Source organism: Burkholderia orbicola (genome assembly GCF_900100915.1).
In the GTDB taxonomy this organism is placed as follows: Bacteria; Pseudomonadota; Gammaproteobacteria; order Burkholderiales; family Burkholderiaceae; genus Burkholderia; species Burkholderia orbicola.
The window spans coordinates 170,537-226,239 of the sequence record NZ_FNKW01000003.1; the positions used below are offsets into that span (position 1 = coordinate 170,537).

Genomic DNA, 55,703 nt, shown 5'->3' on the forward strand with positions numbered 1-55,703 from the left:
CGTGCCGTCCGCCGACATGGGCGCCGGCGCGACCGTCGGCGGCGGGCGCGGCATGCCGATTGCACGACCGGATCGTCCGCCTGCCGTGCGGTGGCCATCCGGCCGCTCGCCCGGCGGCAAGCCAGGCAAGGAGGCCGACATGAACAGCACCCTGAATCCCGACAACGAACCGGCCGGCCCGGACGACGACAACGCGAGCCGCGGCCGCGACGGCCGTGCGCTCGGCCCGAGCGATTCGTCCGACAGCGGCAGCGACACGGCGGGCGCGCGGCGCCATCCGTTCGACGTCGATTCGCCGCTGGACGACCACGCGCTCGAACGCGGCGACGCGGCGCTCGACAGCGATACGGACCGAGCTGGCACCGGCGAGCGCGCGTCGGCGGACGGCGATTCGACGCTCGAGGAAGGTGCCGACATCGAGCCGGACCGCACCGAGCGGCTCAGCGAGCCGGGCCGGACGGACGAATCGGAGGACCCGGACGACCCCGGCACCGCGCCGTGAGGCCGGCCACGCAAAAACTGCAATCGCGTTGCAGATTGGGGCGGCTGGCGGTTTCCCCACGCTGCGACGCGCAACCGTCGCGGCCCGGCAACGGCGCCGGCACGCGATTTGCATTCACCCGACCGACGCGCGCCGCGATGCGGCATGGGTCCGCGCACGGCGCAGGCGATCAAGGAGAGACACGATGCAACGACGATATCCCGGACGGCATGGCGAGCGTGGCGGCCCGCCCGACTGGCGCGAGCGCAATGAACGCGCGTACCGGGGCGCTGGCGAGCGCGGCATCCCGGACGACCCGGCACGGTGGCCGGAAGAAGACTACGAATCGGCTTACCGTCGATTCGCGAGCGAGGATGTGGGCCCGGAAGACTGGGGCAGCGAATGGACCGAGCGGGCCGCGCGGCCGGCCGACCAGCAGCGCGCCGCGGCCGACCCGGACTGGCCGGGCGGCGCGCGCGAGCCGGCGCGGGGCGCCGAGCGCGGCTACGGTGACCCGGGCCGCCGCGCGCAGGGCCGCGAAGGGCGGTACGGCGGCGAGCGCCCGGAATACCGCGGCCATCACCGGATGGGCTGGTACGGCAGCGAGCGCGATATAGGCGACCCCCGAGGCGACCCCCGAGGCGACCCCCGAGGCGACCCCCGAGGCGACCCCCGAGGCGACCCCCGAGGCGACCCCCGAGGCGACCCGCGCTACGGCGGCAGCGCCCCCGACCTGTCGCGCTTCGGCAGGGACACCGAACGCGACGCGCTGCGCCATCGCCGCGGGCCGAAAGGCTATACGCGCTCGGACGAGCGGATTCGCGAGGACGTCTGCGAGCGGCTCGCGCATGCGCTGGAGATCGACGTGAGCGACGTCACCGTGCAGGTGAAGGCGGGGCGCGTCGAGCTGGAGGGCACGGTGCCGGCGCGCTGGATGAAGCACGACATCGAGGATCTGGCGGACGGTTGCCTGGGCGTGCAGGACGTCGAGAATCGCGTGCGTGTGCGCCGTGACAACGAACCCGATGCCGGCATGGTGCTGCACCCGGACCAGCGGACCGTCACGCCCACCCAGCCGGCGGCGCGTGACCCCGAGCCCGGCACCGTCGTGGGCGGCCGCGAGCGCGAACCGCGCCACTGACCACCCGTGCGTGAAACGGCCCGTCCCCGACCGCGAGCAATGCGTGCATGACGACCGGAATCGACGAAACGCCCATCAAGGATCGTGAGGCGGCAGCCGGCCGCGACCGTCGAGGGCGCCGCGACGGGCGCGGCCTGCGGATGCGGATCGCGGTCGAACTGTGGCGCGCGATCTGGCGTTACCGCGCGCGCGTGCTCGCGGCGATCGTGCTGCTGGTGCTCGCGAAAGCGGCGGCCGTGTCGGTGCCGCTGCTGCTCAAGGACATCGTCGACGGTTTCGGCCGCGTGGCCGGCCAGCCGATGACGTGGCCGGTGCTGCTGCTGTTCGCGTATGCGGTCGTGCGCTTCGCGTCCAACGCACTGAACGAAGTGCGCGACATGACCTTCGTGCAGGTCACGCAGCATACGGTCGCGACGTTTACCGTGCGCACGTTCGGCCACCTGCATCGGCTCGGTGCACGCTTTCATGCGCAGCGCGAGACGGGCGCCGTCGTGCGCGATCTCGAGAAAGGCACGGCCGGGATCGGCTACCTGCTCGGCGTCGCGGTGTTTACGATCGTGCCGACGGCCATCGAGATCGGCTCGGTGCTGGTGATCGTGATCAGCAAGTACGGCGGCGGCTTCACGGCGATCATTTTCGCCACGTTCGCCGTCTACGCGGCGTATACGGTGGTGTTTACGCGCCGGCGCATGCGTTACCAGCGGCGCGTGAACGCGCTCGAGGCCGAGTCGAATTCGCGCGTGGTCGACAGCCTGCTGAACGTCGATACGGTCAAGTATTTCGCGCGCGAGGACGTCGAGCGCGACCGGCTCGACCGCGTGCTCGACGAATGGCGCGAGGCCGGCGTCGACAACCAGTACGCGCTGTCGGCGCTGCATATCGGGCAGAGCGCATGCATCGGCGCGGGGATCGCGGCCGTGATGCTGCTCGCCGGGCAGCAGGTCGCGCGCGGCGCGATGACGATCGGCGATCTCGTGCTGATCAACGCGTACATCATCCAGATCAGCCTGCCGCTGAATGCGCTCGGCTTCGTGTTCCGCGAGGCGAACGACGCGATGACGAACATCGAGCGGCTGTTCGGGCTGCTCGACGCGCGCGGCAAGCCGGGCGAGGACGGCGATGCGCCCGGCGCGCAGCCGCTCGTCGTGCGCGGCGGCGCGATCGAGTTCGAGCACGTCGACTTCGGCTACGAGCCGAGCCGGCAGATCCTGTTCGACGTGTCGTTCCGCATCGAGCCCGGGCAGACGGTCGCGGTGGTCGGCGGCAGCGGCTCCGGCAAGTCGACGCTCGCGCGGCTGCTGTTCCGGCTGTACCAGCCCGATGCGGGCACGATCCGGATCGACGGGCAGGACTTGCGGCTCGTCACCGAGCGCAGCCTGCGCGACGCGCTCGGCATCGTCCCGCAGGACACCATCCTGTTCAACGACACGCTCGCGTACAACATCGCGTACGGCAAGCGCGACGCGACCCGCGGCGAGGTGATCGCGGCCGCGCGCGGCGCGCAGCTCGACGCGTTCATCGAGCGGCTGCCCGATGCATACGACACGCGTGTCGGCGAGCGTGGCGTACGGCTGTCGGGCGGCGAGCGGCAGCGGGTCGCGATCGCGCGCGCGTTGCTGAAGGCGCCGCCGATCGTCGTGTTCGACGAGGCGACGTCGGCGCTCGACACGCGCTCGGAGCGTGCGATCCAGCAAGAGCTGATGCGCGTCGCGCAGCATCGCACGAGCCTCATCATCGCGCACCGGCTGTCGACCATCGTCGACGCGGATCGCATCCTCGTGATGGAGCACGGCCGGCTCGTCGAGCACGGCACCCACGACGAACTGCTCGAAAGCGGCGGCGTGTATGCGCAGATGTGGTCGCTGCAGGCGAAGCAGCGCGAACTGGAGCGCACGGAGGCGAAGTTCGCGCGGCAGCCGGTGCGGATCAACCCGCTCGTGTCGCAGGTGCTCGATTCGCTGGCGGAGGCGGCCGCGCGGCGCGGCGTGCCGGTGTTTCGCCATGTGTCGGACGAGGATCTCGTCGTCAACGCCGATCCGGCCGCGCTGCGGCGCTTCGTGTGGGAGCTGTGTCGCGGCGCCATCGAAGCGAGCAGCGGCGGGCAGCTCGAGGTGCGCACCGCGCGCCACGACCCGGAAGCGCGCATCACGATCGCGTGCACGGGCGTCGACGCAACGGAGCTGTCGCTGATCGATCTCGAACGATTGCAGGACGCGATCGAGGAGGCCGGCGGCTACGTCGTGCGCGAACGCGACGATACCGGCGTGACGCTGCACGTTTCGCTGCCGATGTACGCGGTGGCACCGGCGTCGATGCAACCCGACGGCGCCGTGCCGAACGCGGCCAAGCCGCTCGACGGCCTGCGCATCGCGTGCGTGGACGATCACGACGAGGCGCGCGAGGCGCTCGGCGCGCTGCTGAAGGTGGCGGGCGCCGACGTGCACGCGTATGCGTCGGGCCAGGCGTTGCTGGACGACCTGTGGCGCGCGCGCCGGGCCGACTGGCCGGCGCTGCTCGTCTGCGACATCGATCTCGGCGACGACGAGGAGGACGGCTATACGGTGATGTCGCGCGTGCGTCAGCTCGACGCCGCGCGCGATCGCGACGGCCGCGCGCCGCTCGAGGCGCTGGCCTTGTCCGGCCATGCGCGCGATCGCGACCGCACGCGCGCGGTCGAAGCCGGTTTCCATGCATACCTGACCAAGCCCGCGGTAGCGGCCGACCTGATCGCGGCGTTGCGTGCGCTCGCGTTTTCCTCTGGAGAAATCCATGCCGAACCTTCTGAACCCGACGACACCCGAAGCCCTGAACGCGCGTCGCGGCGGTAGTGCGTTCGCCGACCGCCAGGCCGCGGTGGCGGCCGTCGAGCTGCTGTTGCCGACCCTGTCCGCCGCGCTGCAGAGCGACTTCGTCGGCGACAGCGGCTGCCTGCACATCGTGATCATGGACCCGGCGCTCGGGCCGCACGACGCGGCGTTCGAGGACGCGATCCTGTATGAGTTTTCGCTGCCCGATCCGAAGGACTGGGACGCCGACTATCGCGCGTATGCGCGGGCCAAGGCGCGGCTGTCGTGGGAAACGGGCCGCGACGGCCACGTCGTGCAGGCGCTGGAGCCGTATCGGTTGCGCGCGGGCGACACGAACCTGTGGGGCGGTGTCGCGCTCGGCGGCATCGTGGTCGGCGTGTCGGGTGCGCAGCCATGGTTCGACGAGGCGTTCGCGGGCTGTATCGCGCACTGCCTGCGCGCGCTCGCGAAGCACCGCGCGCAAGCCACGCCCGACGCGCTCGCGATCTGAGCGGGCCGGTTCGTCCCGCTTTTTACAGCCGGTTATAAAAAAGCCAGCGACCTGACACCGGCGCCCGATGCGGCACGGGCACACGCAGGCCGGCACGGTTTTCGCTGTACCTCTTCCACGGACGGTTGTCGCGACAAGTGTCGCCGTCAGCCGGATGGTTTTCCGACATCGACAGGAGGTGCAGGTGAACGCGACTCACGATCCAGCCAAACCGCCGCTCGCCGGCCGGACCGCACTCGTGACCGGGGGCGGCCGCGGTCTCGGCGAAGCCATTTGCGAAGAGCTTGCGCAGCACGGCGCGCACGTCGTCGTCGCCGATCTCGACGGCGACCGCGCGGCGGCCGTCGCGCAGCGGCTCGAGCGGCACGGCGGACAGGCGGTGGGCCGGCCGCTCGACGTGCGCGACGAGGCATCGGTGCTGCAGGTCGTGCACGACGCGCGCGAATCACTCGGCGATCTCGACGTGATCGTCAACAACGCGGCGATCGACGTCACCGCGCCGATCGACGACGTGAGCGTCGACGCGTGGCAGCAGGTGCTGATGACGAACCTGTTCGGCCCGTACCTGATGTGTCACGCGGCCGTGCCGATGATGAAGGCGCGCGGTAACGGGCATATCGTCAACATCGCGTCGACCGCGTCCAAGCGCGCGTGGCCGAACGCGTCCGCGTATCACGCGACGAAGTGGGGGCTGCTCGGGCTGTCGCACGCGCTGCACGCCGAACTGCGGCCGAGCGGCGTGCGCGTGTCGGCGATCGTCGCGGGCGGGATGCGCACGCCGTTCCTGCTCGACCGTTTCCCGGACATCGACGAGGACACGCTGCAGCCGCCCGAGCACGTCGCGGCCGCCGTGCGCTTCGTGCTGACCCAGCCGCCGGGCACCGTGGTGCCGGAGCTGATGGTGCTGCCGATGAAGGAGACGTCATGGCCCTGAAGCGCGAACGGCGGCTGCCCGGCGCGGTGCTGCTCGACAAGGACGGCACGCTGCTCGACGACGTGCCGTACAACGTCGACCCCGCGCGCATGCGCCTCGCGCCGGGCGCCGCGCGCGCGCTGCGCACGCTCGGCGCGACCGGCATGCCGCTGGCGGTCGTGTCGAACCAGCCGGGCGTCGCGCTCGGCCGCTTTACCGAAAACGAGCTTGGCGCGGTCCGCCAGCGTCTCGCCGAACTGTTCGAAGCAAACGGCGCGACGCTGGCGGATTTTTTTTACTGCCCGCATCACCCGCGGGGCAGCGTGCCGCGCTACACCTGTGACTGCATCTGCCGCAAGCCGCGCCCGGGCATGCTGCGCCGCGCGCTGAGCGCGCTCGGCGCCGTGCCCGAATGGAGCTGGATGATCGGCGACATTCTCGATGACGTCGAGGCCGGCCGCACCGCGCGCTGCGGCACGATCCTGGTCGACTGCGGCAACGAGACCGAATGGCAGCTCAACGCCGCGCGCACGCCGCACCACGTCGTCGATCGCATCGACCTGGCCGCTGACATCGTCGTGCGCGAAGCCGTGCGCCGGCACGGCTCGTGGGTCCGGCGATGAGCACGGCCTGGAGCCGCGCCCGCCGCATCCTGTGCGTGCGGCTCGACAGCATCGGCGACGTGCTGATGACCACGCCCGCGCTGCGCGCGCTGAAGGAGAGCGGCGCCGATCGCCAGCTGACGCTGCTGACGTCGCGCACGGGCGCGGCGCTCGCGAAGCATCTGCCGATGGTCGACGACGTGTGGAGCTACGACGCGCCATGGGTCAAGCATCCGGACGTGCGCGGCGATCCGGTGGCCGATCTCGACATGATCGACCGGCTGCTGGCGGGCCGCTTCGACGCGGCCGTGATCTTCACCGTCTACAGCCAGAATCCGTTGCCCGCCGCGATGATGTGCTGGCTCGCCGGCATTCCGCTGCGGCTCGCGCATTGCCGCGAGAACCCGTACGAACTACTGACCGACCGCGTGCCGGAAACCGAGCCGGAATCGCACGTGCGCCACGAGGTCGCGCGCCAGCTCGCGCTGGTGCGTGCGATCGGCGCGAAGACGTCGGACTGGCGGATGGCGTTCGAGCCGGGCGACGCGGCGCGGCGTGCGGTGCACGCGCGCCTGCAGGCCGCGTTGCAGCGCGTCGGCGGCGCGCGTGAGCCGGGAGCGACGCGCGCGCGCTGGCTGGTCGTCCATCCGGGCGCGACCGCCGCGTCGCGGCGCTGGCCGGCCGAGCGCTTCGGCGAAGCGGCCGCCGCGGTCGCGCCGCTGTTCGACGGCATCGCGGTGACGGGTAGCGCGGACGAACGCGCGCTGGTCGACGCGGTGTGCGAACGGGCGGGGCCGCGCGCGGTGCCGCTCGCCGGCGTGTTGCCGCTCGGCGAGCTCGGCGCGCTGATCGAGACGGCCGACCTGCTGCTGTCGAACAACAGCGGCCCCGTGCATCTCGCGGCCGCGCTCGGCACGCCGGTGGTCGACCTGTACGCACTGACCAATCCGCAGCACACGCCGTGGCGGGTGCCGCACCGTGTGCTGAACGTCGACGTGCCGTGCCGCAACTGCTATCGCAGCGTGTGCAACCAGCCCGGCCATCCGTGCCTGCGCGGCGTGAGTGTCGACGACGTCGCCGCCGCCGTGCACGCATTGCTGCGCGGCCGCGCGCGCCATGCGCAACGCGCGGCCGAGCGGGCTGCCGCCCACGACGAAGGCGAGCCGGTCGCGGCGCACGCATCGAACGTGCTTCCGTTCGCGCACGTCATCACGAGGAACTGACGCATGCCTGAATCGACCTATACGCTCGGCATCAACGCCGCCTTCCACGACAGCGCCGCGTGCATCGTGCGCAACGGCGTCGTGATCGCGGCGGCCGAGGACGAACGCTTCACGCACGTGAAGCACGCGAAGCGCCCGGTGCCGTTCTCGACCTGGGAGCTGCCTTTCCACGCGATCGACTATTGCCTCGCGGAAGCCGGCATCACGCTCGCGGATGTTGACCACGTCGCGTATTCGTACGACCCGTGGTTCGAACTCGACCGCGAAGGCACGGCGCCGGCACTGACCTTGCCGCTGTCGCCGTCCGCACATGCGCCGCGCGAGGATGGCGCGTCGCCGTGGCATCCGCTGTTCCTGTCGTCGATCGTCAACGCGCCGCGCCAGCTCGCGGGCGGCGCGCCGCATCACCTGCAGCGGCGCTTTCGCGGCGTCACGCACGACGGGCCGTTCCGCTGGCATTTCATCGAGCACCATCTCGCGCACGAGGCGAGCGCGTTTCTCGCGGCGCCGTTCGAGCGCTGCGCGGTGATGACGATGGACGGGCGCGGCGAGCGCGCGACGACGAGCTATGGCGTGTTCGACGGCCGCGCGTACCGGCGGCTCGGGCAGGTCAACCTGCCGCATTCGCTCGGGTTGCTGTACGAGCGCTTGACCCGCTATCTCGGCTTTCTGCACTCGTCCGACGAATACAAGGTGATGGCGCTCGCGTCGTACGGCAAGCCAGTGTTCGCCGACGAGATGCGCAAGCTGGTGCGGTATCGCGGCGAAGGGCGCTACGACGTGCTCGACGCGGATCTCGCGGCAATGTTCGGCCCGGCGCGCGAACGCGGCGGCCCGATCGAGCCGCATCACTACGACATCGCGCATGCGTTGCAACTGGTGCTCGAGGAGACGACGCTGCAGGCGGTCGACTGGCTCGCCGCCGAGACCGGCGAGCGGCAGCTCGCGATGGCGGGCGGCGTCGCGCTGAATTGCGTGATGAACGCGCGGATTCGCGATCGCGGCCCGTTCGACGACGTATGGGTGCAGCCGGCCGCCGGCGACGCGGGCACCGCGCTCGGCGCCGCGCTGTGGACCGACTTCCGGATGCGCGGTGCGCGCGGCGACTGGCGGATGGATCACGCGTATCTCGGGCCGGCGTATGACGACGACGCGATCGAGGCGTTCCTGAAGGAAGCGCAGCTGCCGTACCGGCGCCTTGCCGACGTCGCCGCGCAGACGGCCGCGCTGCTCGCGGCGAATCGCGTGATCGGCTGGTTCCAGGGGCGCATGGAGTTCGGCCCGCGCGCGCTCGGCGCACGGTCGATCCTCGCGTCGCCGATCGATCCGGACATGCAGCAGAAGCTGAACCGGATCAAGGATCGGGAGGATTTCCGACCGGTCGCGCCGGTCGTGCTCGAAGACCGCGCGCATCACTGGTTCAGCGGCGGCCGGCGCACGCCGCTGCGCGCGCCGTTCATGCTGTTCGTGTACGACGTCTTGCCCGAGCGCGCCGAGAAGATTCCGGCCGTGCGCCACATCGACGGCACCGCGCGCGTGCAGACCGTCGACGAAACCCAGCATCCGCTGCTGCATGCGTTGCTGACCGAGTTCGACGCGCTCACCGGCGTGCCGGTGCTCGTCAACACGTCGTTCAACACGCGCGGCGAACCGATCGTGTGCTCGCCGCGCGACGCGATCGAATGCTTCTGGACCTCGCCGCTCGACGCGCTCGTGATCGGCCCGTTCCTGCTGGAGAAGCCCAGATGAACATGCGCGACACGCACCTGCCGCCCGTGGTGTCGGTGGTCGTGCCGACCTACCGGCGGCCCGATCTGCTCGAACGCTGCCTGGACGCGCTGTGCGTGCAGGTGTTCGATCCGACCACCTATGAGATCGTCGTCGTGGACGACGACCCGGCCGGCAGTGCGCGCGCCGTCGTCGATGCGTGCCGCGCCCGCGTGACCGACGTGCCGGTGATCCGCTACATGACCGCGCCCGACACGCAGGGGCCGGCCGGCGCGCGCAACGTCGGCTGGCGCAGCGCGGGCGGCGCGCTGATCGCATTCACCGACGACGACACGATTCCCGATCCGACCTGGCTGCGCCATGGCGCAGCCGCGCTGCTGGCCGAGCCGTCGGCGTCGGCCGCGGCCGGCCGGATCGACGTGCCGTTGCGGCCGCGCCCGACCGACTACGAACGCGACGCGGCGGGGCTCGCGCAGGCGGAATTCGCGACCGCGAACTGCTTCGTGCGGCGCGCGGCGCTCGAACGCATCGGCGGCTTCGACGAACGCTTCACGCGCGCGTGGCGCGAGGACGCCGACCTGATGTTCGCGCTGCGCGAGCATGCGGGGCCGATCGTCGAGGCCGACGCCGCGCGCATCGTGCATCCGGTGCGCCCCGCGCGCTGGGGATCGAGCATCGGCGCGCAGTCGAAGGTGTATTTCGATGCGCTGTTGTACAAGAAGCATCGCACGACCTACCGGCGTCATATCCGGCCGACGCCGCCGTGGCATTACTACGCGGCCGTGCTCGCCGCGCTCGGCGCGATCGGCTGTTTCGCGGCAGGCTGGCCGGCGCCGGCCATCGTGTGCGCGGCGGTGTGGGCCGCGATTACTGCGGGGTTCTGCGCGAAACGGCTGCGCGGCACGCAGCTCACGGTGTCGCATGTGGCCGAGATGATCGTCACATCCATCGCGATTCCGCCCGTGTCGCTGTACTGGCGCATGCGCGGCGCGCTTCACTTCAGAGTGTTATTCCTTTGACGTCCTCTTCTCCCTAAAGGGAAATGATTCCCACACCTGGCGATGCACGTCCGCATCGGAGAATATTCACAGCAGCGTTGGTATCTCGATCATGCTCGACACCACAGTCACTACAGGCCCACTCTCTTATTCGCAGTCCCGCGATACTTTTCGGCCGCGTCGTGCTGTCTTTCGACCCGCACGACGAACAGGACTGGGTCGAACCGCTTTCGTCCACTTCCTCGAACGTGGCTCCGTGCGCGATCGCTTTGTAACGGAGCTTGTTCCGGAAGGACGACCAGGACGCGTCGTAGACGCTCTTCGCCATCCTGGTTCTGGCGAGTTTCGCGGCCGACACGTTGCCGACCGCGATGTAATCGAAGCGCCGCACCAGATCGAGCGCGAGCTTGTGCTGGAAATCGGCACGGGCATTCGCGACCTTGGCGTGCAGCTTCGCGATATGTCGCTTGTGCTTTCGCGCTCGCTGCGCTTTCGCGAGTTTCTCGGCCGCGCATCGACCGAACCGATCGTTAGGCAGCTTCTCGCCCGTCGAAAGTGTGGCGAAGTCTTTCAAGCCGAGATCGATGCCGACCCCGGAACGGATCGGGCGGGCGTGCACATCCGGCATCTCGATCACGATATTGAGAAACCAGTTGCCGCGTGCATTCTGCGCAAAGTTGGTCCCGTCCTTGATCTTGCCTTCGGGAAGCGGTCGGCTGTTGAACACGCGAAAGGTGTTGCCGGCGAAACGGAACGCATCGCCTTCGCGCTTCAGGTCACGGCCCTTCAGCGGCACCCAGCCCAGCGACTTCCTGCCGCGATAGCGCAGGTAGGACCGACGGTGCTGACTGCGCGACTTCGCATATTGCTCGCACGTCGCGTTGACCGTGCCGGAATGGATCCCGAGTTCCTTGCTGCTGCCGGTCGTCAGCACGTTCAGGTCGAATCCTGTAGGCCACTTCTTGTTCCACTTCAGCGCGTGCTTCTGCGTGTCATTGCAGAAGTTCCAGACGTAGTTCACCGCACGGCTCTGCTTGTTGAGCAGTCCGTTGAGCGACTTCACGCGATAGCGGTAGACAAGGATCATGCCGGTGATCCTAACCCGTGGAAGAAGCTGCCTGTCAACAGCACGCCTTTCCTCTCCGTCCTGAAGGACGGGGTTTCTCGGAGCAAATGATGAAGCTCGATCCCGGCGTCGATTCCGACGGCTCGCGCGGCCCGAAGCGGATCGCGGTGTTCCGCGCGTTGCAGCTCGGCGACATGCTGTGCGCGGTGCCCGCGCTGCGCGCGCTGCGACGCGGCGAACCCGACGCGCGCATCACGTTGATCGGGCTGCCGTGGGCGCGCGAATTCGCGTCGCGCTTCTCGGACTACATCGACAGCTTCATTGCATTCCCCGGCGCACCGGGGCTCGGCGAACAGCCCGAACCCGACGCGGCCACGCGCGAGGCGTTCATCGCCGAATGCCGCTCGCGCGACTTCGATCTCGCGATCCAGCTGCATGGCAGCGGCGCGCACACGAACGCGATCGTCGCGTCGCTCGGCGCGACGCGCACGGCCGGCTTCGTGCCGGCCGACGGCGGCACGACCACGCTCGACTGCGCGCTCGTGTGGCGCGACGACGAACCCGAAGTGACGCGCTACCTGGCGCTCACGCGCAAGCTCGGCTACGCGGACTGGGGCGACTACCTCGAATTCCCGCTCGGCGGCCTCGACTACGCGCTGTGGCACGTGCTCTGCGACGAGCACGCGCTCGACCCCGGCCGTTACGTGATCGTCCATCCCGGCGCGCGGATGGCGTCGCGACGCTGGCCGGTCGAACGCTTCGCGCAGGCCGCGCGGCAGCTCGCCGACGACGGCTGGCAGATCGTGCTGACCGGCACGCGCGCGGAACTGGCGCTGGCGAGTGCGTTCGCCGAACACCTCGGGCGGCCGTGCGTAAACCTGTGCGGCCGCACGCCGCTCGGCGCGCTGGCCGCGCTGATCGCCCGCGCGCGGCTGCTGTTGTGCAACGACACGGGCGTATCGCACGTCGCAGCGGCGCTCGGCACGCCGAGCATCGTCGTCGCGTGCGGCAGCGATACGGCCCGCTGGGCGCCGCTCGACACCGAGCGTCATCATGTGCTCGCGAACTATCCGCCGTGCCGGCCATGCATGTTCGATACGTGCCCGTACGGGCACGAGTGCGCGACGGCGATCGGCGTCGGCGACGTGATCGGCCGGGCGGGCGAACTGCTCGCGGAGGAGAGACGTCATGTCACGTAAGCGGTTGCGCGTGCTCACCTGGCACGTGCATGGCAACTACCTGTATTACCTGTCGCAGGCGCCGCACGATTTCTACATCGTGACGAAGCCGCAGCATCCGCCCGGCTATGCGGGCCGCGTCGGGCACCTGCCGTGGGGCGACAACGTGCACGAGGTGCCGGCCGAGTGCGTGCGCGACACCGCCTTCGACTGCGTGCTGTATCAGCACGTGAAGCATTACCAGCACGACCGCCTGCGGCTGCTGAGCGAAGCGCAGCGCGCGCTGCCGACGCTGTTCGTCGAGCACGATCCGCCGCGCGAGCATCCGACCGACACGCTGCATCCGGTGCAGGACCCGAACGTATTGCTGGTGCACGTGACGCCGTTCAACGCGCTGATGTGGGACAACGGCGTGACGCCGACGCGCGTGATCGAGCATGGCGTGCTGATGCCCGAAGGTGTCGAGTATCACGGCACGCTGCCGAAGGGCGTGGCCGTCGTGAACAACCTCGCGCGCCGCGGCCGGCGCCTCGGCGCGGACCTGTTCGAGGTCGTGCGGCACAGCGTGCCGATCGATCTGGTCGGGATGGGCTCGAGCGAGCTTGGCGGGATCGGCGAGGTGCCGAACCCGGCGCTGCCGCAGTTCCTGTCGCACTACCGGTTCTTCTTCAATCCGATCCGCTATACGAGCCTCGGGCTCGCGGTGATCGAGGCGATGATGGTCGGGCTGCCGATCGTCGCGCTCGCGACCACCGAGATGGCGCAACTCGTGAAGACCGGCAGCAACGGCGTGGCTGATACGCGGCCGGCCGTGCTGGTCGACGCGATGCGGATGCTGATTCGCGATCCGGAACTGGCGCGCGAGTGGGGCGCGGCGGCCAAACGCGACGCGTGCGAGCGATTCGGCATCGAGCGGTTCGCGCGCGACTGGGACGCCGCATTGCGCGACGTGACGGGGTGACGGCGGCGGGGGCCCGCCGCACTTACGGCATCGTCGCGGGCGGCGAAGCGGAGGCGCTGCCGCCGTTCGACGCGTTCGCGGCCGGCGGCGCGCTGCCGCTGACCGCATTGCGCTCGCTTTCCGGCAGCAGCGCGAGCCGGTTGTACAGCGTTTTCAGGCTGATGCCGAGCGCCTTCGCGGTGCGCGGCTTGTCGCCGTTGAAATGCCGCAGCGACGCGACGATGAAGCGCTGCTGCGTATGCGCGAGCGTCGTGCCGATATGCAGCGTCATCGCGTTGTGACGCACTTCCTCGCGCGGCGGCGGGCGGCGCGGCAACTGCAGCTCGATCTGCTCGTCGGCGAGGATGAACGCGCGCTCCAGCGTATTGCGCAGTTCGCGCACGTTGCCGGGCCACGTGTACGCGCGCAGCGCCTTCATCGCCTGCGTCGACAGCCGCTTCCTGGTGCGGTGCCGCGCGTTCAGCCGTTCGACGATCTGCAGTGCGATGTCGCCGACGTCGTCCTCGCGCTGCCGGAGCGCGGGCACGTGCAGCGCGATCGGTGCGATCCGGTAGAACAGGTCTTCGCGCAGCGCGCCGCTGCGCAAGGCCTCGACCGGATCGTGATGCGTGGCCGCGACGATCCGCACGTCGAGCGGGATCGCCTCATGGCCGCCCACGCGCACGATCGTGTTGGTTTCGAGCGTGCGCAGCAGCTTGACCTGCAATTCGAGCGGCATCTCGGCGATCTCGTCGAGAAACAGCGTGCCGCCGCGCGCGGCCTCGAACATGCCCACATGTTGTGCAACGGCACCCGTGAAGCTGCCTTTTTCGTGACCGAACAACTGCGACTCCGCGATGTCCTTCGGAATCGCGCCGCAATTGACGGGCACGAACGGGCCGCGCCGGCGCGGGCTCATGTCGTGAATGAGCCGGGCGACGATATCTTTTCCCGCACCGCTTTCGCCGACCACCAGCACACTCACGCGGGTGGCGGCGACGCGCGACACTTTCAGTAGCAGATCCTGAATTGTTCGCGAACGGCCGAACAGTCGCGTGCCGTCATCATCGGATTTCGACATGGAGTAATAACCGGGTTGGGAAGTTTTGACCGAATGTGTCGGGACCAGGTAAAAAAGGACGTGGCACACGTCGTTTTTCACGTACTCAGAATACCTTTTATACCGATTCGACGACATTGAATCTGGCAATGCGATTTATGGCGACAGATAGATTTATTCGATGAGCGGCGAATGCACGACGTCGTTCTTCTATACTGCTAAGCACTCGTTTTCAGTGCAGGACAGCCTGTCTGCCCGTTCGTGTGCAGCGTCGAAGATGATGACGCGCATGACGCTGCACGTGCCGCGGTGCCGGCCGATGCACGCGCCGGGCCGCATTACAAGGAGCCTTGATGCCTTACGTCCTGATCGTCGAAGACGACGCCGATACGCGAACGATGCTCGCCACGCTCGCACGCACGCAGCAATTGACGTGCGATACGGCCGCGACGCTTGAAGAAGCGCGCACGCTCGTCTCGACGCATACCCCCGATCTCGTGCTGTGCGACCTCGTGCTGCCCGACGGCAACGGGATGGATCTGTTCGACGCATTGCCCAAACGCGGGCATTGCGAAATGGTGTTGACCACCGGCCACGCGAGCCTCGAAACCGCGATCGACGCATTGCGCCGCGGCGCGACCGATTACCTGGTGAAGCCGCTCAACATGCAGCGGCTGAACAGCATCTTCGCGCGCGTGCCGCGCACGACCGCGCTGCACGAGGAAATCGCCGAGTTGCGCTCGGAGTTGCAGCGCCTCGGCCGCTTCGGCCGCATGCTCGGCAGCTCGCCCGCGATGCAGGCCGTGTACGACGCGATCGGCCGCGTCGCGCGCACCGAAGCGTCGGTGCTGCTCACCGGCGAGTCTGGCACCGGCAAGGAGCTCGCCGCGCAAACGGTGCACGACTTGAGCCTGCGCCGCCGCGGCCCGTTCCTCGCGGTGAACTGCGGCGCGATCGCCGCGAACCTCGTCGAGAGCGAGATGTTCGGTCACGACCGCGGCAGCTTCACCGGCGCGGAACGCCAGCACAAGGGCTTCTTCGAACGCGCGGACGGCGGCACGCTGTTTCTCGACGAAATCACCGAGATGCCGCTCGAATCGCAGGTCAAGCTGCTGCGCGTGCTGGAGACCGGGCGCGTCACGCGGCTCGGCTCGACGCGCGAGATCGACGTCGACGTGCGCATCGTCGCCGCGACCAATCGCGACCCGGAAGCCGCGATGGCGGACGGCAAGCTGCGGCCCGACCTGTTCCACCGGATCAACGTGTTCCCGATTCCGCTGCCGTCGCTGCGCGAACGCGGCGACGACATCCCGATGCTCGCCGATGCCTTCCTGCAGCGCTACAACGAGGAGAGTGGCCGCAACCTGCGGTTCGCGCCCACCGCCCGCGAAGCGCTGAAGACCTACGAATGGCCCGGCAACGTGCGCGAGCTGCGCAACTTCGTGCAGCGCGCGAGCATCTTCACCGATGCCGACGTGATCGACACGTTGCCGCCGCCGATCATGGACGAGCTGTCCAGCATGGTCGATTCGCATGAAGATCGCGTGACGGTGCCGTTCGGCACGCCGCTCGAGGAAGTCGACCGCAAGCTGATCCTCGGCACGATCGCGCAATGCGGCGGCGTGAAGGCGCAGGCGGCCGAGGTGCTCGACGTCAGCCTGAAGACGATCTACAACCGGCTTGCGCAACTGGAAGATGAAGCGGAGAAGCCGGATTCCTGATGCCGCTACGACCGCTTTCATGTTTCCGTTCCGGCCTCGCGGCGCGTGTCGCGCTCCAGGCGGCGGCGCATGCGTTCGACGTGCGGCGGGATCGTGCGTCGTTCGCGCAGGGTCCACGCCAGACCGGCGAACGTGCGCACGATCGCGCGTTCGCGGCGCAGCAGCGGCAGCATGCGCAGGGTATGCCGCCACGCGGCCGTGGCCGGCCATCTGAGCCACGCGGTCCACACCGCGTTGCGTGCTGCGGTGCGCGCACGCGTGGGCCGGTCGCGCTGCAGCGACGGGTAGTGATGGACGGTCAGGCGCGGCGCATACACGAGCCAGTGTCCCGCGCGATACAGGTCGAGCGCGAGCAGCGCCTCCTCGCCGCCGAGGAAGTAGTGCGGATGGTAGCCGCCCGCGCGCACGAACGCGTCGCGCCGGAAGGCGGTCGCGCCGGCCAGCAGCCCGAGGATCGGCCGGCCCGGCAGCGCGACGGGCGCGTCGAGCGGGCTGTCGGCCATCAGCCGGCAGGTCGGGTCTTCGCGTTCGTCGGGGCCGACCAGCACGCGCGCGGTGACGGCCGCGACGTGCGGATACGCGTCGAGCAGGTTCGCGGCTTCGGCGATCGAGCCGGGCGCCCACCACGTGTCGTCGTCGCAGAACGCGACGTGGCGCGTGCGGGCGACGGCGACGCCGAGATTGCGGCCGGCCGCGCCGAGGTTGCCCGGCGCATGCACGAGCGCGACATGCGGAAAGCGGTCGTGGATCAGCGTGGCCGTGTCGGCGTCCGCCGCGTTGTCGACGACGACGATCGCCGGCCGGTCGGGCAGCACGGACAGGTGTTCGAGCGTGCGCGCGAGTTCGGCGGCGCGCCGGCAGGTCAGCACGATCGCGGTCACGCGCGGCTCGCCCGGCGGCAGCGCGACGCGCGCGGGCGTTACGTGGACGTGACGTCGCATTCGAGCCGCCAGATCGTTTCGGGTTCACGGAGAGCGGCACGCATATGAGGTTCCAGCAGCGTTACCTGGCTCGCGTACGCATCGACGGCGGCGGCTTTCGCGGCGACGCTGTTCGTGTCGCCGGCGGCCGGCGCCGCGACCGGCTGCGCCGTCCAGCCGCGCTCGCGCCATTCGATCACGCGCCGGGCCATCAGCCCGTCGATGCGGCGATACGGCACGTCCTCGTAGAAGCGCCAGACGTGCGACGGATCGTCGGCACGCAGCAGCGACAGCATGGCTTCCTGCACCTGCAGATGATCGCGGTGGAACAGGCCGGCCGGCGCGAGCACGCCGAAGCCCGGGTGCGCGTCGATCGCCGCGGCCACGCGTGTCGCGATCGCGGTCGACGTAGTCGGTACGCCGTACTGATCGTCGAGGAAATCGAGCCACACGGGGCGGGCGTCGAGCAGCGCGAGCGCGCGGCGGTCTTCGTCGCGGCGCGCGTGCATCGCTTCGTCGGCGTGGCGGAAGCCCGCGCGCTGATCCCACGGGGGCGCGGGCGTGCCGTGCGGCGGGATGCCCGCGAACACGGTGACGACGATCGAGCCGGGCGCCTGCGCGAGCAGTTGCCCGCAACTGAAGACGGCATCGTCGAGATGCGGCGAGACGACGAGCCAGCGTGTCGGGTCGGGCATGGCGTGAAGTTCTCCATCGTGAGCGGCCGGGCCGCCGGTTCCGATCGGCCAGCATGCGTCGTGCCCGCGGGCGGCGTCCGCGCCGGCCGCTGTCGAGTGTCCCCGCAGGAGCGTGTCCAATGACCGAAATTGCACGGCCGCAGGCCGGAAATTACGCAACGGCCGTGATGCTGGTCGCGATCGCGACCGTGTTGCAGACGCTCGCGATCCGGTTCGGCGGCGTGAATCTGCCGTTCGTGCTGTATTACCCGCTGCTCGCCGGCGCCGCGTGGGCGACGTCGTTCGTGTTCGGCATCGTGTCGACGGTGGTCAGCGGGCTGCTCGTCTGGACGCTGTTCCTGTCCGATCCGGCCGCCTATACGACGCCGCTGCCCGACCGGCTCGTGCAGCTCGGCACGTTCATCCTGATCGGCGCGCTGGTGTGCGCGGTCGCGTCGCTGCTGCATCACACGCGGCTCACGAACGATCGCGCGCGCCGACGCGAGGCGGCCGCCCGCCGCCAGTTCGAGGCCGTGCTGCGCGCGCTGCCGCACGGCGTGATCGCGACCGACCCGAACGGGCGGCTCATCTATCTCAACGCGGCCGCGGCCGAACTCGTCGGCTGCCGGCCGGACGAGGCGGTGGGGCGGCCGGTGCGCGACGTGCTGCGCATCGTCGATCACGAAGGCCGCCGCGTGCCGACCACGCCGCTCGACCATGCGCTCGGCGGCGCCGAGGCGACGTCCGACCGGCACTGGCTGCAGGCCGGCAGCGGCGATCGGGTGCCGATCGTCGCGGTTGCGTCGCCGATCGGCGATGCGGACGGCAATCTGGACGGCGCGGTGCTGCTGCTGCGCGATGCCGGCGCGGACCGCGCGCGCGTCGATGCGTCGCGGCTCCAGCATGCGGTCGTCGAGGCGTCGCCGGACGCGATCGTCGGGATCGACGCCGACGGCCGCATCGCCAGCTGGAACGCGGCTGCGCAGCGGATCTTCGGCTACGACGAGGCCGACGCGCGCGGCCGCAGGTTCGACACGCTGATCGCGCGGCGCTGGCTGCGGCTCAATCCGCTCGCCGACGCGTTCGACGCGATGCACGAGCCGGTCGGGCCGCTCGAACTGTTGTGCGTGCGGCGCGACGGTCGGCGCTTTCGGGCGACGGTATCGGCGTGCCCGGTGCAGGGCGAGGCGCGGGCGTGCGTCGCGCTGTCGCTGACGCTGCACGAAACCGGCGCGCAGCGTCGCCGCGACCTGCGGGCGCAGCGCTCGCTGCAGGGCGCGCGCGATGCACGCGATCAGGCCGACACGTCGAACCGGCTGAAGGACGAGCTGCTGGCCACGGTGTCGCATGAATTGCGCACGCCGCTGAACGTGATCTACGGGTGGATCGAGGTGCTGCGCAATACGGGCGACCACGCGTTGCAGCATCAGGCGATCGACGCGATCGACCGCAGCGCGCGTTCGCTCACGCGGATGGTCGGCGACATCCTCGATGCGTCGTCGCTCGCGACCGGCAAGCTGCGGCTCGACGCGACGCCGGTCGACGTCGTGCGGTTGTTCTCCGATCAGGTCGGCACGTTCCAGACCGCCGCCTCGTCGGCCGGCATCATGCTCGAATTCGACTGCGCCGCGTCCGCGTGCATCGTGTCGGGCGACGCCGAGCGGTTGCGGCAGATGCTGTCGAACCTCATCTCGAATGCGCTGAAATTCACGCCGGGCGGCGGCAGCGTGACGGTCGGCCTCGCGCGCGACGGCGGGCACGCGGTGTTGACCGTCGCCGATACGGGGCAGGGCATCGCGACGGAGTTCACGCCGTACGTGTTCGACATGTTCCGCCGCGCGGACGATTCGCCCGCGTCGCCGCGGCGCGGGCTTGGTCTCGGCCTGTCGATCGTGCGACATATCGCGCAACTGCACGGCGGCAGCGTGACCGTCGCGAGTGCGGGCCGCGATCGCGGCACGACGTTCACGGTGACGCTGCCGGCCGGCTGGCAGCCGGGCGGCGCGATGGCGTGGAGCATCGTGCAGGCGGGCGGCCAGCGCGAGGCGCTCGTGCTCGATACGCAGCGCATCCTGATCGTCGACGACGACGCGACCACGCGGGCCAGTCTCACCGCCGCGCTGACCACCTTCGGCGCGGCGGTCGCGATCGCGTCGTCGGGCCGCGAGGCGCTCGCGATGGTGGCCGACATGCGGCCGACGGTCGTGCTGTCCGACCTCGCGATGCCCGACGGCGACGGCTTCTGGCTGCTGGAGGCCTTGCGGCGCGGCACGACGAACGGCGACAGCGGCCCGCTCGACGTGCGCGTGCTGGCCGTCACCGCGCACGCGGGCCTCGCCGACGAGCGCCGCGCGCTGGAGGCCGGCTTCGACGGCTATCTGTGCAAGCCGGTCGACGTGCGCGAACTGGCGCACAAGATCGCGCACGTGACGAAGCGCGACGGCTGACGCGCGTCGCGTCTCGGTTGCTTCGGCCGCGTCAGCCGCGTCACGTCGTCGGCGCTGGCCGATTCTGCGTATGGACCTGCGCGAGCAGATGCGACGCGATGCGCGTGCTGCGCACGAGGTCGCCGGGCGCGTGGTGCGTGACCTGGCGCTGAATGAAGTAGCGCGCGGTGTGCGCGAGCCCGTTCGCGAACGTCGTCGTCGCGCGCCAGCCGAGCCGCTTCTGCGCGGCCGCCAGATTCGGCCGCCGCTGGCGCGGATCGTCGGACGGCAGCGGCCGGAATTCGATCGGCACGTTGGCACCGACGATCCGCACGACTTCCCGCGCGACGTCGATCATCGCGATCTCCACGTCGCTGCCGAGATTGACCGGCTCGCTCGCATCGCCCGGTTCATCCATCAGCCGGATCAACGCATCGACCATGTCGTCGACGTAGCAGAACGAGCGCGTCTGCTTGCCGTCGCCGTAGACGGTCAACGGCTGTTCCGCGAGCGCCTGCGTGACGAAGTTCGATACCACGCGCCCGTCGGCCGGGTGCATGCGCGGGCCGTACGTGTTGAAGATCCGCGCGATCCGCACGTCGATGCCGTACTGGCGGTGATAGTCCGCGAACAGCGTTTCCGCGCAGCGCTTGCCTTCGTCGTAGCACGCGCGGATGCCGGTCGGATTGACGCGGCCGCAATAGTGCTCGTCCTGCGGATGCACGTCGGGGTCGCCGTACACCTCGCTCGTCGATGCCTGCAGAATGCGCGCCTTCACACGTTTCGCGAGGCCGAGCAGGTTGATCGCGCCGTGCACGCTGGTCTTGGTCGTCTGCACGGGGTCGCGCTGGTAGTGAACGGGCGACGCCGGGCACGCGAGGTTGTAGATCTCGTCGACTTCGACGTAGAGCGGAAACGTCACGTCATGCCGCATCAGCTCGAAGTTCGGCGCATCGAGCAGGTGCGCGATGTTGTCCTTCGTGCCCGTGTAGAAATTGTCGACGCACAGCACGTCGTGGCCGGCCGTCACGAGGCGTTCGCACAGATGCGAACCGAGAAAGCCGGCGCCGCCGGTGACGAGGACGCGTTTTCGGTCGTAGCCCTTCATTACGTATTCTCCTTGCGGTGTGCGAGCACGCCTCGCGTGGTGGCGACCGGCGTGCGCCGGCCGGTGCCGGCCGACGTGCCGGCGCGCTGCGCGTGGGCGACGTCGCGGTAGATGTCGACGAGCCGGTCGGCGACGCCTTGCCAGGTGTAGAAGCGATGGGCGCGCAGGTAGCCGGCGCGGCCGAGCGCCGCGCACAGGTCCGGTTGCGCGCGCAGTTGCACGAGGCGCGCGGCCAGCGCGGCCGGGTCGCGCGGCGGCACGAGATAGCCGGTCGTGCCGTCGTCGACCGTCGTGCGGATGCCGCCGACGTCGCTGCCGATCACCGGGGCCGCGCACGCCATCGCCTCGACCGGCGTGATGCCGAACGGCTCGTACCACGGCGTCGTCACGAACACGTCGGCCGCGCTGTAGTACAGGTGCAGCGCATCGCGATCGCGCCGGCCGACGAAGGTTACGCGGTTCGCGATCCCGAGTTCGTGCGCGAAGGCGGCGAGCCGCGCGAGTTCCGGGTCGCGCGCGGGGTCGGGCGTCGGCTGGCTGCCGCCGACCACGTACAGGTGCGTCGGCCGCTGCGGATCGCGCGGCATGCGTGCGAGCGCGTCGATCACGGTGTCGATGCCCTTGCGCGGCACGAGGCGCCCCAGTTGAAGTACGACGAATGCGTCCTGCGGCCAGCCCAGCCGCGCGCGTGCATCGACGCGCGGCACCGGCCGAAATTCCCGTGCATCGAAGCCGCATGGCACGATCTCGATGCGCGCGGTGTCGGCGCGATAGTGCGTCGTCAGGTCGAGCGCATCCTGCGGGCATTCGGCGATCAGGCGGTCCGAGCGGCGCGCGAGCGTGTCCTCGATCGTGAAGCGCGCGTCGGGAAAGCCGTCGGCCGTGCCCTGGTGCAGCCGCCGCACGCGCCCGAGCGCATGGAACGTCGTGACGAGCGGGATACCGAGCGCTTTTTTCACGCGCAGCGCCGCGTCGCCGGACATGAAGAAGTTCGCGTGCATCACGTCGACCGGATCGGGCTCGCGCCGCATGCGCGAGATCATGTACTGCGCGAACGGGCCCATGTACGGCAGCAGCTGCTCCTTGGGCACGTCGGTCGGCGGCCCGGCCGGCACGTGGATCACGCGCATGCGCGGGCCGATCGACACGACTTCCGGCAAATGCGGATTGTCGCAGCGGGTGTAGACGTCGACGTCGAGGCCGCGCTCCGCGAGCTGCTTCGCGACGTTCGCGACATAGATGTTCTGACCACCGGCATCGACGCCGCCGATCACCCCCAGCGGCGACGCATGTTCACTGATCAACGCAATTCTTTGCATGGTATTGCTCCCGGTATCGGGGCCGCGCACACGGGCCACCCTTGTCGGTCGCTCGGCAATCGGCATGCCCGCCGGATTGCGGGGAAAACCGCTTCCCCGTGTGCCGAAAAAATTACAACGCGTTGGATGAAAGGGCGTCTGATCGCGGTGGCGCGCTGGCATGCGGCGCACGCGGCGCGGCACGCGACTTGCGCGACTCCGTTCACCTGCCGGCGTGTCCGGCTTGACGAAAAGGAGGTCACGATGAAGGTATCCCCGCTGCAAGCCCGCCCCCCGCGAATCCGCCGTCAACGCGCGCTGCGCACCGGGATGGCGGTCGCGATCGCCGCGGCCGCCGTGTGCATGGTCGTCGCGCCGAACGCGGTCGCCGCCGGCGACGACGGCGCCGCATCGTCGTCGACGTCGTCGTCGCATTCGAGCACCGGCACGAAGATCCGCGACGCGACGATCACGACCAAGGCGAAGGCCGAACTCGTCGGCACGAGCGGCCTGTCGGCCGGCGACATCCACGTGAAGACCCGGCACGGCACCGTGACGCTCACCGGCAGCGTGCCCGACGAGCAGCAGCGCACGCAGGCCGTCAGCGTCGTGAAGCAGGTCGACGGCGTGCAGGGCGTGCGCGACCAGTTGACCATCCGGCCCAAATAACCGCGACGCGACCGTAACAGGAGTCCAGCGATGAACTGCATGCTCAAACCGGTCGGCGAACAGACGATCGTGATTACCGGCGCGACGAGCGGCATCGGGCTCGTCACCGCGCGCAAGGCGGCACGGCGCGGCGCGAAGCTCGTGCTGTTCGCGCGCAACGAGGAAGCGTTGAACACGCTGTGCGAGGAAATCCGCCAGCACGGCGGCCTCGCGGTGCCGGTCGCCGGCGACGTCGGCAACGTCGAGGATCTGCAGCGCGCGGCCGCGGCGGCGGCCGACACGTACGGCGGCTTCGACACCTGGATCAACAATGCCGGCGTGTCGATTTTCGGCACGGCGGCCCAGGTGCCGCTCGAGGATCAGCGCCGGCTGTTCGACACCAACTACTGGGGCGTCGTGCACGGTTCGCTCGTCGCGGCCGACCATTTCCGGCGCAAGAGCGATTTCCACGGCGGCGCGATCATCAACATGGGCAGCGAGGCGTCCGACGCGCCGGTGCCGCTGCAAAGCGCGTATGTCGCATCGAAGCACGCGGTGAAGGGCTTCACCGATTCGCTGCGGCTCGAGATGGAAGCGGATCACCTGCCGGTGTCCGTCACGCTGATCAAGCCGGCCGCGATCGACACGATGTTCGTGATGCACGCGAAGAACTACATGAACGTCGAGGCGAAGCTGCCGCCGCCGATCTACGACCCCGATCTGGTGGCCGACGCGATCCTGTTCGCGGCCGCGCATCCGCGCCGCACGCTGTTCGTCGGCGGCGCCGCCAAGCTGACGTCGGCGAGCGCGTACCACGCGCCGCGCCTGTTCGATCGCCTCGCGGCCACGCTGTTCTCGCGCGGCCAGCGCACGGTGCGCCCCGCGCGGCCGCGCGACGACAATGCGCTGTACGACTCGCGCCACGCGCTGCACGAGCGCGAAGGCATGGAAGGGCCCGTTCTGCGCAGCTGTGCGTACAACTCGGTGGTGCAGCGGCCGAAGGTCGCCGGCGCGGTCGCGCTGGGCGCCGCGGCGCTGGTGTTTGCCGCGTTCGCACGCGCGCGCCGGCAGTCCGCGTGATTTCGTTCATTTTCCAAGGAGGCTTTCATGACATCCCGACAACATACGGGCCACGAATACAGCCACTCGCGCGCGCACGAAGGCGAGCGCACGCAGCAGGACCACGACAAGGGCGGCCATCAGACGGGCCACGGCAAGCCGCCGAGCCCGGTCGACGTGCAGAAGGCGCTGAAGGGGATGGACTACCCGGCCAGCAAGTCGGACGTCGTGCAGTGCGCGGAACGCTCGCATGCGAGCCCCGAGGTGCTCGACATGCTGCGCAAGATTCCCGAGCGCGAGTACGACACGCCGGCATCGGTATCGAAGGAACTCGGGCGGCTGATGTGAGCGTCGCCCCGTCGCGCCGCGTGCTTGCGCGCGCGGCGCATTCATCACGAGGAGCACGACCATGGCGATGATCGTCGCAGGCCGTTTCACGACGTTCGATGAAGCGGAAGGTGGGGCGCGTCACCTCTACGAGCGCGCGTTCGGGCCGGACGACGTGTCGATCTTCTTCCTGAACCCCGGCGGCCAGCACGCACGCTTCCCGATCGGCGGCGACGTGTATGCCGACACGGCGGCGAAGCCCGGCGGGCGCGGCGCGATGGTCGGCGCGATCCGTGGGCTGCTGATCGGCGTCGTCCTCGGGCTGATCGCCTATGCGCTCGGCCTGCACTACTGGTTCGTGCCGGCCGCCGCCGCGCTGGCCGGCGCCTATCTCGGCGCATTCGGCGGCGCGCTCGGCCGCATGCGCGGCGAGCAGGCCGAAGGCAAGGGCACGCTCGCGCAGAGCGAGACCGGCGTGATCCTCGCCGCGCGCGTGACGCCCGACACCGCGACCGCCGCCGAAGACGTGCTGCGCGCGACCGGCGCGAAGTCGATCGAGCGCGTCGAAGGCGACTGGCAGGACGGCGAATGGCGCGATTTCGATCCGGTGCGCCGGCCCGACGAAGCCCCGTCCGGCGGCCCGCGCTGACCTTTTTCCAAACGCTTGCAACGCCAACCCTGAAAACACGGCCGCCGCGTGCGGGCCGGCGTGCGCCGCGCGCGGCACGCCGCTTGCGCAGCATCGGCGGCACCCGTTCAAGGAGGAACCCATGACCACCGCACAGACTCCCCCGCCGCAGAAACAGACGCAGCAGCCGGGCACGGAGCGCGACATGCATCCGAAGCCGCGCGACGAGGCGGCCGACTACGTCGGCAGCGGCAAGCTCGCCGGCAAGGTCGCGCTGGTGACGGGCGGCGACAGCGGGATCGGCCGCGCCGTGGCGGTCGGTTTCGCGAAGGAGGGCGCGGACGTCGCGATCGTCTACCTGAATGAATCCGACGACGCCGCGCACACGAAGCAACTGATCGAGCAGGCCGGCCGGCGCTGCGAGGCGATCGCGTGCGACGTCGGCGATCGCCGGCAGGCGCGCGACGCCGTGGCTCGCACCGTCGAGCGGCTCGGCCGGCTCGACGTGCTCGTGAACAACGCGGGCGAGCAGCATCCGCAGCCGGGCATCGAGGACGTGTCCGAGGAACAGCTCGAGCGCACGTTCCGCACCAACGTATACGGGATGTTCTTCTGCACGCAGGCCGCGCTGCCGCACATGAAGGAAGGCGGCCGCATCGTCAACACGGCGTCGGTCACCGCGTATCACGGCAGCCCGAAACTGCCCGACTACTCGGCGACCAAGGGCGCGATCGTCGCGTTCACGCGCTCGCTGTCGATCGAGCTGGCCGAACGCGACATCCGCGTGAACGCGGTCGCACCGGGGCCGATCTGGACGCCGCTGATTCCGTCGACGTTCACGCCCGAGCAGGTCGCGAAATTCGGCTCGAACGTGCCGCTCAAGCGGCCGGGCCAGCCGGACGAACTGATCGACTGCTACGTGCTGCTCGCGTCGGACGGCGCGAGCTACATGACCGGGCAGACGCTGCATCCGAACGGCGGCTCGATCGTCGGCGGCTGATGGCCGTTTCCACGCAAGCACCAGGAGAAAGCAGATGAGACAACCCAACTGGACGATCGCGGCGCTCGCCGCCGGCGTGCTCGCCGTGTCCGGGCTCGCCCGCGCGCAGATGCCGAGCGAGCCGCCCGCGTCGAATGCGCATGTGCCGGGCGGCGTGATCAACCCGTCGTCGGGCGCCGGCGCGGCCGGCGACCCCGGCATCGCGAAAGCGCCGAAGGGCACCGACGCGGAGTTCGTCGACAAGGCCGCGATGGCCGGCAAGGCCGAAGTGCAGGCAAGCCAGCTCGCGCTGAAGCAGGCGCAGTCGGCGGACGTGCGGGCGTTCGCGAAACGGATGGTCGCGGATCACGGCAAGGCGAACGCGAAGCTCAACGAAATCGCCGCGCGCAAGGGTATCAAGCCGCAGGTCGAACAGATTTCCGATCCTGACGTGGAGGCGCTGCGCGGCAAGAGCGGGCACGACTTCGACACCGCGTATCTCGCGGCGGCCGGCCCCGACGCGCACCAGAAGGCGGTCGCGTTGTTCGAGGACGAAGCGCGCGACGGCAAGGACGCGCAACTGCGCGCGTTCGCCAAATCCACGCTGCCGACGCTCAAGCATCACCTGAGCATGGCGCAGACGCTCGCACGCAAGGTGGGCACGCAATAACGCGTGCCCGGTTCCACCCCTGGGCCGCCCGGCGGCCCGCTTTTTCGGAGAAGCAGTCATGGCCCAACGGCAATCGAAGCACGAAGGTATCCTCGAACTGCTCTGCCAGGCATACGAGACCGAGCTTGGCGGCGCGCAGATCTACGAGGCCGCGCTCCAGTGCGCGACCGACGAGGACCTCCATAAGGAATGGGAGAAGTACCATCGCGAGACGCTGCATCACCAGGAGGTGCTGCGCAAGGTATTCGACACGCTCGGCCTCGATCCGGATGCGCAGTCGCCGGGGCGCGCCGCGGTGGCGGCGACCGGCAAGTCGCTGGTGCAGGTGATCCAGCAGGCGAAGAAGCAGGCCGATCCGGCGGTCGCGCAGGTGGTCGCGGCCGAGTGCGTGGTGCTGGCCGAAACCAAGGATCACCTGAACTGGGAGCTGATCGGCTACGCGGCTGATCAACTGCCCGACAGCGACGCCGCGAAGGCGCTGAAGGCCGCGCACGACGAGGTCGAGGCCGATGAGGATCATCACCTGTATCACACGCGTGGCTGGGCGCGCGAGATGTGGATCGAGTCGATGGGCTTCAAGGCGGTGCTGCCGCCGCCGGAGGAAGTGAAGAAGGTGGAGTCCGCGGCCGACGCGGCACGTGCCGAGCGCTCGCGCGGCAAGATGATGTAACACCAGGGCGGGCGTGCCGCGCGCGGCGCGGTCGCCCGCTTGCCGGTCCATCAGGTTGCGTACGCAACCTTCTGCACAATCCCCGCCTCAATCCCTCACGTCAGTACATCGACGATCATCGTCACTACCGACACGGCCATCAGCGCGACCGCCAGCCAGCCGAACACTTTCGATACCGGCCCGCTGCCGGGCTGGCCGGCCGCATCGCGCTGTTGCGACAGCAGCATCACCAGCACGAGCATCGGCACCGCCGCGACGCCGTTGAGCACGGCGCTCCAGTACAACGCGCGGATCGGGGCGATCGGGCTGAAGCAGATCGCGATGCCGACGATCACGCACAGCGCCAGCACCGTGTAGAACGCGGGCGCGCGCCGTACGGGCTCGTTCAGCCCTTCGCGAAACCGCCACGCTTCCGCGCAACCGTAGGCGGCGCTGCCCGCGAACGCGGGAATCGCGAGCAGCCCGCAGCCGACGATGCCGAACGCGAACACCACGAACGCGGCTTCGCCGGCGATCGGCCGCAACGCCTCGGCGGCCTGCGCGGTGCTGCCGATGTCGTGCCGGCCGCGCGCGAAGAACACGGCCGCGCCGATCACCATGATGCAGAACGACACCGCGTTGGTGACGATCATGCCGGTCCACGTGTCGAACGTGATGCGCTGTTCGGTCTCGCGGCGCGAGTTGCGTTCGCCGTTCTGTTGCTCGGCCGTGGTTTCCTCGACTTCGAGCGCGGCCTGCCACACGAACAGGTACGGGCTCAGCGTCGTACCGAGCACGGCGACCGCGGTGGTCGCATAGTCGTGCGTGAAGGCGATGTGCGGCAGCACGATCGCGTGCAGCAGGTCGCCCCAGTCGACGTGCACGAAGCCGAGTTCGAGCACGTACGCGATCAGGCCGAGCGTCATCCATTTGAGCCAGCGTGCATAGCGTTCGTATGACAGCATCACCTGCAACGCGAGCGACGCGATTCCGTAGAGCGGCGCATACCAGTAGCTGCGGCCGCCGACGACGAGCGCCGTCGCGTCGCCCATCGCCGCGAGATCGGCGCCGACGTTCACGACGTTGACGATCACGACCATCACGATCAGCGTCTTCGCGACGCGCTCGGAATAGTGCTGACGGATGCCGGCCACGAGTCCTTCGCGATTGCGGCGCCCGATGAATGCCGACGCGAGCTGCACGGCCACCATCATCGGCAGCGTGACGACGATCATCCACAGCATGTTGAAACCGAACTGGCTGCCGGCCTGCGCGTAGACGGCGACGTTGCTCGGATCGGCATCCGACGCGCCCGCGAGCAGGCCGGGGCCGAGCCGCCGATACCACGGTTTCGCGGCGGCCGGCTGCGCGTCTTCGTCGAGTCCGCTCATCCGGCATCCCCGTGCGCCGGGCGCCCGCCGCCGTGGCGCCGCTCGCGAGCGAGGCGCGACGCGGTGCGCAACGCGTCGACCAGCGTGCGGTACGCGTGTTCGCGGGAATCGGCGCCGCGCGTGCGCAGCACGTACGAAGGGTGATAGGTCGCGACGACGAGCCGGCCGTCCTCGGTGCGCACCGGGGCGCGCGTGCGCTCCAGCGTCGCGTCGTTGTCCTGCAGCACCGCGCGCAGCGCCGTCGCGCCGAGCGCGACCACCACGCGCGGTTGGACGGCTTGCAGTTCGCGTTCGAGCCAGTAGTGGCACGCCGCCACTTCACGCTGCGCGGGTGTCTTGTGCAGCCGGCGCTTGCCGCGCGGCTCCCATTTGAAGTGCTTGACCGCGTTCGTCAGGTAGACGTGCGCGCGTTCGATCCCGGCTTCGTCGAGCGCGCGGTCGAGCATGCGGCCGGCCGCGCCGACGAACGGCAGGCCTGCACGGTCCTCCTGGTCGCCCGGCTGCTCGCCGACCAGCATGATCGGCGCGTCGACGGGCCCGGCGCCCGGCACCGGCTGCGTCGCGTGTTCCCACAGCGCGCAGCGGCGGCACGCGTCGAGCGTGTCCGGGGCATCGTCGTCGGGCGGCGGTGCCGTCGGTGCCTGGCGGTCGGGCGTTTTGCGCGTCATGCGGCATCTCCGGCGCAGGCCGAACGAACGGCACGCCGCCGTTGCGCGGAACATGCCGGCGCTCGTGCTGTCGCACGCGCAGTGGGAAGCACACTGGACGATCGAAGCCGCATCGTGCGCATGAAAGACTCCTGTGTCGACGATGCGAGAGAGGCAGCAACCGGCATGCCGCATGCAGTCGGTATGGGCTCGCGCCTTGCGTGGCAAGCCGGTCCAACGACAGGAGAAGCACGATGCAACTCGACCCCGGCGACGATCCGGCCGCCGACGACGTGCTGCTGTGGCGCGCGCCCGACAGCGTGCCGCGCCGTCCGCGCCGCGTGCTGGTCGTCGACGACTATCGCGATGCGGCGGATGCGCTGCGCCTGCTGCTCGAGGCGCGCGGCTTCGAGTGCCGGGTCGCCGACGATCCGTTCGCCGTGTGCGACGTCGCGCGCGACTGGCAGCCGTTCGCGGTCGTGCTCGACATCGCGATGCCGGGCCTCGACGGGCTGCAGCTCGCGGCGCGGCTGCGGCGCGACCCGCGAACGTCGGACATGCTGCTGATCGCGTGCAGCGGGCTTGCGTCGCGGCGCGATTGCGAACGGGCGAAGGAAGCCGGCTTCGACGCGCACTGCGCGAAACCGCTGACGCCGCACCGGCTGCTGGGCTACCTCGAATCGGCGAGCGGCGGCGCCAGGAAGCCGGACGGGGACGTTACACGACCCTTGTAAAAAGGCTGGCGGTGCGCCGGGTGCGGCGTCGGCCACCGCGGCGCGAGGGGACAAAAAAACGCCCCGCGGGGCGGGGCGTGTCGAACGGAAGCGCCGGCGAACCGGCGCCGCGTCAAGGTGCGGTCAGTGACGGCCGCGCGTGCGCGGATCGTCGAGGTCTTCGGTCGGGTCGGTCAAGCCGAGCTCGTCGCCGGCACTCCAGTACGGCGTGCTGCCGTAGAACTCGTGCAGCGGCTCGGCCCATTGCGGATCGGCCATCGCCGGCCAGTGGTCCTTGTCGAACCCCGGCGCATTGCGAATCCGCTCGGACGATACCGACAGCAGGAAGCACTTGCGTTCGGTATCGAGCGTCAGCGCGCTCCACGGAATCGCGTGCAGCTTGTCGCCGATGCCGAGGATGCCGCCGCTCGACAGCACCGCATACGCGATGCGGCCCGAGCGCACGTCGAGCATGATGTCCTTGATCTTGCCGACATCGTCGCCGTCGGTCGTATAGACCTTGTCGCCTTCCAGCGTATCGGCTGCCATCACGTCGGGACCGGGGCCGGCCGCCGTCGCGGCGCCCTTGCCGATGATGCGGGTCTGACCTTGATCGGGAGTCTGCATGGTTTCCTCCAGGCTGTGTGGGGCGCGACCGTGCCCGGGGCCGGGCCCTGCGGGTCGCGCGGGTGGGCGGGGCGAAGCGGAACACCGCACCGTCACGTCTGCTTCGGTTGCGACACGCCTTCGAGCGTGTTCGCCACGTCGTCGCGCTCGGGGCTGGCCGTGCGCGTCGCGATGTCGGCGAGCGACAGCATGCCGACCAGTCGCTTGTCGTGATCGACGACGGGCAGCCGGCGCAGTTGCGCGTCGGCCATGTAGTGCTGGATCTCGTCCAGCGAATCGTCGTCGAAGCACCATTCGATCGGGCCGGACGCGACCTCCTGGATGCGCGTCTCCGGCGGCTTGCCGGCCGAGATCGCGCGCACCGCGAGATCGCGGTCCGTCACCATCCCGACCAGCCGGTTGTTGTCGCACACGGGCAGCGCGCCGATGTCGTAGCGCTCCATCAGTTGAGCGGCGTGACGGATCGAGTCGGTCGGTGCGATCCGCACGACGTCCTGCGACATGATTTCGTTGACGCGATGCATGAATTTCTCCTTGGCAGTCAGGTAAAGCAATGTGTCGGTGCGGCTACCGTGTTCCAGCAAACCGCATGCCGTGCAGGCGTGGTTCGTCTCGTCACTTCTCGTCGCGTTTGCGTTTGTCCTCCGCCGGCCCGTCGTCGTGCTTGCCGGGCGGCGTGTCGGGCTCGATGCGCGTGACGCCGCCGGTCGCGGGCGGGTCGCTGGCCGGAAACGTGTCCTCGAGCTGCTTGTCGATATGACGCTCCGAATGGCGCGTATGGGTGCGGTCCTGGTCCTTCAGCGGCGGCTGCGGATCGGGCTGCCGCTCGTGCGCCGGTGCGTCGTGGCCGTGCCGGGTCGAATCCTTCATCGCGGTACTCCGTATCGGTGACGAGGAGCCGCCTGTGCCGCAACCTGCGTTCCCGGCCCGCGCGCCCGGCACGCGACTTGCCGCTGCAACGGCCACGACCACGACGACGACCATGACGACACAGCGCAACAGGGTGCCTGCTGCGCGCACACCGAGCGGGAGGCAGGATGACGATTCCGAAACGACGACCAGGGGTGCGCTACGAGATCAACGTATGCGGCGGCGGATTCGATTCGGTGAAAAGCCATTTCGATACGTGGAAGCACGAACCGCTGATCTACCGGCCCGAGCGCCGGATGTTCGAAGGCAAGGCCGACGTGCGGCCACTCGGCGACGAGACGTTCGGCGCGACCGAGCCCGCGCGCTTCGCGCTGCAGCGGGCGTGCGAGCCGTCGGACCCGTATGCGCTGGCCGCACGCGTGCGGGACGACGGCCGCGAGCTGTGGCTCGTGATGGCCGCCTACGACGCGTAGCCGCGCGCTTGCAAGATTTGCAGCGAACGGTGTAGCGAAGGCATGGCGGCTGGCGCTGGACCGCGCGCCTGCGTATCGATTCCCCGGCGATCCCCGCGTGACCCGCGCCTGCGGCGACGTGAACGGACGGCACGCGGCTTGCGAATCTTCGCTACGCGGCTGTCGCGCCGATCCCGACCCGAACCCGCAACGATGGAATGCCGATGAAACACGAACCCGCGCAGTGGCTGCAACGACCCGAACCGCCGTTCCCCGACATCGAGCCGGACCCCGAGCCGCCCGATCCCGACGACCTGCCGCCGGACCTGCCCGAACCGTACCGGGAACCGGAGGGCGACCCGCCCGGGCATGCGCCGCCCGAACGCGACCCGCCGTCGCGCGAGCCGCCCGTGCGGGCGTGGCGGGTGGGCGCGCCGCCGCTCATGCGAACGGAGGAGGTGCGATGAGTATCCGCGTGAAACCCGGCATGCTGCGCGACATCGCCGAGACGCTCGGTCGTCATTTCGAGGCGCGCGCGATGCCGTTCCACGTCGAGGAGCAGCCGGCCGGCGCACTGCATATCGGTTTTCGCGTCGACGGCCATCCGGCGTCGCTGACCGTGACGTTCGACGCCGACGCGTTCGCCGCGCTCGAACGGGCCGACGTCGACCGGCAACGCGGCACGCTCACGCGCGTCGCGGCCGAATTCGACACGATGATGGCGCGCCGCGCACCGACCGCGTACGCGGGCGATTTCCACTTCAACCGGCTCTGAGCCGCGCCGTACTGGCCGGCCGCAGCCGTCGATTCACGGAGGATTCGATGAACACGATCCAGACGATACGCGTGGGCGCCTGTGCGTTCGCCGCCGCGTGCGCGCTGGGCGCATGCACGCAACCCGCCAACGGCCCGTACGGCACGCGCGGGGCGCCGCCCGCGCCGCCTGACGGCCGCGGCGCGCAGTCGACCACGACGATGCCGGACGCGAATACGCGCTACGACCCGCGTCCGTCGCCGGGCAATACGATGCCGCCCGGTACGAGGGTCGACGTACCGGTCGACGTGCCGCCGCCGGGCCCGAACGGCGCGCAGGGCGACCAGCCGCTGCCGGGCACGCCCCCGCCGATGCAGTACTGATACGACGCGTCGCGGGGACGCGCCGCGGCGCCGCGTCACGGCATGCCGCCCCCGCGATGAGGCCGGAGGAACGCGATGGCGAATCAGCACGAACATCTGGAGGACTGGCTGCGCGATGCCTACGCGATGGAGCGCCAGGCCGAGACGATGATCGACGCGCAGATGAAGCGGGTCGGCCACTACCCGCAGTTGCAGGACCGGCTGCGGCAGCATCTCGACGACACGCTCGGCCAGCAGGCGCTCGTCGAGGCGTGCCTGATGCGGCTGGGCACGTCGCCATCGGCGACCAAGGATCTCGCCGCGCGCATTGCCGCATACGGCGAGATCGCGAGCGGCATGCTGGCGGACGACGAAGTGGTGAAGACGGCGCTGGCCGCCTATGCATTCGAGCAGTTGGAGATCGCCGCGTACACCGCGCTCGTCGCGGCGGCGCAGGCGGCCGGGGAAGAAGAGATTCGCGCCTGTTGCGAGCGGATTCTCCAGCAGGAGCGCGGCATGGCCGCGTGGCTGCTGCGCCATCTGCCCGAGCTGACGACGGCGTTTCTCGATCGTTCGGCGGTGGACCGCATCGACGCGAAGCGCTGACGGCGCGGCCCTCGAGCGGCTTCCGGTACGGGGCCGTTTTCCGTGAGCGAAATACGTGCCCCCTAACTTGCCCCCGGGTTGTAAAAAAGCGGCTCTCGCACACGGCGAAACGGGGTGCGAACCCGCGAGAGCCGCGTCGTGGCGCGCTTCGCGCGACTGGCACGGAAGCTGCATGACGTCCGGTAGAAGACATACCCGCGAACCGAACCGTCAGGAGGCTTTCGATGCCCGTCTCGCTTGCGCTGCAGATGCGACAGCATCTCGCACTTACACCGAGGCTTCAGCAGTCGCTGCGGCTGCTGCAGTTGTCCTCGCTGGAGTTTCAACAGGAATTGCGTCAGGCGCTCGACATGAACCCGTTTCTCGAAGACGGCCAGGGCGACGAGGACACCGCTGCCGGCACGCCCGAGCAGCCGACCGAAGCGGCCGCGCCCGAAGCGGCGCCCGAGCACGACGACATTCGCCCGCCGGATGGCGAGGTGCCGTTTACCGCGGCGCCCGCGCCGCGCGGCACGAGCCGTCAGGGCGACGACACCGACGGCCTGTCGCCCGGAGAATGGATCGCCGCCGAACCGTCGCTGCATCAGCAACTGCACGATGCGCTGCGGCTCTATCCGCTCAACAAGCGCGACCGCGAGGCCGCGCGCCTCGTGATCGATGCGCTGGACGACGACGGCTACCTGCGTCAGGAGCTGCCTGAACTGCTGGTCGCGGCTGATCCCGCGTGGCTGCTGTCGGAGCAGGATCTCTCGGTCGCGCTGCGGCTAGTGCAGATGCTCGACCGGCCGGGTATCGCGGCCCGTTCGTTGTCCGAATGCCTGGTCTTGCAGCTCGACGCGATTCCGGCCGGCACGCCGGCGCTCGCGGAAGCGAAGGCGATCGCGCGCGAGCATCTGGAGCGGCTCGCGCGCCGCGAGACGGCCGAGATCCAGCGGCGTCTCGGCTGCAACCAGCAGACGCTGCACGCGGCCTGCGCGCTGGTGCGCGGGCTCGACCCGCGCCCCGGCAATCACTACGGCAGCACGCGCGGCGACTACGTGGTGCCCGACGTGATCGTGCGCCAGGTGCGCGACGAATGGATTGTCACGATCAACCCGGCCGTGTTGCCGCGCGCGCGCCTGCACGAGCGCTATGCGACGCTGTTCGCGCAGTCGAGCGGCGAGCGCGATTCCCCGCTCGGCCAGCAGTTGCAGGAAGCGCGCTGGCTGATCCGCAACGTGCAGAAGCGCTTCGACACGATCCAGCGTGTGGGCGAATGCATCGTCGCGCGGCAGCGCGATTTCTTCCGCTACGGCGAGATCGCGATGAAGCCGCTGGTGCTGCGCGACATCGCGGAGGAGCTCGACCTGCACGAATCGACCGTCTCGCGCGCGACCGGCAACAAGTACATGGCCACGCCGCACGGCACGTTCGAGTTCAAGCATTTCTTCCCGCGCAAGCTCGAGGCGGCCGGCAAGGGCGTGTGTTCGGCGTCGGCCGCGAAGGTGCTGATCCGCGACATGATCGCGGCCGAGCGGCAGACCGATCCGCTGTCCGACGTCGCGCTCGCGGAGAACCTCGCGGGCCGCGGCATCCTTCTTGCGCGCCGCACGGTGACCAAGTATCGCCAGGCGATGAAGATTCCGCCGGCCGACCTGCGACGCCGCGACGCCGCGTGACGGCCTCACTGTTCCAACCCCGCGCGTGCCGGCCCTCGCGTCGGCTCGCGCGCCAACGAGAGGAGCGCAACCATGCCAGCCAAATCCCAGGCCCAGCAGCGCGCCGCAGGGGCCGCGCTGTCGGCCAAGCGCGGTGACACGAAAATGAAGGACCTCAAGCCGCCGTCGAAATCGATGGCCAAGTCGATGAGCGAGAAAGAGCTCGAGAAAATGGCTTCCACGCCCACGCGCGGCAAACCGAAACACAAGCACGATGCGTGAACGGCGCCGACGTTTAGTGACGACTGCTGTCATCCAGGAGGGTTCCATGCTTCGATACGCCATCATTTTCTTCATCATCGCGATCATTGCCGCCGTGTTCGGCTTCGGCGGCATCGCGGCCGGTGCGGCCGAAATCGCGAAGATCCTGTTCTACATCTTCGTCGTGATCTTCCTGGTCACGTTGCTGCTGGGCGTCGTGCGACGATGACGGTGATGCCCGACCGGTCGCAGCGCGTCGCAGAACTCGAGCACGCGCTCGCGATCAGTTTTCCGTCGCAGTCGACCGTGGTCGTGCATGCGGACGACGCGTCCGGCCGGCTGACGATCAACGTGTCGTGGGTGCGCGTGCCGTCCGACGAGGACGCGCGCCAATGGCGCTGCTCGGTCGACATGCGCTTCGATGCGGACGTGATCGAACGCTACGCGACCCTCGACACGGCCGACCGGCTGCGCGTGCGCACCCAGCTGTGCGACCGCGCGCGGCGCGCGGTGGACGAGCACAAGCCGCGCGTCGAGGATGCCGCGATCGAGTGCAACGTGGCGCTCGACGTGACGGCCGTCGTGTTCGACGCGGCGCTGCGCGCGCCCTGACGTCACCGCCGGCCCGCGGCCGTTCGCGGCGCGCCGGGCCGGCTTTCCCTGCCGTCCGCACGCGTGCGCCGCGGCGCGTCGCCGTGCGGCGACGGCTCCCTACCGAATGCCACGAGGACACCTGACGATGACGACTCCCCCATCCGCCGGCAAGACGCCCCCGACGCAACCGACGCAACCACCCGACAGCGCGAAATCGCGCCAGCTCGAGGCGAACCGTGCGCGGCCCGACGGCGAGGCGCTGCGCACCAACCAGGGCGTGCGGATCGCCGACAACCAGAACACGCTGCGCGGCGGCGCGCGCGGCCCGTCGCTGCTCGAAGACTTCATCATGCGCGAGAAGATCACGCATTTCGATCACGAGCGCATTCCGGAGCGGGTGGTGCATGCGCGCGGCTCGGCCGCGCACGGCGTGTTCCGCGTGTACGAGCCGATGGCCGACTACACGAAGGCCGCGTTCCTGCAGGACCCGGCCACCGAAACGCCGGTGTACGTGCGGTTCTCGACCGTGCAGGGGCCGCGCGGGTCGGCCGACACCGTGCGCGACGTGCGCGGCTTCGCGGTGAAGTTCTACACCCAGGAAGGCAACTACGATCTCGTCGGCAACAACATGCCGGTGTTCTTCATCCAGGATGCGATCAAGTTTCCCGACTTCGTGCACGCGGTGAAGCCCGAGGCGCCGAACGAGATGCCGACCGGCGCGTCCGCGCACGACACGTTCTGGGATTTCGTGTCGCTGGTACCGGAGACCACGCACATGGTGCTGTGGCTGATGTCGGACCGCGCGCTGCCGGCAAGCTATCGCGCGATGGACGGCTTCGGCGTGCACACGTTCCGCTTCGTGAACGCGGCCGGCGTCGAGCGTTTCGTGAAATTCCACTGGCGGCCCGTGAGCGGCGCGTATTCGCTGCTGTGGGACGAGGCGCAGCGGATCGCCGGCCACGATCCGGATTTCAACCGCCGCGACCTGTGGACGGCGATCGAACGCGGCGACTACCCGGAGTTCGAACTCGGCGTGCAGATGATCGATCCGGCCGACGCGGACAAATTCGACTTCGACCTGCTGGACCCGACCAAGCTCGTGCCGGAAGAGCTCGTGCCCGTGCGGCCGATCGGCCGGATGACGCTGAACCGCAACCCCGACAACTTCTTCGCGGAAACCGAGCAGGTCGCGTTTCACCCGGGCCACGTGGTGCCGGGCATCGATTTCACGAACGACCCGCTGCTGCAGGGGCGCTTGTTCTCGTACACCGATACGCAGCTGAGCCGGCTCGGCGGCCCGAATTTCCACGAGATCCCGATCAACCGGCCGGTATGCCCGTTCGCGAACAACCAGCGCGACGCGCTGCACCGGCAGACGATCAACGTCGGCCAGGCGTCGTACGAGCCCAATTCGACGAGCGGCGGCTGGCCGCGCGAGACGCCGCCCGCGCCGGCCGGCGGCGGGTTCGAGACCGTGCCCGAACCGCTCGAAGGCCACAAGGTGCGCGTGCGCAGCGAATCGTTCGCCGACCATTTCTCGCAGGCTGCACTGTTCTATCAGAGCATGACCGAGATCGAGCAGCGGCATATCCGCGACGCGTACTGCTTCGAGCTCGGCAAGGTGACGCAGCCGCATATTCGCGAGCGGGTGGTCAACGAGATCATCGCGCGCTTCGACGCGGGGCTCGCCGCGCAGGTCGCCGAACGGCTCGGGCTGCCCGCGCCGCAGGCGGCCGCGACGCCGGCCGTGCCGCAGCGCTCGCCGGCGCTGAGCCTGATCGGCCGCGCGAAGCCCGGCATCCGCTCGCGCAAGATCGCGCTGATCGCGACGCCCGGCGTGAATCCGGTGCTGGTCGAGCAGGTGCGCGACGCGTTGCAGGCCGCGCACGCGGTGCCGACGATCGTCGCGCCGACGCTCGCGCCGATCGGCGGCATCGTGCCGGAGGCGACGCTGGTCGGCATGCCGTCGGTGATGTTCGACGCGGTGTTCGTGTGCGGCGGTGACGGCGATGGCCGCGATCTCGCGCACAGCGCCGACGCCCGCCATTTCGTGCGGGAGGCGTTCAAGCACCTGAAGCCGATCGCGGCCGTCGGCTCGGGGCGGCAACTGCTCAGCGCCGCGCACTTGCCCGACCCGGCCGAAGGCGTGTGCGTCGGCCAGGCCGTCGATCTCGACGCGGTGCTGAACACGCTGTCGGATCACCTCGGCCAGCATCGCGTGTGGGCGCGCGAACAGCAGGCGGCGGAGCTGCCGGCATAGGGCCGGCTAGGGCCGAAAGCGGCCGGCAGCGGCTTGCGCCGTACGGTGCGCCCGCCCTCGGGCGGGCGCGCATTCGGCAAGGAGGAACAGGCATGGCACCGCGGATGATTTGGAAAGGCGCGATCAGCTTCGGGCTCGTGCACGTGCCCGTGCAGTTGTTTCCGGCGACGCGCACCGTGAAACCGTCGTTCCGGATGCTCGACAAGCGCTCGATGGACCCGATCGGCTATCGGCAGATCAACAAGCGCACCGGCAAGGAAGTCACGCGCGAGGACATCGTGCGCGGCTACGAATACGAGAAGGAGCGCTACGTCGTGCTCACCGACGACGAGATCCGCGCGGCGAACCCGGAATCGACGCAGACCGTCGACATCCTGACCTTCGTCGACGAGGACGCCGTGTCGTTCCTCTATCTCGACACGCCGTATTACCTGGTGCCGGATCGCAAGGGTGAGAAGGTCTACGCGCTGCTGCGCGACGCGCTGAAGGACAGCGGCAAGATCGGCATCGCGCTGGTGGTGATGCGCGACCGCCAGCATCTGGGCGCGCTGATCCCGGTCGGGCCGATACTCGCGCTCGATACGCTGCGCTGGCAGGAGGAACTGCGGCCGCTCGACGAGCTGTCGGTGCCGGCCGACGACGCGAAGGGCGCGGGCGTCAGTGCGCGCGAGCTCGGGATGGCGAAGAAGCTGATCGACGACATGTCCGGCAAATGGACGCCCGACGAATATCACGACACGTTCCGCGACGACATCCTCGAACTGGTCGAGCGCAAGGTGCGTGCGGGCAAGATCGAGGAGATCGAGGACCGGCCCGCGCAGACCGGCCGCGCGGCGAGCAACGTGGTCGATCTCACCGAGCTGCTGAAGCGCAGCCTGAAGGGCGGCGCGGGCGCGCGCGCGGCGGATCTGCGTGCAGAGCGTGGCGAAGGGGAGGACGAGGCGTCTTCATCGCCGTCGCCGCGGGGCGGCACGCGTCGCAAGCCGGCGGCGAAATCCGCATCGAAGGGCGCGGCGACGAAAACCGCGGCAAAGAAGACTGCCGCGAAATGCGGCGCGGCGAGCGCTCCCGCGGCGAAGAAGACGGCCGCGCGCCGCAAGCATGCGGCGTGACGCCGATGACGCCGACTCCGATTTCGATTCCGGTTCCGACGAGGTGACGCGATGGCCGGCAAGCTCGATCCGTATCGCCGCAAGCGCCATTTCGGCGCGACGCCCGAGCCCGAAGGGGCGCACGGCAAACGTCGTGCGAAGACGGATACGCAAGCGGCCTCGAAGCCGAAGGCGAAGCAGCCCGCCGCGCGCGCACACCAGCCGCTGCGCTTCGTGATCCAGGAGCACCATGCGCGCCGGCTCCACTACGATTTCCGGCTCGAACTCGACGGCACGCTGAAATCGTGGGCCGTGCCGAAAGGCCCGAGCTTCGATCCGCAGGTGAAGCGGCTCGCGGTGCACGTCGAGGACCATCCGCTCGAATACGCATCGTTCGAAGGCGAGATTCCGGCCGGGCATTACGGTGCGGGCTCGGTCGTCGTGTGGGACGAAGGCACGTGGACGCCCGATGGCGGCGTCGCGCAGGCGCGCGAAGGCTACCGGGCCGGCAAGCTGACGTTCCGGCTCGACGGCGAGAAGCTGCACGGCGGCTGGGCGCTCGTGCGCAGCGGGCGACAGGAAGGGCGTCAGGAGCAGTGGCTGCTGATCAAGGAGCGCGACGACGACGCGCGCAGCGCCGATGAATTCGACGTCGTCGGCGAACGGCCGGGGAGCGTGCATGACGGCGCGACCCGCGGCGCGGCACGCAAGCGCGCGGCGCGGCGCGGCCGAGCGACCGACGCGGATGGTGATGCACATGACGCGCAACACGCAAGCCACACAAGCCACGCAAGCCGGCGCCCCACCGACCCGTCGCAGGTCGCAGGCGCGGTGCGCGCGCCGCTGCCCGAGCGCGTCGCGCCCCAACTCGCGACGCTGGTCGATGCACCGCCGACGCAGGGCGGCTGGTGCTACGAACTGAAGTTCGACGGTTACCGCATCCTGGCGCGCATCGCAGGCAAGGGCGCACGCCGGCGCGTCACGCTGATGACGCGCGAAGGCCGGGACTGGACCGCGAAGCTGCGCGCGCAGCGCGACGCGCTCGCGGCGCTCGACCTCGACGACGCATGGCTCGACGGCGAGGCCGTCGTGCTCGGCGAAAACGGCCTGCCCGATTTCCAGGCGCTGCAGAACGCGTTCGGCACGGACCGCTCGGACGCAATCACCTTCTTCGTGTTCGACCTGCCTTATCTCGACGGCTACGACCTGCGCGACGCGCCGCTCACCGAGCGTCGTGCGCTGCTCGAACCGCTGCTCGCGAACAGCGACCCGGCGCGCATGCGCTTTTCGCCCGATCTCGGCGAGGACGTCGCGTCGCTGATCGCGAGCGCCTGCGACACCGGCCTCGAAGGACTGATCGGCAAGCGCGCGGACTCGCGCTATCGCGCCGGCCGGTCGCCCGCATGGATCAAGCTCAAATGCCGGCGCCGGCAGGAGTTCGTGATCGGCGGCTTTACCGAGCCGTCGGGCAGCCGGCACGGCTTCGGCGCGCTGCTGCTCGGTGTGCACGAGCCGGCGCCGGCCGGCAAGCGGCGGCGCGGGCCCGGGCCGCTGCGCTACGTCGGCCGCGTCGGCACCGGCTTCGACGCGCGGATGCTCGACCGTCTCGCCGTGATCCTGCATAAACACGAGCGCGACACGATGCCGTTCGATGAACCGCCGCGCGAACGCACGCGCACTCGCGTGCACTGGGTCGAGCCGACGCTCGTCGCTGAATGCGAATTCGCGGAATGGACCGGCGACGGGATCGTGCGGCAGGCCGCGTTCATCGCGCTGCGCGAGGACAAGCCGGCGGCGCAGATCGTCCGCGAGATACCCAAACATACGGAAACGGAGGTGACGATGGATCAACGCCCGACCCCGCACGACGACACACGCAAGCGCGCATCGCGTGCCGCTCGTGAAACCGGCGATCGCAAGCCGTCCGCACGGTCTCGCGCAGCCGCCCGAGCCGACGGCGACGCGTCCGGCCCCGACACGCTCGGCCGCGTGCGCATCACGCATCCCGAGCGCGTGCTCGACCCGCAAAGCGGCACGCGCAAGATCGATCTCGCGCGGTACTGGCAATGGGTCGCGCCGTGGCTGTTGCCCGACCTCGAGGGGCGCCCCGTTTCGCTCGTGCGCGCCCCGGGCGACATCGCCGGCGAGCTGTTCTTCCAGAAGCACGCGGAGCGCCGCGAGATCCCGTTCGTCACGCAGCACGAAGGACTCGACCCGGGCCACGGGCCGCTGCTGTCGATCGACAACGTCGACGCGCTGCTCGGCGCCGCGCAGATGGGCACGGTCGAGCTGCACACGTGGAACGCGCATGCGTCGAACATCGAGCGGCCCGACCGCATCGTGTTCGACCTCGATCCCGATCCGGCGCTGCCGTGGCGCACGATGATCGACGCCGCGCAGCTCGTGCGCGGGCTGCTCGACGAACTCGGGCTCGTGTCGTTCTGCAAGACGAGCGGCGGCAAGGGGCTGCACGTCGTCGTGCCGCTCACGCGGCATGCGGGCTGGGACGACGTGAAGGACTTTTCGCGCGCGGTCGCGCAGCACGTCGCCGGCACGCTGCCCGACCGTTTCACCGCGACGATGGGGCCGCGTCACCGGCGCGGCAAGATCTTCGTCGACTACCTGCGCAACGGGCGCGGCGCGAGCACGATCGCCGCGTATTCGGTGCGCGCGCGGCCCGGCATGGGCGTGTCGGTGCCGCTCGACTGGGACGAGGTGCCCGAGACGACGGGCGGCGCGCAATGGACGATCGACACGCTGCACGAACGGCTGGACACGCTGAAGCGCGACCCGTGGGAAGGCTATGCGAAGGCGCGCCAGCGCATCACCGCGGCGATGCGGGCGCGGCTCGGCGCCGACACGTGAACCGTCAGCGCCGATGCTGCTGCAACCGGTAGTACCAGTTCATCAGCGGCGTCGCGGAAATCCCGTGCGCGACCACCGACGCGGACACCACGGCCAGCACCGGCGCCGCGAGCGGGCGCACGACGTCGGACGGCCCGTGCTCGAGCGCGAACAGCAGGTAGTAGAACGAGCCGATCCCGCGGATGCCGAACCACGCCATCAGCCGCCGCTGCGCATGCGTCGCGCGCGAGCCGGCCAGTGTGACCAGCACCGCGAGCGGACGCACGGCGACGAACAGCACGGCGGCCAGCGCGACGGCGCCCCACGTGAGCAGCGGGCCGGGCAGCGTCGAGAGCACGCTGCCGATCATCGTCATCACGATCGCTTCGGCGATCCGTTCGAGCTCGATCGTGAAGCCGAGCACCGATTCGGCCATGAACGCATGCGCTTTCTCCGGATGCTTCTCCGTCGCGACCACGTCTTCCGAATCGATCTGGCCGATCACTTCGCGCGGCGGGCGGTCGCCGCTCGCGCGATGCTCGACGCGCCGCATCGCGACGCCGGCCGCGAACGTCGCGATGAAGCCGAACGTGTGCGCGAGCTGCGCGGCGCCGAACGACAGCACGATCAGCGCGAGCGCGAAGAAGCCTTCGAGGCCGAGCGCCTGCGCGTGCCGCGTGCGCAGCCAGCCGATCGTCTTCGTCGTGGCCCAGCCGAGCCCGCCGCCGATCGCGGCCGCGCCCGCGATGCCCCACAGCGCGACGAGGGCGAACGTGCCGGACAGCGGCGGGATGCCGTGCGTCGCACCCGGTGCGCCGCACAGCGCGAGCCCCGCGAGCGCGAACGGCAGCGCGATGCCGTCGTTCATCCCGCCTTCGCCGGACAACGCGAAGCGCACCAGGTCGCGATCGCCCGGGTCGTGCACCTGGACGTCGTGCGCGAGCACCGGGTCGGTCGGCGCGAGGATCGCCGCGAGCAGCAACGCGGGGCCCCAGCCAAGGCCCAGCGCGAGCACTGCGCACGCGGCGAGCAGCGGCACGGTGACGATCATCGCGAGCAACCCGAGGCGGCACGGCACGAGCCACAGCTTGTCGGACAGCGGCACGCGCAGCCGCAGCCCGATCGCGAACAGCGACACGAGCAGCGCGACCTCGACGATCTCGCGCAGCAGTTGCCCGTCGCGTTCGAGGTCGAGATGCAGCAGGCCGGCGCCGGCCGGGCCGAGCGCGATGCCGAGCACCAGGTAAATCATCGCCGAGCTGCAGGGCAGGTGGCGCAGTGCGGACGTCACGACGCCCATGCCCAGCAGCACGCCGCCGATGATCAGATACCAGAGGGTTTCGTGCATGCGTGTGATCGCAGCGGAGGGGTGGATACGAGCATACGAGCCGCGCGCCGGCCGTCAGGGCTTGCGGCCGAAGGCTTCGCGCAGTTTCCGCTTCGCGCGTTCGAGCGTGGTGCGGCGCGTTTTCGGCAGGTTGCGGCCGGCGCGGTTCACGTAGAAGTTCAGCATCGACATCGCCGACTGGAACGGCGACGCCTTGCGGCGGCGGCTGTGTTCGGCCGAGCGCTTCAGCGACGCGGCGATCGCGGCCGGATCGTCGGATTTGAAGATGTCGGGCTCGATGTCGAGCGCGTCGCTTTTTTGCGTGACTTTGCCGGACCAGCGCTTGCGGTGGGCCGGGTCGGCGCTGCGCGCGCGGCCGGGGCGGCGCGTGTGGCGTTTGCCGTGCGGCTTGTCGTGCGCGTGGGAAGCAGAAGCGGAAGGCATGAGGCAGGGGCTCCGTAGGGATTCATAGGACGGTCGTGCGAAGACGCCGGACGCAAACCGCGTGCCGCGGCGTGAACGTGCCGACGACGGCATGGGCCTTGCTGAAGGACCGGAGCAGGAATTTCGATCAAGCGATCATCCATAGGGAGAAAACGCCATGAAGTCAGCATTCGAATCGAAGTGTGTCGTGCGGCACGTGCTGGCGTGCGCGACTGTCGCGATCGTCGCGGCCGCGCCCGCCGCGTGGGCGCAGAACTCGCAGCGCTCGGACGAGGGCACCGGCGCGCCGAATCCGTCGATGGACATGTCGACGCAGGGCACCAACGGCAATACGACCGCGCCGCCGCCACCGGCCGGCACGCAGCGGCATGGCGCGAAGCACGGCATGCGGTCGCACAGCGGGTCGGCCGGCCATGTGAAGCCGGGCGGCGGCCCGAACGGCGCGGGTCAGGGCGGTAGCGGCGCCACGGGCGGCGGTGTCGGCGGCGGGTCGGGCGGGGCCGGCGGGTCGGGCGGGGCCGGCGGGTCGGGCGGCACCGGCGCCGGCAACGGCGGTTCGGCCGGCTCGACGGGCACGGGCGGCGGCGGGGCCGGCGGGACGGGCGGCGGTTCCAGCGGTTATTGACGGTGTCGTGCCGGCGCGGCCGGCATGGCGCGATGGCGGCGCGGTTTCCCGGGACGGGCGCGCCGCCGCCACGCAGGAGGACATCATGCAATCGAATTCCCGGATTTTGGTGGACAACGACGAGCTCGACGGCGACGCAAGCGACACGGACGATCTCGACACGACGGTCCATGTGGACGTCGAAACGGGCAGGGTCATGTTCCATGCGGCGTGGGCGAACCCCGTCGAAGCGCCGCCCGAGGCGGCCCGCCATTCGGTCGTGCTCGCGCTCGAATGCTCGACGATGGAGCGCTATGCGGATCTCGACGAGGGCGCGCGGATGCGCGTCCACGCGATGCTGCACGACGCCGTGCAGCAGACGCTGGAACAGTTGCCCGATACCGACGAGAACCTGACGCTGACGGTCGAGCTGACCGACGCGATGCTCGACGCCGTGCGTCATCTGCAGTAATCGCGCGGGATCGGCGCACGGCATTGCATTACATCCCGTTGAAATCTTTGCAGGCCAAACGGGGCGAGCGGCCGATGGGGCGACGATCGATTTCGATCGCGGGTCGTTCCCCGGTTCCGGGAACGCGCACGAGCACGACCGCGCCGGCAGGCAACGGCCTGCGCGGCCGGAACGGCGCTTGCTGCGAGACCGGCACGGCACGGCATGACGTGTGCCTTGTTCCTGTCCCTTTCCACGGAGGCATCCATGAGCGGCAAGCTGGATCATTGCAAGGTAGCGATTCTCGCGGTCGACGGTTTCGAGGAAGCCGAACTCGTCGAACCGCAGCGCGCGCTCGCGGCCGAAGGCGCGCAGGTGGACGTGATTTCGCAGAAGCGCGGCGAAATCCAGGGTTTCCGGCACGTCGACAAGGGCGAGCGCGTGAAGGTCGACCGCACGTTCGACGATGCACGCGAAGGCGACTACGACGCGGTCGTGCTGCCGGGCGGCGTCATCAACGGCGACGCGATCCGGATGGTGCCGGCCGCGCGCGAATTCGTGACGGCGGCCGTCGGCGCCGGCAAGCCGGTCGCGGCGATCTGCCACGGCGGCTGGCTGCTCGTGTCGGCCGGGCTGGTGGAGGGCAAGACGATGACGAGTTGGCCGAGCCTGCAAGACGATATCCGTCATGCGGGCGGCAAGTGGGTCGACGAGGAAGTCGTGCGCGACGGCAACCTGATCACGAGCCGCAAGCCGGCCGATCTGCCCGCGTTCAACGGCGCGCTGGTCGAGCGCCTCGCGTCGCGGGGGGCATGAGCCGATGCCGGCCGATTCCGATACTCCGCGCCGCGTGACGCTGACCGATGAGCCGCCCACGTTCGACGGCGCGGCGCTGCAGTTGCGCTTCGTCGTCGACGTCGATGGCGTGCCGCAGACCTGCGCGATCACGGTCGAGGCGCTGGAAGATCATTTCGGCGCGCGCTCCGCGCTGGAGGCTGATCTGCGCGACGCGTTCGAGCGCGGCCGCGCGCGGATCGAAGCCGCGTGCGCGGACGTGCTGGCGAGCGGCAACCACGACGTGGTGCTGCACAGCGGCTATTTCCGGGCGCCGGCCGGGCGTGCGCGGGCCGGGTTGTTTCGCTCGCGGCCGTGAGCGGCGCGCATTCCCTGCGCGCCACCCGCGCATCTTCTCCGGCCGCATCGGTCACCCGCCGCGGCCGCTCCCCGCGGCCACCCGTTACATGCCGTTGAAAACTTTGCAGCGGCTCGAACGCGCCGTGCGGTGCCACATCGCGCGGCGCACGCACCGCACGGACAGCGGCCGCACGACGCCGGCTGGCACATTCCCTGCATGCTTGTAACGCCGCCGGCGCACGATTCGCGCCGCCAGCCGATGCGACGCCGGTGTCGCGTCGTGCGTAGCCGTCAACGGGGAAACGAGCATGCTGACCGCCCACGAATTTGCCGCGCTGTTCCTCGCGCATCACGCGCCGGAACAGATCCAGATCGACCGTGACGACGTCGTCGCGCTCGTCGAACAACACCTGATCGTGCTGCAGCAAGACGATACGTCGGGCGCGCACCGCCCCGCACTGACGGCCGACGGGCTGTCGGTCCTGCGGTGCGTGCAGCGTCACGACGCGGCCGAATTCCATGCGATCGGCGTGAGCGACGGGGCCGACGCGTGACACGCCGGCCCGCGCGGGGCATTCACCGCGCGATCGCGACGGATGCATTGACCTGCACGACCGGCGGCTCGCCTTCGAACGGCGGCGCGTACAGGAAGCGGTCGATCACGCCGGCTTCGAACAGCAGGCAGTAGGTCGAGCCGCCGAACTGGAAGTAGCCGATCTCGTCGCCTTTGTCGACGCGCTGGCCCGGCACGACCTCGATCACGCACGACGACACGTCGCCCATCCCGACGAACACGGCCGCGACCGTCCCGATGCCGGGATCGTCGCTCGAGATCGCGACCACCGCGCGCGCGGCGACCGCCGTCATGTAGCCCTGCGAGTCGTTGAGCCCGGCCGGGTCCGGGCCTTCCGCTTCGGCGACCGAGTAGTAGGTGCCGTCGACGCGATACGCGTGCGTGACGACGCCGCGCACCGGCGCATGCCAGCGGTGGTAGTTGTACGCGCTGAGGTAAGCCTGGTAGACGTCGCCGCCGACGAAGCGCTCGGCGAGCGACAGCCGGGCGGGCGTGAAGAGGTCGCGCAGCGAATACGGCTGCGACTTGATCCAGAACGTGTCGCGCAGCTTCACGTTGGTTTCGGTGTGATAGGGCGACGCTTCGCACGCGCTGACGATCACGTGCGGATCGTCGGGCGCCGCCACGGGCCGCGCGCCGTCGCGAAAGCGCCGCGTGAAGAAGTCGTTCCACGAATCGAAGCCCCAGTGCGGCTGGTCTTGGCGATACTGGAACTGCGACAGCCCGAGGCGCTTGCGTGCTTCATCGCAGAACCAGCCGTCGGGCCCCGACGTGTCGAGATGCGCGCGTGAATGCGGGCCGCCGAGGAAGTCGCACCACACGTTCAGCACGCGCTTGAACTGCGCGTTGACGGAGGCGTCGCGAAACACCGCGTGGCCCGACGGCATGCACATCGGCCAGTCGAGGAATGCGTTCACCGGGCACACGATCAGGCTTTCCTCGCTGAATGGCGGCGTATAGGTCATCAGATGGTCGATCACCGTCATCAGCTCGCCGATCGACGCGTAGCCGAGCCGGTATCCCGCTTCGCGCGCTTCGTCGATCGCGCGGGTGAGGCACATGCGCAGCACGGCGTTGTCGTCGAACAGCCGCGCGAGTTCCTGAACGGCCGGCGTGCGCAACCGGTCGCCGGCATGCGCGCGCGCTTCGGCCGCGATTTTTTCGCGGAACGCGGCCATGTGCGCTTCCTCACTGGCCATCCATCCGCCGAGGCGGCGGCGGGTGGCGGGCGGCGTGTTGCGATTCGTCGGCATCGTCTCCTCCGGAACGGTTTCGGTCGAATCGATGCAGCAAGACGCTTGCCCGAGCGGCGGCATTGAAATTGCTGCATGCGAGCGACCGGTTTGTTTTCGATGACTCAGGAGAACAGCATGGCTACAGCTTCGAATGCACGACAGACGAACGACGCGGGATCGACGGACGAGCGTCGCCGCGACGGGCAGCGGACCGTGACGCCGACACGCACGCGAAAACGCCCGCAGGCGGTGCCGCGCGATGGTGCGCGGCGGAGTGAACGTGGTGACGGTCGTGCAAGCGGCAATGGGCCGGTGACACCGAGCCGCGGAGAGGAGGCGGCGAAACCGCTGTGGGAGGATGACCGCGGCGAGATGCCGCCGGAAGAGTGGTCGTGAGGGTGCCGAAGCCCGTCGTCGACTGCACGAAAACGCTTACGATCGGGCGTTTCGGTTGAAAGTCGATTACGCGTGCGCAAAATCGATTATTGACGGCACGTTTTGCACAAAATCGATTTCGGTGACACAGAGCTGGCACGCATCGGGCATCGGCTTCAATTTCCCGTCCGCGCCGCGACGAGCACCGCCACAGGCAACTGGGCCAGACAGCGATCGAGCGCCAGCACACCATCCGGCGCATCGATCGCGTCGCTCGCGTTCAACCAATCGTTCCACGGTCCTTCAACCCCGCGCGGCAGCACCACCGCCGTATCGCCCCATTGCGCAGGCTCCACGCGCGGTATCTCTGGCGCTTCCCCCAGCAACCGGCACGCGAGCCGTGTCGCGACCACCACCACGGTGGCTGCCTCATCACATCGCGCGAATGCCACCACGTGCCGCGCAAGCTTGCCGCGCACCCGCAGCGGAACGTACGCCCCGTCCGCGAACGTCGCCGGCCATCGCGCCCGCAGCGCCAGCATCCGTTCGATCAGCGCGCGCTTCACGCGCGCATCGGGCCATGTCGGCAGATACGATGCGACCGGCCCATCGACCGGTTCGGCCGCCAGCGTCGCGAACGGCACGTCGCGCCGGTTGTCCGGATCGACGAGCGAGTGATCCCACGACTCGGTACCTTGATACAGATCCGGCACGCCGGGCGACGCGATCCGCAGTGCTGTCTGCGTGAGGCTGTTGACGACGCCGGCCAGCGCGATCCGTGCGACGAACGCATGCAGCCGATGCGGAAAATCGCCCGCGCCGCGCGGCGTCAGGATCGCGCGGACGAACGCTTCGCAGCCGTGCTCGTAATCCGGCTCGGGCGCGAGCCAGTCGGTGTACTGCTTCGCTTCGCGCAGCGCCTTCGTCTGCCACTGCACGACGCGTGTCGCGAGCGCGTCGAGCCCGGCCGCATCGTCGGGCGCGAGCGCGGGCGGCCAGCAGCCGACGAGCGTCTGGTAAAGCATCGCCTCGGCGGCCGGCCCGGGCGTCCACGCGAGGTCGCGGTGCGGGCCGCCGCGATGCGGCGCGTTCAGCGCCGACCAGTCGAGCGACACCGCACGCCATGCATCCGGCACCTCGCTCAGCACCGCGAGCCGCGCGCGTGCGTCCTCGCCGCGCTTGTGGTCGTGCGTGGCCGTCGCGACGAGCCCGTGCGGCACGGTGCGCGCGCGGCGCCGGTTGCGCGCATGGAACGCGCCGCGCGACAGGCTGAAGTCGCCGGCGTCGGCGCCGACCTCGTTACGCGACAGCAGCCGGCCGTAGCGATAGTTGGCGGTATCCTCGACGCCCTTCGCGGCCAGCGGCGCGGTGAGCTGCGCGAACGCGACGCGCGCCGCCAGCAGCGCATCGGCGTTCGCGCGCGGCACGCGCACGACCGGCAAGCCGAGCCACGCGGCGACGCGTTCGAGCGCGAACCGGTCGGTCGGGTCGACCGCCGCGTATGCGCCTTCGTACGCGTGGGCGAGCACGCGCCGGTCTTCGTCGGCCGGCTCGTCGCCCGGGGCCGGATACATCCGGTACACGGGCAGCCGCACCGCGAGTTCGCCGAGCACGCGCTGGATCGCGATCCGGCTGACGTCGCGCGTGACGGGCGACGCCCGTGCAATCTCGTGCAGCAACCGCGCGACCCGCGCATGCTCGGCGGCGAGCTGGCGCATCAGCACGCGCCGCTTGCCGTCGAGCGCTTCCTGCGCGAACGTGCGCGCCGAACCCGACACGGCCGCCCAGTGCGCGGCGAGCGGCTCGGCGCCGGCCGGGTCGTGCAGCAGCGCGCCGACGTCGTTCATGAAGTCGTAGCCGGTCGTGCCGTCGACGGCCCAGTCGCTGCGCAACGCTTCGCCGGGCGCGAGGATCTTTTCGACCACGACGTAGGGTCGCGCGTCGCGCTGCGCGGCGAGCCGCGCATGCAGCCGGCGGCAATACGCGCGCGGATCGGCAAGGCCGTCGACGTGATCGACGCGCACGCCGTCGACGAGCCCGGCGGCATGCAGGCGCAGCGGCAGCGCATGCACGGCGTCGAACACCGCATCGTCCTCGACGCGCACGGCCGCGAGCGTCGCGATGTCGAAGAAGCGCCGCCAGTTCAGCTCGTCGGCGGCCGTGCGCCACCAGGCGAGCCGGTAGTGCTGGCGTTCGAGCAACCGGTGCAGGCACGCGCGCGAGCGGGCGCGGCGCGGGTCGGCGCCGCGCAATACCGCGTCGAACGCATGCGGGCCGTGCGCGGCCGCATAGTCGCGCAGCGCCGCATGGGCGGCGGCGAGCCGTGCGCTGTCGTGTGCCGGCGCGGCATCGAAGCGCTCGGCGAGCGCGTTCAGGTCCGCGCGGTTCGCGATGCGCAGGATCTCCGCGTAGGTGGCGGCGGCGACCGGCAGCCGCCGCCCGGGGCACGCGATGATGAAGCGGCCCGTGGCCGGATCGGCGCGCAGCGTGATGTCGCCGGCCGCGAGCGCATCGCCGTACGGCGCGCCGAGGCAGGGCAGCAGCACCTTGCCGTCGAGCGTGGGGTCGGGCGGATGCCAGTCGATGTCGAAATAGCGTGCGTACGGGCTCGCCGGCCCCCATTCGAGCACGTCGTTCCACCAGCCGTTCGACGACCCGCCGACGCCCATGTGGTTCGGCACGATGTCGATGACGATGCCGAGGCCGCGCGCACGCAGCGCGTCGACGAGCCGCATGAAGCCGGCTTCGCCGCCGAGTTCCGCGCCGAGCGCGCCGTGGTCGACGGTGTCGTAGCCGTGCCGCGAGCCGGGCTCGGCCGTGGACACCGGCGACAGGTACAGGTGACTCACGCCGAGCCGCGCGAAGTAGTCGGCGTGCGCGGCCGCGTCGTCGAACGTGAAGCCCGCATGCAGCTGCAGTCGCAGCGTCGCGCGTGGGGTCATGGGCCATGCCTCCGCGAGCGGCGCGCGTCCACGACGGTCGCGATGCGCGTGCGCACGTCGGCGTCGAACAGCGCATCGATCGTGCGCGGCAGCCGCTGCCGCCAGTTCGGATGGCCGCACGGCGGCCCCGGCAGGTTCGGCTGCGCGTCGAGGGCCAGCAGATCCTCGAGCGGCAGCAGCGCGAGCGGCGACGGGCTGCTCGCGACGTAGCCGAGGATCGCCTTTACCGGCGGCATGTTGGTTGGCGGCACCGCAGCGTCGGCCGGCGCGCAGCCTGCGTGCTGCAGCGCGTGCCACAGCGCGGCACGCTCGGTGGCGCGTTCCGCATGCGCGGCGAGCAGTTCGGGAGGCGGCGGAGGCGTCGAGCGATTCGAATCGGGGCGCTGCACGGTGTCGTGTCCGAACGCCATGCTTTGCACGATCTCGTCCGAATCGTGTGCGCTCGCGTCGTCCGGCGCCGGGGCGGCGACATCGCGCGGTGGTTGCGCTTCGTCGCGTCGCTTAGCGGCTGCGGCCTCGGCTGCGACGCGCCGCCATCCGAGATCGACGCCGCGCCACCAGCCGGCCACGGTCGGCAAATCGTGCGTCGAGGTCATCGCGATCGCGTCGCGATCCCACGCGGCGGGCGGCCGGAACGCGCCATCCGCATCGCGCTCGAACCACAGCACGCGCATGCCCGCGACACCCTGCGCGCCGAGCCGTTCGCGCAACCCGGCCGGTACGGTGCCCAGATCCTCGCCGATCGCGATCGCGCGATGGCGCGCCGCCTCGAGCGCGACGAGCCGCACCAGATCGTCGAGCGGATAGCGCAGGTACGCGCCGCTGCGCGGCGAGCCGCCGTCCGGCACGATCCACATCCGCGCGAAGCCGAGTACGTGATCGATACGGATGCCGCCCGCGTGCGCGAACGCGGCGCGCAGCAGCTCGATGAACGGCATGAAGCCGTCCGCGCGCAGCGCATCGGGCGTCCACGTCGTCACGCCCCACGCCTGGCCGGCCGCATTGAACAGGTCGGGCGGCGCGCCGAGCGATACGCCGCGCAGCAGCGTCGTGCCGTGCGCCCACGCGTCGCTGCCGGCCTGATCGGAGCCGACCGCGAGATCGGCGATCAGCCCGGTCGCCATGCCCGCGCCGCGCGCCGCGTGCTGCGCGTCGCCGAGCGCGCGCGACGCGCACCATTGCAGGAAGGTGTGGAACGCGATCGTGTCGGCATGCTCATGCGCGAACGCGTCGACTTCCGCCGATCCCGACATGCGCCATGGCGACGGCCACTGCCGCCAGTCCGCACCGATCCCGTGCTCGATGCAGAACGCCTGCAGCGCATCGAAGCGCGCATGCGCGTCGAGCGCCGCGCCGCCCGCCGCGCGAAACCGCTGGTACGTGTCGCGCGACGGGTCGTCGCTCGCGCGCCATGCGTCGAAGCATGCACGCAGGCGCCGCAGCTTCGTCGGCAGCACGCTGCGCCAGTCGATCAGCGCGGCGTCGGCAGTGGCAGCGGATGGGCGATGTGCCGCGTCGGCGCCCGGCACCGCGTCGCAGTCGAGATACGCGACGTTGTGCCAGCGCCGCGACGACGGCGAATACGGGCTGTCGTGCGCGGGCAGCGCCGGATAGCCGGCATGCGTCGGGCTGATCGCCACCGCCTGCGCGCCGTGTCGCGCCGCCTGTGCGGCGAGTCGCGCGAGCGCCGTGTAGTCGCCCGCGCCATCGTCGCCGGTGCGGCGCAGGCTGTAGAGCTGCGCCGCGATGCCCCAGCGGCCCCCGTCGTGCGCACGGGAGAGTGCGTCGAATGGCCGTGCCCGCGGCGGCGCGATCGCGAGCCCGATGCGCTGTTCGCCGATGTCGAGCGCGTGGTAGCCGGGCATCGCGAGCGGCGGCAGCGTGCCGTGTTCGCCCGCGCCGCCCACGCGTCCGTCGACGTGCCCGCCGGTTTCGAGCGAGATCCGGAAGCGCGCGCCCGGCGGCGCGAGGGTCGCGGGCAGCGTCACCGGCAGCCCGGCGTCGCCGGTCACGAGGCGCGGCGGCGACGCGCTCGCATCGGCGAGCGCCGCCGCGCTGTCGACCCGCTGGATCGCCGTGCCGCACGGCCAGCCGAGCGCATCGACGAGCGCGACCAGCGCGTCGTCGTCCACGCGCCGCGCGACACCGCCCGCGTCGGTCCAGTCGGGTTGCAGGCCGGCCGCACGGGCGAGCGCCGCGATCGGGACGTCGGTCGTCATGAGGGGTTCCGTCCGTTCGTGCTGTGATGCCGCGCATCCCGGTTGACCGCGCCGTCGCGCCACACGATGCAGGCGCGGGGCGGCACGTGCCCGCCGGGCAGCCGGTCGCGCGCCCGCGGCGGCGTCTCGAACACGATCTTGCCGACCGGCAGCGCGGGCAGCGTCGCGTCGTGCGAGCCGAGATTCAGCGCGATCGTCAGCGTGCTGCCGTCGCCGAGGCGCCAGCGCGCGACCAGTGCCGGCGGGTCGCCGTCGCCCGCGAGCAATTCGACGCCGAGCGACCGCGCGTTCGCCAGGTGCGGCGTCACGAGCGCCGCGCGCACGGCCAGCGCGCTGCGATAGAAGCGCCGCCACGCGGCTGCGTCGGGCCACGACTCGTCGGGCGGATGGTGCGACGACGAGCGCACGAAAGTCGCGATGTCGTTCGGGTCCGGAATCGCGTCGCGATGCGCGGCGTCGGCGAACGCGGGAAACGCGGCGAATTCGCGGCGCCGGCCTTCGCGCACCGCATCGGCGAGCGCGCCGCGATAGTCGGTGAAGAACTGGAACGGCTGCGTGCTGCCGTCTTCCTCGCCCATGAACAGCAGCGGGATCGACGGGGCGAGCAGCATCAGCGCGGTGGCCGCGCGCACCGCATCGTCGTTCGCGAGCGCGCGCAGCCGTTCGCCGAATGCGCGGTTGCCGACCTGGTCGTGGTTCTGCAGGAACACGACGAACGCGGTCGGCGGCAGGTGCGCGCTCGGCTCGCCGCGCGCGGCGCCGTCGTGCAGCGGCGACGGTTCGCCCTGATACGCGAAGCCTTCGCCGAGCGTGCGCGCGAAATGGCGCAGCGGCGCATCGGCGTACGCACGGTAGTAGCCGTCGCGCTCGCCGGTCAGCAGCACGTGCGCGCTGTTGTGGAAGTCGTCGTTCCATTGCGCATCGAAGCCGCCGGGGCCGAGCAGGCTCGCGGTATTGCGCTCGTTCTCCAGCACGAGATGCACGTGGCGCGCGTCGCCTGCCTGCGCACGCACGCGGCGCGCGAGTTCGCGCAGCCACGCGTCGTCGTCGATCGCGTGCGCGGCGTCGATGCGCAGCCCGTCGAAGCGGTACTCGTCGAGCCAGTACAGCGCGTTGTCGATGAAGAACGCGCTCGTCTGCGGGCGGGTGAAGTCGATCGCCGGCCCCCACGCGGTCTGCCGGTCCGCGCGGAAGAAGTCGGGCGCGTAGCGCGGCAGCAGGTTGCCGTCGGGGCCGAAGTGGTTGTACACGACGTCGAGGAACACCTGCAGCCCGAGCCCGTGCGCGCTGTCGACCAGCGATTTCAGTTCCTCGGGCCGCCCGTACGACGCGTCGGGCGCGAACGGCAGCACGCCGTCGTAGCCCCAGTTGCGTGCGCCGGGAAACGCATTGACGGGCATCAGCTCGACGGCGGTCGCGCCGAGTTCGGCGATCGCCGGCAGGCGCCGCTCGACGGCCGCGTAGCCGCCGCAGGCGCCGACATGCAGCTCGTAGAGCACCGTTTCGTGCCACGGGCGGCCGCGCCACGCGTCGTGGCGCCAGCGGTACGCGGCCG

Annotated in this window: 56 protein-coding genes (1 of these 56 cut by a window edge); 39 read left to right on the forward strand and 17 right to left on the reverse strand. The window is 70.1% G+C overall.

From position 1 onward, the window contains the following. Positions 1-139 precede the first annotated feature (139 nt). The 9 genes from BLS50_RS30635 (at position 140) to BLS50_RS30675 (ending at position 10,404) form a co-directional block, all read left to right on the forward strand. Entirely contained in the window at positions 140-502 is a 363-nt protein-coding gene (locus BLS50_RS30635) for a hypothetical protein (RefSeq protein WP_027807736.1), read from the forward strand. Positions 503-686: 184 nt separating this feature from the next. Beyond that, on the forward strand, positions 687-1,622 hold the full coding sequence (locus BLS50_RS30640) for a BON domain-containing protein (RefSeq protein ID WP_074807147.1): 936 nt from the start codon (positions 687-689) through the stop codon (positions 1,620-1,622). A gap of 47 nt (positions 1,623-1,669) precedes the next feature. Then, on the forward strand, positions 1,670-4,450 hold the full coding sequence (locus BLS50_RS30645; RefSeq protein ID WP_409410373.1) for an ABC transporter transmembrane domain-containing protein: 2,781 nt from the start codon (positions 1,670-1,672) through the stop codon (positions 4,448-4,450). After that, positions 4,392-4,919: a hypothetical protein gene (locus BLS50_RS30650; RefSeq protein WP_074808638.1), complete on the forward strand. Its 528-nt coding sequence runs from the start codon at positions 4,392-4,394 to the stop codon at positions 4,917-4,919. The genes BLS50_RS30645 and BLS50_RS30650 overlap by 59 nt, the downstream gene beginning before the upstream one ends. A gap of 184 nt (positions 4,920-5,103) precedes the next feature. Further along, a complete protein-coding gene (locus BLS50_RS30655; protein ID WP_074808641.1) occupies positions 5,104-5,853 on the forward strand; it encodes an SDR family oxidoreductase in 750 nt (249 codons plus the stop codon). Beyond that, complete coding sequence (locus tag BLS50_RS30660) at positions 5,844-6,455, forward strand: D-glycero-alpha-D-manno-heptose-1,7-bisphosphate 7-phosphatase (RefSeq protein ID WP_011545589.1); 612 nt, start codon at positions 5,844-5,846, stop codon at positions 6,453-6,455. The genes BLS50_RS30655 and BLS50_RS30660 overlap by 10 nt, the downstream gene beginning before the upstream one ends. After that, the gene (locus tag BLS50_RS30665; RefSeq protein ID WP_074808646.1) at positions 6,452-7,657 is read left to right on the forward strand and encodes a glycosyltransferase family 9 protein; all 1,206 of its coding nucleotides are present in this window, start codon (positions 6,452-6,454) and stop codon (positions 7,655-7,657) included. Before BLS50_RS30660 ends, BLS50_RS30665 begins: the two co-directional genes overlap by 4 nt. A 3-nt stretch (positions 7,658-7,660) precedes the next feature. Beyond that, positions 7,661-9,406 carry a carbamoyltransferase family protein gene (locus BLS50_RS30670; protein ID WP_074807151.1) on the forward strand — a complete coding sequence of 582 codons (1,746 nt, stop codon included), beginning with the start codon at positions 7,661-7,663 and terminating at the stop codon, positions 9,404-9,406. Beyond that, a complete protein-coding gene (locus tag BLS50_RS30675) occupies positions 9,403-10,404 on the forward strand; it encodes a glycosyltransferase family 2 protein (RefSeq protein WP_053525348.1) in 1,002 nt (333 codons plus the stop codon). Before BLS50_RS30670 ends, BLS50_RS30675 begins: the two co-directional genes overlap by 4 nt. A 13-nt stretch (positions 10,405-10,417) precedes the next feature. Here BLS50_RS30675 and BLS50_RS30680 read toward each other — a convergent pair whose 3' ends face one another. Further along, positions 10,418-11,470 (reverse strand): RNA-guided endonuclease InsQ/TnpB family protein, encoded by a 1,053-nt coding sequence (locus BLS50_RS30680; protein WP_074807153.1) that lies wholly within the window; start codon positions 11,468-11,470, stop codon positions 10,418-10,420. A gap of 89 nt (positions 11,471-11,559) precedes the next feature. On the opposite strand from BLS50_RS30680, the gene BLS50_RS30685 reads away from it, so the two are divergent. Together BLS50_RS30685 and BLS50_RS30690 are read left to right on the forward strand one after the other, a co-directional pair. After that, the gene (locus BLS50_RS30685) at positions 11,560-12,648 is read left to right on the forward strand and encodes a glycosyltransferase family 9 protein (protein WP_074808644.1); all 1,089 of its coding nucleotides are present in this window, start codon (positions 11,560-11,562) and stop codon (positions 12,646-12,648) included. After that, entirely contained in the window at positions 12,638-13,588 is a 951-nt protein-coding gene (locus tag BLS50_RS30690) for a glycosyltransferase family 4 protein (protein WP_074807156.1), read from the forward strand. Before BLS50_RS30685 ends, BLS50_RS30690 begins: the two co-directional genes overlap by 11 nt. Positions 13,589-13,610: 22 nt before the next feature. Here the strand turns inward: BLS50_RS30690 and BLS50_RS30695 are convergent, their stop codons facing one another. After that, positions 13,611-14,648 carry a sigma-54 interaction domain-containing protein gene (locus BLS50_RS30695; protein ID WP_027806760.1) on the reverse strand — a complete coding sequence of 346 codons (1,038 nt, stop codon included), beginning with the start codon at positions 14,646-14,648 and terminating at the stop codon, positions 13,611-13,613. Positions 14,649-14,980: 332 nt separating this feature from the next. On the opposite strand from BLS50_RS30695, the gene BLS50_RS30700 reads away from it, so the two are divergent. After that, positions 14,981-16,348: a sigma-54-dependent transcriptional regulator gene (locus BLS50_RS30700; RefSeq protein ID WP_074807159.1), complete on the forward strand. Its 1,368-nt coding sequence runs from the start codon at positions 14,981-14,983 to the stop codon at positions 16,346-16,348. Positions 16,349-16,365: 17 nt separating this feature from the next. Here BLS50_RS30700 and BLS50_RS30705 read toward each other — a convergent pair whose 3' ends face one another. After that, positions 16,366-17,289 (reverse strand): glycosyltransferase family 2 protein, encoded by a 924-nt coding sequence (locus tag BLS50_RS30705; protein WP_074807160.1) that lies wholly within the window; start codon positions 17,287-17,289, stop codon positions 16,366-16,368. After that, the gene (locus tag BLS50_RS30710; protein WP_074807163.1) at positions 17,268-17,963 is read right to left on the reverse strand and encodes a PIG-L deacetylase family protein; all 696 of its coding nucleotides are present in this window, start codon (positions 17,961-17,963) and stop codon (positions 17,268-17,270) included. Before BLS50_RS30710 ends, BLS50_RS30705 begins: the two co-directional genes overlap by 22 nt. Positions 17,964-18,082: 119 nt before the next feature. On the opposite strand from BLS50_RS30710, the gene BLS50_RS30715 reads away from it, so the two are divergent. Further along, on the forward strand, positions 18,083-20,389 hold the full coding sequence (locus tag BLS50_RS30715; protein ID WP_074807166.1) for a hybrid sensor histidine kinase/response regulator: 2,307 nt from the start codon (positions 18,083-18,085) through the stop codon (positions 20,387-20,389). Between the two features lie 40 nt (positions 20,390-20,429). Here BLS50_RS30715 and BLS50_RS30720 read toward each other — a convergent pair whose 3' ends face one another. Then, positions 20,430-21,476 (reverse strand): UDP-glucuronic acid decarboxylase family protein, encoded by a 1,047-nt coding sequence (locus BLS50_RS30720; RefSeq protein WP_011545578.1) that lies wholly within the window; start codon positions 21,474-21,476, stop codon positions 20,430-20,432. Beyond that, the gene (locus BLS50_RS30725; protein WP_074808649.1) at positions 21,476-22,795 is read right to left on the reverse strand and encodes a glycosyltransferase family 4 protein; all 1,320 of its coding nucleotides are present in this window, start codon (positions 22,793-22,795) and stop codon (positions 21,476-21,478) included. The genes BLS50_RS30720 and BLS50_RS30725 overlap by 1 nt, the downstream gene beginning before the upstream one ends. A gap of 243 nt (positions 22,796-23,038) precedes the next feature. Here BLS50_RS30725 and BLS50_RS30730 point away from each other — a divergent pair, with 243 nt between their 5' ends. From BLS50_RS30730 to BLS50_RS30760, 7 genes are all read left to right on the forward strand, one after another. Further along, the gene (locus BLS50_RS30730; RefSeq protein ID WP_074808652.1) at positions 23,039-23,443 is read left to right on the forward strand and encodes a BON domain-containing protein; all 405 of its coding nucleotides are present in this window, start codon (positions 23,039-23,041) and stop codon (positions 23,441-23,443) included. Positions 23,444-23,473: 30 nt separating this feature from the next. Further along, on the forward strand, positions 23,474-24,502 hold the full coding sequence (locus BLS50_RS30735) for an SDR family oxidoreductase (RefSeq protein WP_012336603.1): 1,029 nt from the start codon (positions 23,474-23,476) through the stop codon (positions 24,500-24,502). 27 nt (positions 24,503-24,529) lie between these two features. Further along, complete coding sequence (locus tag BLS50_RS30740) at positions 24,530-24,829, forward strand: DUF2795 domain-containing protein (RefSeq protein WP_027811316.1); 300 nt, start codon at positions 24,530-24,532, stop codon at positions 24,827-24,829. A 61-nt stretch (positions 24,830-24,890) separates the two neighbouring features. Further along, complete coding sequence (locus BLS50_RS30745) at positions 24,891-25,457, forward strand: hypothetical protein (protein ID WP_011545573.1); 567 nt, start codon at positions 24,891-24,893, stop codon at positions 25,455-25,457. 121 nt (positions 25,458-25,578) lie between these two features. Next, on the forward strand, positions 25,579-26,436 hold the full coding sequence (locus BLS50_RS30750) for an SDR family oxidoreductase (RefSeq protein ID WP_074807169.1): 858 nt from the start codon (positions 25,579-25,581) through the stop codon (positions 26,434-26,436). Between the two features lie 34 nt (positions 26,437-26,470). After that, complete coding sequence (locus tag BLS50_RS30755) at positions 26,471-27,085, forward strand: DUF4142 domain-containing protein (RefSeq protein ID WP_074807171.1); 615 nt, start codon at positions 26,471-26,473, stop codon at positions 27,083-27,085. Between the two features lie 58 nt (positions 27,086-27,143). Then, on the forward strand, positions 27,144-27,755 hold the full coding sequence (locus BLS50_RS30760; protein WP_027806749.1) for a hypothetical protein: 612 nt from the start codon (positions 27,144-27,146) through the stop codon (positions 27,753-27,755). Positions 27,756-27,850: 95 nt separating this feature from the next. Here BLS50_RS30760 and BLS50_RS30765 read toward each other — a convergent pair whose 3' ends face one another. After that, positions 27,851-29,125, reverse strand: a complete 1,275-nt coding sequence (locus tag BLS50_RS30765; RefSeq protein WP_074807173.1) for an NRAMP family divalent metal transporter — start codon at positions 29,123-29,125, stop codon at positions 27,851-27,853. Continuing rightward, positions 29,122-29,793, reverse strand: a complete 672-nt coding sequence (locus tag BLS50_RS30770; RefSeq protein ID WP_074807176.1) for a UdgX family uracil-DNA binding protein — start codon at positions 29,791-29,793, stop codon at positions 29,122-29,124. The genes BLS50_RS30765 and BLS50_RS30770 overlap by 4 nt, the downstream gene beginning before the upstream one ends. A gap of 233 nt (positions 29,794-30,026) precedes the next feature. Here BLS50_RS30770 and BLS50_RS30775 point away from each other — a divergent pair, with 233 nt between their 5' ends. Then, complete coding sequence (locus BLS50_RS30775) at positions 30,027-30,506, forward strand: response regulator (protein ID WP_074807178.1); 480 nt, start codon at positions 30,027-30,029, stop codon at positions 30,504-30,506. A gap of 123 nt (positions 30,507-30,629) precedes the next feature. On the opposite strand, the gene BLS50_RS30780 is transcribed toward BLS50_RS30775, so the two are convergent. The 3 genes from BLS50_RS30780 to BLS50_RS30790 form a co-directional block, all read right to left on the reverse strand. Beyond that, entirely contained in the window at positions 30,630-31,112 is a 483-nt protein-coding gene (locus BLS50_RS30780; RefSeq protein WP_006498342.1) for a PRC-barrel domain-containing protein, read from the reverse strand. A 92-nt stretch (positions 31,113-31,204) separates the two neighbouring features. After that, entirely contained in the window at positions 31,205-31,636 is a 432-nt protein-coding gene (locus BLS50_RS30785; protein WP_011545563.1) for a CBS domain-containing protein, read from the reverse strand. A 91-nt stretch (positions 31,637-31,727) separates the two neighbouring features. Continuing rightward, on the reverse strand, positions 31,728-31,982 hold the full coding sequence (locus BLS50_RS30790) for a hypothetical protein (RefSeq protein WP_053525753.1): 255 nt from the start codon (positions 31,980-31,982) through the stop codon (positions 31,728-31,730). A 167-nt stretch (positions 31,983-32,149) separates the two neighbouring features. Between BLS50_RS30790 and BLS50_RS30795 the strand changes: the two genes are divergently transcribed. The 12 genes from BLS50_RS30795 to ligD all read left to right on the forward strand — a co-directional run bounded on the left by BLS50_RS30795 (position 32,150) and on the right by ligD (position 42,864). Further along, positions 32,150-32,455, forward strand: coding sequence for a hypothetical protein (locus BLS50_RS30795; protein ID WP_027805702.1), 306 nt, complete (start codon positions 32,150-32,152; stop codon positions 32,453-32,455). A gap of 197 nt (positions 32,456-32,652) precedes the next feature. Continuing rightward, complete coding sequence (locus BLS50_RS30800; protein ID WP_080486952.1) at positions 32,653-32,901, forward strand: hypothetical protein; 249 nt, start codon at positions 32,653-32,655, stop codon at positions 32,899-32,901. Beyond that, on the forward strand, positions 32,898-33,209 hold the full coding sequence (locus tag BLS50_RS30805; RefSeq protein ID WP_012336614.1) for a hypothetical protein: 312 nt from the start codon (positions 32,898-32,900) through the stop codon (positions 33,207-33,209). The genes BLS50_RS30800 and BLS50_RS30805 overlap by 4 nt, the downstream gene beginning before the upstream one ends. Positions 33,210-33,256: 47 nt before the next feature. Continuing rightward, complete coding sequence (locus BLS50_RS30810; RefSeq protein WP_027805704.1) at positions 33,257-33,571, forward strand: hypothetical protein; 315 nt, start codon at positions 33,257-33,259, stop codon at positions 33,569-33,571. Positions 33,572-33,646: 75 nt separating this feature from the next. Continuing rightward, positions 33,647-34,156 (forward strand): DUF892 family protein, encoded by a 510-nt coding sequence (locus tag BLS50_RS30815; RefSeq protein ID WP_074807180.1) that lies wholly within the window; start codon positions 33,647-33,649, stop codon positions 34,154-34,156. 224 nt (positions 34,157-34,380) lie between these two features. Continuing rightward, positions 34,381-35,814 (forward strand): RNA polymerase factor sigma-54, encoded by a 1,434-nt coding sequence (locus BLS50_RS30820; RefSeq protein ID WP_012336617.1) that lies wholly within the window; start codon positions 34,381-34,383, stop codon positions 35,812-35,814. A gap of 72 nt (positions 35,815-35,886) precedes the next feature. After that, positions 35,887-36,075 (forward strand): DUF3008 family protein, encoded by a 189-nt coding sequence (locus tag BLS50_RS30825; RefSeq protein ID WP_011545556.1) that lies wholly within the window; start codon positions 35,887-35,889, stop codon positions 36,073-36,075. A 46-nt stretch (positions 36,076-36,121) separates the two neighbouring features. Further along, positions 36,122-36,283 carry a DUF1328 family protein gene (locus BLS50_RS30830; RefSeq protein ID WP_006767422.1) on the forward strand — a complete coding sequence of 54 codons (162 nt, stop codon included), beginning with the start codon at positions 36,122-36,124 and terminating at the stop codon, positions 36,281-36,283. After that, positions 36,280-36,666 (forward strand): DUF3022 domain-containing protein, encoded by a 387-nt coding sequence (locus BLS50_RS30835; RefSeq protein WP_074807183.1) that lies wholly within the window; start codon positions 36,280-36,282, stop codon positions 36,664-36,666. The genes BLS50_RS30830 and BLS50_RS30835 overlap by 4 nt, the downstream gene beginning before the upstream one ends. A 127-nt stretch (positions 36,667-36,793) precedes the next feature. Continuing rightward, positions 36,794-38,908 (forward strand): catalase HPII, encoded by a 2,115-nt coding sequence (gene katE, locus BLS50_RS30840; RefSeq protein ID WP_074807186.1) that lies wholly within the window; start codon positions 36,794-36,796, stop codon positions 38,906-38,908. A gap of 92 nt (positions 38,909-39,000) precedes the next feature. Then, on the forward strand, positions 39,001-40,020 hold the full coding sequence (gene ku, locus BLS50_RS30845) for a non-homologous end joining protein Ku (protein WP_074807189.1): 1,020 nt from the start codon (positions 39,001-39,003) through the stop codon (positions 40,018-40,020). 51 nt (positions 40,021-40,071) lie between these two features. Beyond that, on the forward strand, positions 40,072-42,864 hold the full coding sequence (gene ligD, locus BLS50_RS30850; protein ID WP_074807192.1) for a DNA ligase D: 2,793 nt from the start codon (positions 40,072-40,074) through the stop codon (positions 42,862-42,864). A 4-nt stretch (positions 42,865-42,868) separates the two neighbouring features. Here ligD and BLS50_RS30855 read toward each other — a convergent pair whose 3' ends face one another. Both BLS50_RS30855 and BLS50_RS30860 read right to left on the reverse strand, forming a co-directional pair. Continuing rightward, the gene (locus tag BLS50_RS30855; RefSeq protein ID WP_074807195.1) at positions 42,869-44,191 is read right to left on the reverse strand and encodes a cation:proton antiporter domain-containing protein; all 1,323 of its coding nucleotides are present in this window, start codon (positions 44,189-44,191) and stop codon (positions 42,869-42,871) included. A gap of 54 nt (positions 44,192-44,245) precedes the next feature. After that, positions 44,246-44,614, reverse strand: coding sequence for a DUF3175 domain-containing protein (locus BLS50_RS30860; protein WP_074807199.1), 369 nt, complete (start codon positions 44,612-44,614; stop codon positions 44,246-44,248). Positions 44,615-44,771: 157 nt separating this feature from the next. Between BLS50_RS30860 and BLS50_RS30865 the strand changes: the two genes are divergently transcribed. From BLS50_RS30865 to BLS50_RS30890, 5 genes are all read left to right on the forward strand, one after another. After that, on the forward strand, positions 44,772-45,239 hold the full coding sequence (locus BLS50_RS30865) for a hypothetical protein (protein WP_074807202.1): 468 nt from the start codon (positions 44,772-44,774) through the stop codon (positions 45,237-45,239). An 85-nt stretch (positions 45,240-45,324) separates the two neighbouring features. Next, entirely contained in the window at positions 45,325-45,690 is a 366-nt protein-coding gene (locus BLS50_RS30870) for a DUF3022 domain-containing protein (RefSeq protein WP_023477689.1), read from the forward strand. Positions 45,691-45,936: 246 nt separating this feature from the next. Next, positions 45,937-46,485, forward strand: coding sequence for a type 1 glutamine amidotransferase domain-containing protein (locus tag BLS50_RS30875; RefSeq protein WP_011545547.1), 549 nt, complete (start codon positions 45,937-45,939; stop codon positions 46,483-46,485). Between the two features lie 4 nt (positions 46,486-46,489). Then, positions 46,490-46,822, forward strand: a complete 333-nt coding sequence (locus BLS50_RS30880) for a DUF1488 family protein (RefSeq protein ID WP_074807204.1) — start codon at positions 46,490-46,492, stop codon at positions 46,820-46,822. A 289-nt stretch (positions 46,823-47,111) separates the two neighbouring features. Further along, on the forward strand, positions 47,112-47,357 hold the full coding sequence (locus tag BLS50_RS30890) for a hypothetical protein (protein ID WP_011545545.1): 246 nt from the start codon (positions 47,112-47,114) through the stop codon (positions 47,355-47,357). Between the two features lie 22 nt (positions 47,358-47,379). Here the strand turns inward: BLS50_RS30890 and BLS50_RS30895 are convergent, their stop codons facing one another. Further along, the gene (locus BLS50_RS30895) at positions 47,380-48,630 is read right to left on the reverse strand and encodes a phosphatidylserine decarboxylase family protein (RefSeq protein ID WP_074808658.1); all 1,251 of its coding nucleotides are present in this window, start codon (positions 48,628-48,630) and stop codon (positions 47,380-47,382) included. Between the two features lie 117 nt (positions 48,631-48,747). On the opposite strand from BLS50_RS30895, the gene BLS50_RS36125 reads away from it, so the two are divergent. Continuing rightward, positions 48,748-49,008 (forward strand): hypothetical protein, encoded by a 261-nt coding sequence (locus BLS50_RS36125; RefSeq protein ID WP_176934354.1) that lies wholly within the window; start codon positions 48,748-48,750, stop codon positions 49,006-49,008. 155 nt (positions 49,009-49,163) lie between these two features. Here the strand turns inward: BLS50_RS36125 and treY are convergent, their stop codons facing one another. The 3 genes in view from treY to treZ are tightly spaced (each overlapping or abutting the next) and all read right to left on the reverse strand, a layout consistent with a single transcriptional unit that may run on beyond the window. Then, positions 49,164-51,929 carry a malto-oligosyltrehalose synthase gene (gene treY / locus BLS50_RS30905; protein ID WP_074807210.1) on the reverse strand — a complete coding sequence of 922 codons (2,766 nt, stop codon included), beginning with the start codon at positions 51,927-51,929 and terminating at the stop codon, positions 49,164-49,166. Next, positions 51,926-54,148 (reverse strand): 4-alpha-glucanotransferase, encoded by a 2,223-nt coding sequence (malQ, locus tag BLS50_RS30910; RefSeq protein ID WP_074807213.1) that lies wholly within the window; start codon positions 54,146-54,148, stop codon positions 51,926-51,928. Before malQ ends, treY begins: the two co-directional genes overlap by 4 nt. After that, positions 54,145-55,703, reverse strand: the 3' portion of a protein-coding gene (treZ, locus tag BLS50_RS30915; protein WP_074807216.1) for a malto-oligosyltrehalose trehalohydrolase. The gene runs 313 nt beyond the window's last position; 1,559 of the gene's 1,872 nt are visible here — the last part of the coding sequence; its start codon lies off the right edge, out of view; its stop codon occupies positions 54,145-54,147. Before treZ ends, malQ begins: the two co-directional genes overlap by 4 nt.

Coding starts and splice junctions, on each gene's coding strand:
- BLS50_RS30795 (WP_027805702.1), top strand. CDS start 32,150: ATGACGATTCCGAAACGACGACCAGGGGTGCGCTACGAGATCAACGTA.
- BLS50_RS30710 (WP_074807163.1), bottom strand. CDS start 17,963: ATGCCCGACCCGACACGCTGGCTCGTCGTCTCGCCGCATCTCGACGAT.
- BLS50_RS30815 (WP_074807180.1), top strand. CDS start 33,647: ATGGCGAATCAGCACGAACATCTGGAGGACTGGCTGCGCGATGCCTAC.
- BLS50_RS30705 (WP_074807160.1), bottom strand. CDS start 17,289: ATGCGACGTCACGTCCACGTAACGCCCGCGCGCGTCGCGCTGCCGCCG.
- BLS50_RS30830 (WP_006767422.1), top strand. CDS start 36,122: ATGCTTCGATACGCCATCATTTTCTTCATCATCGCGATCATTGCCGCC.
- BLS50_RS30800 (WP_080486952.1), top strand. CDS start 32,653: ATGCCGATGAAACACGAACCCGCGCAGTGGCTGCAACGACCCGAACCG.
- BLS50_RS30690 (WP_074807156.1), top strand. CDS start 12,638: ATGTCACGTAAGCGGTTGCGCGTGCTCACCTGGCACGTGCATGGCAAC.
- BLS50_RS30890 (WP_011545545.1), top strand. CDS start 47,112: ATGCTGACCGCCCACGAATTTGCCGCGCTGTTCCTCGCGCATCACGCG.
- BLS50_RS30685 (WP_074808644.1), top strand. CDS start 11,560: ATGAAGCTCGATCCCGGCGTCGATTCCGACGGCTCGCGCGGCCCGAAG.
- BLS50_RS30775 (WP_074807178.1), top strand. CDS start 30,027: ATGCAACTCGACCCCGGCGACGATCCGGCCGCCGACGACGTGCTGCTG.
- BLS50_RS30805 (WP_012336614.1), top strand. CDS start 32,898: ATGAGTATCCGCGTGAAACCCGGCATGCTGCGCGACATCGCCGAGACG.
- ligD (WP_074807192.1), top strand. CDS start 40,072: ATGGCCGGCAAGCTCGATCCGTATCGCCGCAAGCGCCATTTCGGCGCG.
- BLS50_RS30680 (WP_074807153.1), bottom strand. CDS start 11,470: ATGATCCTTGTCTACCGCTATCGCGTGAAGTCGCTCAACGGACTGCTC.
- BLS50_RS30640 (WP_074807147.1), top strand. CDS start 687: ATGCAACGACGATATCCCGGACGGCATGGCGAGCGTGGCGGCCCGCCC.
- BLS50_RS30720 (WP_011545578.1), bottom strand. CDS start 21,476: ATGAAGGGCTACGACCGAAAACGCGTCCTCGTCACCGGCGGCGCCGGC.
- BLS50_RS30770 (WP_074807176.1), bottom strand. CDS start 29,793: ATGACGCGCAAAACGCCCGACCGCCAGGCACCGACGGCACCGCCGCCC.
- BLS50_RS36125 (WP_176934354.1), top strand. CDS start 48,748: ATGGCTACAGCTTCGAATGCACGACAGACGAACGACGCGGGATCGACG.
- BLS50_RS30745 (WP_011545573.1), top strand. CDS start 24,891: ATGGCGATGATCGTCGCAGGCCGTTTCACGACGTTCGATGAAGCGGAA.
- BLS50_RS30760 (WP_027806749.1), top strand. CDS start 27,144: ATGGCCCAACGGCAATCGAAGCACGAAGGTATCCTCGAACTGCTCTGC.
- BLS50_RS30875 (WP_011545547.1), top strand. CDS start 45,937: ATGAGCGGCAAGCTGGATCATTGCAAGGTAGCGATTCTCGCGGTCGAC.
- BLS50_RS30730 (WP_074808652.1), top strand. CDS start 23,039: ATGAAGGTATCCCCGCTGCAAGCCCGCCCCCCGCGAATCCGCCGTCAA.
- BLS50_RS30735 (WP_012336603.1), top strand. CDS start 23,474: ATGAACTGCATGCTCAAACCGGTCGGCGAACAGACGATCGTGATTACC.
- BLS50_RS30820 (WP_012336617.1), top strand. CDS start 34,381: ATGCCCGTCTCGCTTGCGCTGCAGATGCGACAGCATCTCGCACTTACA.
- treY (WP_074807210.1), bottom strand. CDS start 51,929: ATGACCCCACGCGCGACGCTGCGACTGCAGCTGCATGCGGGCTTCACG.
- BLS50_RS30765 (WP_074807173.1), bottom strand. CDS start 29,125: ATGAGCGGACTCGACGAAGACGCGCAGCCGGCCGCCGCGAAACCGTGG.
- BLS50_RS30780 (WP_006498342.1), bottom strand. CDS start 31,112: ATGCAGACTCCCGATCAAGGTCAGACCCGCATCATCGGCAAGGGCGCC.
- BLS50_RS30810 (WP_027805704.1), top strand. CDS start 33,257: ATGAACACGATCCAGACGATACGCGTGGGCGCCTGTGCGTTCGCCGCC.
- BLS50_RS30635 (WP_027807736.1), top strand. CDS start 140: ATGAACAGCACCCTGAATCCCGACAACGAACCGGCCGGCCCGGACGAC.
- BLS50_RS30700 (WP_074807159.1), top strand. CDS start 14,981: ATGCCTTACGTCCTGATCGTCGAAGACGACGCCGATACGCGAACGATG.
- ku (WP_074807189.1), top strand. CDS start 39,001: ATGGCACCGCGGATGATTTGGAAAGGCGCGATCAGCTTCGGGCTCGTG.
- BLS50_RS30785 (WP_011545563.1), bottom strand. CDS start 31,636: ATGCATCGCGTCAACGAAATCATGTCGCAGGACGTCGTGCGGATCGCA.
- BLS50_RS30865 (WP_074807202.1), top strand. CDS start 44,772: ATGAAGTCAGCATTCGAATCGAAGTGTGTCGTGCGGCACGTGCTGGCG.
- BLS50_RS30645 (WP_409410373.1), top strand. CDS start 1,670: ATGACGACCGGAATCGACGAAACGCCCATCAAGGATCGTGAGGCGGCA.
- BLS50_RS30670 (WP_074807151.1), top strand. CDS start 7,661: ATGCCTGAATCGACCTATACGCTCGGCATCAACGCCGCCTTCCACGAC.
- BLS50_RS30790 (WP_053525753.1), bottom strand. CDS start 31,982: ATGAAGGATTCGACCCGGCACGGCCACGACGCACCGGCGCACGAGCGG.
- BLS50_RS30755 (WP_074807171.1), top strand. CDS start 26,471: ATGAGACAACCCAACTGGACGATCGCGGCGCTCGCCGCCGGCGTGCTC.
- BLS50_RS30870 (WP_023477689.1), top strand. CDS start 45,325: ATGCAATCGAATTCCCGGATTTTGGTGGACAACGACGAGCTCGACGGC.
- malQ (WP_074807213.1), bottom strand. CDS start 54,148: ATGACGACCGACGTCCCGATCGCGGCGCTCGCCCGTGCGGCCGGCCTG.
- BLS50_RS30880 (WP_074807204.1), top strand. CDS start 46,490: ATGCCGGCCGATTCCGATACTCCGCGCCGCGTGACGCTGACCGATGAG.
- katE (WP_074807186.1), top strand. CDS start 36,794: ATGACGACTCCCCCATCCGCCGGCAAGACGCCCCCGACGCAACCGACG.
- BLS50_RS30895 (WP_074808658.1), bottom strand. CDS start 48,630: ATGCCGACGAATCGCAACACGCCGCCCGCCACCCGCCGCCGCCTCGGC.
- BLS50_RS30665 (WP_074808646.1), top strand. CDS start 6,452: ATGAGCACGGCCTGGAGCCGCGCCCGCCGCATCCTGTGCGTGCGGCTC.
- BLS50_RS30715 (WP_074807166.1), top strand. CDS start 18,083: ATGACCGAAATTGCACGGCCGCAGGCCGGAAATTACGCAACGGCCGTG.
- BLS50_RS30660 (WP_011545589.1), top strand. CDS start 5,844: ATGGCCCTGAAGCGCGAACGGCGGCTGCCCGGCGCGGTGCTGCTCGAC.
- BLS50_RS30750 (WP_074807169.1), top strand. CDS start 25,579: ATGACCACCGCACAGACTCCCCCGCCGCAGAAACAGACGCAGCAGCCG.
- BLS50_RS30725 (WP_074808649.1), bottom strand. CDS start 22,795: ATGCAAAGAATTGCGTTGATCAGTGAACATGCGTCGCCGCTGGGGGTG.
- BLS50_RS30860 (WP_074807199.1), bottom strand. CDS start 44,614: ATGCCTTCCGCTTCTGCTTCCCACGCGCACGACAAGCCGCACGGCAAA.
- BLS50_RS30675 (WP_053525348.1), top strand. CDS start 9,403: ATGAACATGCGCGACACGCACCTGCCGCCCGTGGTGTCGGTGGTCGTG.
- BLS50_RS30835 (WP_074807183.1), top strand. CDS start 36,280: ATGACGGTGATGCCCGACCGGTCGCAGCGCGTCGCAGAACTCGAGCAC.
- BLS50_RS30695 (WP_027806760.1), bottom strand. CDS start 14,648: ATGTCGAAATCCGATGATGACGGCACGCGACTGTTCGGCCGTTCGCGA.
- BLS50_RS30740 (WP_027811316.1), top strand. CDS start 24,530: ATGACATCCCGACAACATACGGGCCACGAATACAGCCACTCGCGCGCG.
- BLS50_RS30650 (WP_074808638.1), top strand. CDS start 4,392: ATGCCGAACCTTCTGAACCCGACGACACCCGAAGCCCTGAACGCGCGT.
- BLS50_RS30825 (WP_011545556.1), top strand. CDS start 35,887: ATGCCAGCCAAATCCCAGGCCCAGCAGCGCGCCGCAGGGGCCGCGCTG.
- BLS50_RS30855 (WP_074807195.1), bottom strand. CDS start 44,191: ATGCACGAAACCCTCTGGTATCTGATCATCGGCGGCGTGCTGCTGGGC.